Below are 57,671 nucleotides of genomic sequence, written 5' to 3'. Positions count from 1 at the left end.
AGGTGCGCAAGGTATCATAAGAAATGGTTCTATTTTGTTCTAAAACCGAAATTTGTTCTGCTACATTACGTAATTGACGTATATTACCGCCCCATCGATATTGTAATAATAATTGTACGGCATTTTCATCTAATCTGATGGTAGGCATCTTGTATTTTTGAGCAAAATCGGATGCGAATTTTCTAAACAATAAATGAATGTCTTCCTTTCGATCTCGAAGTGGGGGTAAGTGAATTTCAACGGTGCTTAATCGATAGTAAAGATCTTCTCTAAACTTTCCTTTTTGAATAGCTTCTACCATTTTAATATTGGTAGCTGCGACTATACGAACATCCGTTTTTTGCACTTTTGAGGACCCTACTTTCAGGAACTCACCATTTTCCAGTACCCTCAATAAGCGTACCTGCGTTGTTAAAGGCAATTCACCAACTTCATCTAAAAAAATAGTACCGCCATCGGCAACTTCAAAATACCCGCTACGGGTAGAAGTTGCACCAGTAAACGCTCCTTTTTCATGGCCGAAAAGCTCACTGTCAATAGTGCCTTCAGGTATTGCGCCACAATTTACCGCAATGTATTTGGCGTGTTTTCTATGTGAAAGTGAATGTATTATTTTGGGAATACTTTCTTTACCAACACCACTTTCTCCTGTTACCAATACCGATATGTCGGTGGGAGCAACCTGTATTGCTTTTTCAATGGTACGATTTAGTTTAGCGTCGTTACCAATGATTTCAAAGCGTTGTTTTATGGCTTGAATGTTCTCCATAAGGTTTAATTGTTATCAGAATAGCCTGTTGCTTTACCTAGTAAGGTTGCACTGGTACAATCGTTAATTTTTACCATTACAAAATCACCAACCTTATAGTCCTCTTTTGGGAACACAGTCATCGTATTTTGAGAGGTTCGTCCTGCCCAATGCTTATCGGATCTTTTAGACTCTTTTTCAATGAGCACCTCGACTGTTTTTCCCATAAATTGCCCGGTTCTGAACTTACTGTGTTTTTGCTGTAGACTTATAATCTCATTCAATCGACGTTTCTTGATATCATCTGGAATATCATCCTCCATTTTTCGAGCTGCCAATGTTCCTGGTCTTTCAGAATAGGCAAACATGAAACCAAAGTCATACTTCACATATTCCATTAAACTCAACGTGTCTTGGTGATCTTCTTCAGTTTCGGTAGGAAAGCCGGCTATCATATCCTGAGATATGGCACAGTCTGGTATAATCTCACGAATTTTATCGATAAGCTCAAAATACTCTTCTCGCGTATGTTGGCGATTCATTTCTTTTAAAATACGGGTACTACCACTTTGTACCGGTAAATGAATGTAATTACAAATATTACGATGCTTAGCAATAGCATGTAATACACTTTCATGCATATCTTGCGGATTTGAGGTTGAAAACCGAATACGCATTTTTGGGTTGGCTAACGCCACCATATCTAACAACTTTGCAAAGTCTACAGCTGTGGCTTTCTGCATTTCTGATGCGTTTTTGAAGTCTTTTTTCAATCCGCCACCGTACCACAAATAGCTATCGACATTTTGTCCAAGTAGTGTTACTTCTTTAAAACCTTTTTTCCAAAGTTCGCTTACTTCTTGTAAAATAGATTGTGGGTCGCGACTGCGTTCTCGACCTCTTGTAAACGGAACCACACAAAAAGTGCACATGTTGTCACAACCTCTGGTAATTGAAACAAATGCAGTTACCCCATTACTTTGTAATCTAACTGGAGAGATGTCACCATAAGTTTCTTCTTTGCTTAAAATAACATTTACCGCATTTCGTCCTTCATCAACTTCTGCAATCAAATTGGGTAAGTCCTTGTATGCATCTGGTCCCACCACGAGATCAACAATCTTTTCTTCTTCTAGAAATTTACTTTTGAGGCGTTCAGCCATACAGCCTAAAACACCTACCTTCATATTAGGGTTAATACGCTTTACGCTATTGTAGTGTTCTAATCGTTTTCTAACAGTTTGTTCAGCTTTGTCACGAATAGAGCAGGTGTTTACTAAAACCAGATCAGCCTCTTCAAGCTGTTGCGTGGTATTAAAACCTTCTTTCGCCAAAATAGATGCAACAATCTCACTATCGCTAAAGTTCATTTGGCAGCCATAGCTTTCTATAAAGAGCTTACGGTTGTTGTCATTTTGTTGTTGCGTTACAAGGGCTTCTCCCTGTTTTTGTTCATCAATAATCTTCTCCATACGTATAATACTACTTCAAATACTTTCAAATAGCATGCAAAGATACAACTCCATTTAAAAATATGACAAGTTGACATATATTAGTTTGAGTTGTTAAGCTCAAAGCTTTGTCTTTTGAGAATAAAAACAGGGAAAAGTTCGTGTAATTAATCCAATCTGATCAGTTAACCTAAAAACGTTAAACTTTCAACCTGAAACTCCTCCAACGCAACCCAATTTCTTTTTTTGTATCTAAGGTGTGCAACCCATAACGTAAACAATATGAAACCAGTAAATCTTCTTTTTTTGGTCATTACTGTGCTTTTTTTTAGTAGCTGTAATGATGACGATGATCGATATGCTGATTATGAAGTAGCAACAGCAATTACAATGACCCGGGCCGAGTTTCGGGAGAGTGTTGATGTCATACCGCCTAAGCCCATTGATGAATCTGGAAAAATCTACGCCTATAACAATCTTATCTTTGTTAATGATAAAAGCCAAGGTATACATGTTATAAATAATGCGAATCCAGCAGCACCACAAAAGATATCATTTTTAAAAATACCAGGCAATGTCGATATTTCTATTAAAGACGACGTTTTGTATGCTGATAGTGTAACGGATTTGGTGGTGTTTGATATCTCTAATATTACTGATATTAAACAAACTAACCGATTAGAGAATGTATTTCCGGGTCAAATCGTTTGGCCATTTAGCGCTGATATTGTAGAGGGTTATAACTATGGATCGGATGAAATAGTAATTGGTTGGGATATACGAACTGAGCGTCGATTGATAGAAGAAGTTCCTACTGACCAGTTTATTGATGTGGCTTTAGATAATTTTAATGCCGTTCCTGAAAGTGGGGGCACCGGTGATGGTGGGTCACTAGCTCGTTTTAAGATTGTAGGCGATTATTTATATGCAGTCGATAGCCATAATATTAATGTATTTGGAATTCAAGACCTAAATAATCCTACCGACCTTCCCGATGTATTTGCAGGTTTTGATATTGAAACCATCTTTAATCGTGGTGATCAGTTGTTTCTAGGAAGTATGCGCGGTATGTATATTTATGATATAAAAGATCCGGCGACACCTACATTAATTTCCGAGTTTCAGCATGGTACTGCCTGTGACCCAGTGGTAGTCGATGGAGATTATGCCTTTGTTACTTTAAGGGGTGGAAACATGTGTGGTGCGACAGAAAGTGGACTGTTTATCGTAGATATATCTAATATTGAGAATCCGGTTTTGCAAAAAGAATATCGAATGGATGAGCCTTATGGTTTGGGTATAAAAGATGAAAAACTTTTTATCTGTGATGGAAGCTCTGGCTTAAAAGTATATGACAAAACCAATGTTGATGATTTACAACAACTAAGTCATTTTAAAGATATCAATACATTTGATGTAGTGCCCTTACAAAATCATTTGTTAATGATCGGTGATGGAGTGTTGTATCAATATACCTATGAAGAAGCTGCTATTTCGTTAATAAGTGAGTTTCATTTAAATTAAAATCGCATATGAGATTTTTAGCTGTAGTATTTTTATTACTTGTTATTTCGAGTTGCAACGAAGATGAAGACCTAAATTCTTCCTCTTGTGATGAAGCTATTGTATGTACGCTGGATTTTAGAAGTATTGTTGTAAGCCTCAGAGATACCGATGCCAATCCTATTGCGCTAGATAGTTTTCAGGTATTCATAAAAAACTCGAATGAAGATATTACCATTGAAACCAGCGCTGATGAGATGAATGGGTTTAGAGAACAAGGTGTTTATCCCATTTTTAACGACAGTTTTCGCGCTAGGTATCAGAACAGGGAGGAAACAATTATTTTTAACGGTATGATTGATGGTCAGCAGGTTATAAGTCGAGAATTTATTGTTGGTGCAGACTGTTGCCATGTGGGTTTAATTGAAGGGGAACTTTCAATAATCCTTGATAATTAGATGTTTTTTTATTGATAATATTTAAGCTCTCTTTAACGAGGGCTTTTTCTTTTCATTGGCCGTAAACATATGTCAAATAAATTTTTTGATATACTTTTGCTGCGTCAAATACGTTAAAAAGAGGACTTTTTTAAACGATTCTGACCTATTTACTAAAAACTGCTATGCCAAAAAATCTTGTTATTGTTGAGTCACCTGCGAAGGCAAAAACCATTGAAAAATATCTTGGAAAAGACTATCAGGTCGAATCGAGTTTTGGGCATATTGCCGATCTTCCTTCTAAAGAATTAGGTGTAGATGTTGATGGAAGTTTTAAGCCAAAATATCAAGTGTCCCCCGACAAGAAAGCGGTGGTGAAAAAATTGAAGGATCTTGCTAAAAAAGCGGAAACGGTTTGGCTCGCAAGTGATGAAGATCGGGAAGGAGAAGCGATCGCATGGCACCTCGCGGAAACTTTAAAGTTAGACGATGAGAAAACCAAGCGTATTGTATTTCGTGAAATTACAAAAAGTGCTATACTCCGGGCAATAGAAAATCCTAGAAAAATTGACTATAATTTAGTGAATGCACAACAAGCCCGACGTGTACTTGATCGTTTGGTGGGTTATGAGTTATCTCCGGTGCTATGGCGAAAAGTAAAAGGTGGGCTTTCAGCAGGACGCGTACAATCAGTTTCCGTACGATTAATCGTCGAACGTGAACGAGAAATTCAAGATTTTAAACCAGTGGCATCGTATCGTATTGATGCAGAGTTTACGAATGATGAAGGTAAGCTCATAAAAGCAAAATTGCCAAAGAATTTCAATACAAAAGAAGAAGCACAGGCATTTCTTCAAAAAAATATAGGAGCTAATTTTAAAGTAGCTGATTTGGTTAAAAAACCAGCTAAGAAAACTCCAGCTCCACCGTTTACCACGTCGACATTACAACAAGAGGCATCTAGAAAGTTGTATTTTTCAGTAAGTCGCACTATGCAAAATGCGCAGCGCCTCTATGAAGCTGGTCTTATTACGTATATGAGAACAGATAGTACTAACCTTTCTAACGATGCCAAATCAGGTGCAGAAAAAGAAATTGTATCAGCATTTGGTGAATCATATAGTAAGCCTCGCGACTACAAAAGCAAGGCTAAAGGAAGTCAAGAGGCACACGAAGCGATTAGGCCGACCGATTTTACAAGACATACGGTGAATATGGAACGGGATCAAGCCAGATTATATGAATTGATCTGGAAACGTGCAATTGCTTCGCAAATGAGTGATGCACAGTTGGAAAGAACAAATGTTAAAATAGAAGCAAATTCACATAGTGAACAGTTTAGCGCAAACGGTGAAGTATTGACTTTTGATGGGTTCTTGAAGGTGTATCTTGAAGGTACAGATAATGAAGAAGAAGAGCAAGAAGGAATGCTTCCCCCGTTAAAAGTAAATGAAGCATTAGCCAATAATGTTATTACCGCTACTGAGCGATACAGCAGACCTCCGTATCGCTATACAGAGGCTTCTTTAGTCAAAAAATTGGAAGAGTTAGGTATTGGCCGACCTTCAACCTATGCACCGACAATTACTACTATTGTAAATCGCAATTATGTAGAAAAGGGAACGATTGATGGTAAAGAACGTGATTATGTACAGTTGGTATTAGAAGGCCAAGCTGTAAAGGAAAATAAATTAAAAGAAACCGTTGGTTCGGACAAGGGAAAACTGGTGCCTACCGATATCGGGATGATCGTAAATGATTTCTTGGTTAATAATTTTAAGAATATTCTTGATTACAATTTTACAGCCAAGGTTGAAGAAGATTTTGATAGCATTGCTGAGGGTGAAGAGGAGTGGACCAAAATGATGAAAGATTTTTACAAAGACTTTCATCCGCAGGTTAAAGATGTCCAGGAAAATGCTGAACGCGAATCTGGTGAACGTATTCTAGGAACTGATCCTAAAACGGGAAAAACCGTTTTGGTACGTTTAGGCAAGTTCGGTCCTATTGCACAAATTGGCGGGCCTGACGATGAAGAAAAGCAATTTGCGAGCTTGACCCCCGAGCAGCAACTAACCAATATTACCTTAGAGGAAGCATTAGATCTTTTTAAACTTCCTAGGAAATTAGGAGAATATGATGGTGAACAACTAGAGGTTGCTATTGGGCGATTTGGTCCTTACGTTAAGTTCGGTAAGCAATTTGTTTCGCTTGCTAAAGATGATGACCCGTTTGAAATTTCTCTGGATAGAGCGATCGAACTTGTGGAAGCTAAGAAAAAGGCAGATGCGCCTATTTATAATTATGAAGGACTTGATGTTCAAAAAGGAACAGGTCGTTTTGGTCCTTTTATAAAGTGGAACGGTATGTTCATTAATGTGAACAAAAAATACGATTTCGACAATCTTTCAAATGATGATATTGTTCAGCTAATTGAGGATAAGAAGCGCAAGGAGATTGAGAAGGTAATTCATAATTGGGAAGAAGAAGGTATTCGTGTAGAAAAGGCAAGATGGGGAAGAAGTAACATTATAAAAGGGAAAACCAAAATCGAGTTGCCAAAAACCGTGGATGCTGCTAAACTTTCCTTAGATGAAGTAAAAGATATCATCGAAAAGAATGCTCCGAAAAAGAAGCCGGCGAAAAAAGCAACTAAAAAGAAAACAGCGGCTAGTAAAAAATAGCAAGCTGCATTTCAATACATCCAACCAATCAATATGGACTTCGAGTTCTTACTACCTGTAGAAGATGCTATTTTGGCTCACAATCAATTGTTGCCAAAACAAGCTTTAGGGCATACGATCAAGATACATTCGCAACAGCATGGGCTGCCTGATCTCAAAGGTGCTAAGATTGCAATTGTCGGAATTAGCGAAACACGGAATGCCGTAATACAGCACATTAATCCGTTGCCAGTTTCTAAAGTAAGACAACAACTATACAAACTATTTCCTGGTAATTGGGGACACACAATTATCGATTTAGGTAACATTAATCAAGGTGCTACCGTACAAGACACCTATTTTGCAGTACAAAGTTTGTGTGAGTTTCTTATTCAAGAAAACATCATTCCCTTACTAATAGGAGGAAGTCAAGATGTTACCTATCCTGCCTATCGATCTTTCGATGAGGTAGGTTCTATGGTGAATTTGGTTTCAGTTGATAGTCGCTTCGATTTTGGGAATGCAGATGAGCTTATTTCTTCCCATTCATATATGAGTAAGATTATTGTTGAAAAGCCAAATAATCTTTTCAACTTTAGCAACCTTGGTTATCAAACTTATTACAATGCTCAAGAAGAAATAGATTTAATGGATAAACTCTTTTTTGATGCATTCCGCCTTGGCGAGGTAATTAAAGATATTACTGCAGTAGAACCTATTTTAAGAGACGCTAATATGGTGAGTATTGATATGGGGGCCGTACAAAGTCCTGGTCATGATTCCGGTGGAGATGTACCTAATGGTTTTGATAGTAGGGAGATTTGTGCCATTACAAGATATGCTGGTATCAGTGAAAAGGTTCAGTTATTTGGAATTTTCGAGTGTCATGGGAAAAACTATTCCGCAGCATTAATTGCTCAGATGGTCTGGTATTTTATTGAAGGAGTTAACTATCGTATTGATGAAGTAGCCATTGATGAAAAGGGGGCTTATCAAAAATATATTGTACCCGTTGATGATGAAGAACTTCATTTTTATAAAAGTAATAAGAGTGGTCGTTGGTGGATAGAAATTCCTTTTATGATCAATCTTAATAATAAATTAAAAAGACATACGTTATTACCATGCACCTACTCTGATTATTTAGATGCGTGCAACCAGAAACGCCCTGAACGTTGGTGGAAAGCTTTTAAAAAAAGCATTGCATAGTAGGGTTTTAGCAGAGATAGTAGTTTAACACTATGTGTAGCTTAAGCTAAAATTTGAGCAAGTCACCGATAATGGGTAATAAAAAAGTGAAATAATTGTTTTTTAATCAATAAATGGATAGGTTTACAGCCTCAATCTTATTAAAATTTAAACTTTAACCTATAGTTTCTATGAAGAAATTAACTGCGCTAATTGCCGTTTGTTCCCTAATCTTAGGTAGTTGTGGTTCAAAAAACCGCGGTGAACTCGTAGGAGTCACTGGTAAAAAATGGCATCCAGAAAAACCATACGGAATGGTCCTTGTCCCAGGTGGTTCTTATATCATGGGTAAGCAAGATGATGATCGGGCGAAAATGAATAATGCGCCAACTCGTACTGTTACTGTTCGAGCATTTTATATGGACGAGACCGAAATCACCAATAGTGAGTATCGTCAGTTCGTAAATTGGGTTAGAGATTCGATCGTTCGTACAAAGCTTGCTATCCTTGCTGACGAGCTTGGGGAAACACCTGAGAATGAAGGTATCGGAGAATTTGCATTTAAAAGTGCTGATACGACTGATATTTCTGTTTACGAAAAATATATGCTGGATAACTATGCTGGTTTAGGAGAAACCGGTTATGAAGGGTATCAGCTAAATAGAGATGTAGAACTTATTTGGGAGCCTCAAGAGTACCCTGACGAATATTATGCTGAGGTGATGGATACGATGTATCTATCTCCAGAAGAGACGTATAACGGACTTCGAACAATTGATGTAACCAAACTTAAATTTAAATACACTTGGATGGATATCGAAGCAGCAGCCCGTGATAAAAAGGGTAGTCGCAAAGATTTCTTGAAAAATGAGATTACAGAGATCTATCCTGACACGACTGTATGGATTAAAGATTTCGCATATTCTTATAATGAGCCAATGCACAATGATTATTTCTGGCATGACGCTTACAGTGAATACCCTGTGGTAGGTGTAAACTGGTATCAAGCCAAAGCCTTTTGCGCATGGAGACAAATGGAGAAAAACTCGTACCAAAAAGATAGACGCAAACAACAAGTTGGTGTTTGGCGCTTACCTAGTGAGGCAGAGTGGGAATATGCAGCTCGTGGTGGTATTGAAGGAGCAACCTATCCTTGGGGCGGTCCTTATATATTAAATGATAGAGGTTGCTTTATGGCAAACTTTAAACCAATGCGTGGTGATTATGCGGCAGATCAGGCTCTTTACACGGTAGAGGCTAAGTCTTATGATCCTAATGATTACGGATTGTATAATATGGCTGGTAATGTGTCTGAATGGACAGATACTGCATACAGCCTAGGTTCTTACGAGTTCGGTTCTACAATGAATCCAAATGTTGTGGACAATAGCAACCAACGTAAAACTGTACGTGGCGGTTCTTGGAAAGATGTGGCTTACTTCCTACAAGTAAGTACGCGCGACTATGAATATGCTGACTCTGCGAGAAGTTATATCGGCTTCCGTACGGTTCAGGATTATATGGGAACCAACATTACTCAAAACTAAAACAAACCCTAAATATTTAACTTAAACTTAAACTAAAACTTTTAATTATGGCACAATCTAAAGCAACCAAAAAAGTGTTTAACATGGCTTATGGCCTGGGAGCATCAATTGTAATCCTTGGAGCACTTTTCAAAATCCTTCACTGGGAAATAGATCTTGGTTTTATTAAATTAAGCGGTGGATTCCTTCTAGCACTTGGTCTTATTACCGAGGCACTTATTTTTGCTATCTCGGCATTTGAACCTGTTGAAGACGATCTTGACTGGTCATTAGTATATCCTGAATTAGCTGGTGGTCAAGCAACCGGTAAAAAGAAATCGCAAGCTGCTGAGGCTGCTGAAGCCGAAGGCATGCTATCTAAAAAATTAGACGACATGCTTAAAGAAGCCAAGGTTGATGCTAACTTAATGAGCAGCCTTGGAGAGAGTATTAAAAACTTCGAAGGTGCGGCTAAAGGTATTTCACCTACTGTGGACGCAATTCAATCTACTAAAAAGTATGGCGAAGAACTTTCATTAGCCGCAGCACAAATGGAATCTTTAAACAGTTTGTATAAAGTACAGTTAGAAAGCGCTGAAAAGCAAGCTAGTGTGAACGAAGAAGTAGCTGCAAATGCTGGTAAGTTGAAAGATCAGATGGAGTCGCTAGCATCTAACCTATCATCATTAAATGGTGTGTACGGAGGAATGCTTTCTGCAATGAACAAAAACTAATTTATTTTTTAACCAACTTAAATTAGTAAAACATGGCAGGAGGAAAGCAAACCCCTAGACAGAAAATGATCAACCTGATGTATTTGGTGTTCATCGCGATGTTGGCACTGAATATGTCTAAAGAAGTACTGTCGGCTTTTGGTCGTATGAATACTTCTATGGAAGAGAACAATGCAGCCACTGCAGCACGCAGCCAGGCATTATTGGCAGATTTAACTACAAAAGCAGGAGAGGCCCCTGAAAAATTTAAAGAGCCAAAAGAAAAAGCTGAAACAGTAAGCAACGCTACAAAAAAGTTTAGCGATTTCATGACCAAGTTCAGGTCAGATATGCAAGGTAGTGTGGTAGATGCTACAGATTACCAAACAATGGATAATGCTGATTATGTAGATAATCAATTATTTGCAGGTGAAGGTCTTGCCGATCGTGGTAAGGAATTTGTAAAGCAGATGGATGACTACAGAAACAGCGTATTGTCAGTTTTAGGTGATTCTGAAAGCATGAAAAAAATTGCTGATGATGTTAAAAAACGTTTTAGCACTGCTGACGTAAAGAATCGTGATGGTAAAACTGTGAGTTATATGGATTATAACTTTAAAGGTTTCCCATTAGTTGCTTCTATTACTAATGTTACCAAACTAGATTCTGACGCTAAAAATACGGAAGCTGAAATTATTTCTGCTTTATTATCTGGTGAATTGAACGAGCAGGTAAGTATGAAAAACTACAGCACCTTACTTCAAACTCCAAAATCAGCATATTATCAAGGAGAAACTTTTAATGGTGAGATTGTATTGGGTCGTACTGATGCTTCAACAAAACCTAGTAAGGTTGAATTAACCTTAGACGGTCGTAAGCTTACAGAAAACGATTATGAACTAGATGGTGGTAAGGTAAAATTAAAAGTAGGTGCAGGACGCCCTGGTGATCATAAGATCGAAGGTAAACTAATCTTTACTCAGGATGGTGAAGATCTAGAAGTTCCTGTTAGTAACACATTTGCTACTATCTCTAAGCCAAATGCGGCTGTAATCTCAGCTGATAAAATGAATGTAGTATATCGTGGGGTAACAAACCCGATGACAATCTCTATTCCTGGGATTCCTAACAATCGTGTTCGAGCTACAGCACCTGGTTTAAAACCTGTTAGCGGTAGCAAGTATGCAATGAATCCAGGTAAAGGTCGTGAAGTAACAATTACAGCACGTGGGACTTTACCTGATGGTGCGCCTATTAGTACATCATCTAAGTTTAGAATTAAAGATATTCCAAGACCAACAGGTACACTTCGTGGCGAAGATGGTTCTATTAAAATGTCTAGAAAAAATTTAGAGATTTCTACTGTTGGAGCAAAGTTATTTGATTTTGACTTTGATTTGAACTTACGAGTTTCTCAATTTGACTTTAAAGTATCAGGACAACCTACAGTAACTGTAAGAGGTTCTAGATTAAATGCAAAAGCAAAAAATGCGCTGAAAAGAGCGAAAAGAGGTTCTGCTGTGCAAATAATGAACATTAAGGCTAGTATTGCTGGAAACAGCACCTACCGTCTTAAGAAAATTAGCCCTGTAGTAGTAGAGCTTACTAATTAAAAATTAAACGAAAGAACTTAATCATGAAAAGGATATTTGTAGCGATAATGGTCACTGCCGGATTTAGTTATACTGCAGTAGCACAATCTAATTTGCTCAATGCTAAGACTCCAGAAATGGTAGGAGTGAAGACAGAGCAGCAAATAGAGGCCGATAATGACCAGCCATTAGAGTATGGTTATGTCGATGATCGTGATATTTTGTGGTCAAAAACAGTTTGGGAAGTAATCGATCTCGATGAACGAATCAATTTTCCACTCTATTATCCTATCGATACTGTTAATATTGGATCAGATCGTAGATCATTGTACCAAATTTTCATGAGAGAGCTCAATTCAGGTCGCCTAGAGGTATATGCAGATTCATATTTTACCGAAAAGCGTACAACTGCTGATATTGAAAGCGCATTGGTAAAGAAGGATACGCTAGATGCTGGTTTTGACCAGTTGAACGCAGGTGAAACACTTTCTGCGGAGTATGTAGACATTCGTGAATTAAGTGGTGCTGATATTGAAGCATTTCATGTAAAAGGTGTTTGGTATTTTGACAAGCGCCAAGGTGAAATGAAATACCGTTTATTGGGTATTGCACCAGTAGCTCCAGATGTACAAACTATCGACGATGATGAGCCGGATATGATCGAATTATTCTGGGTATGGTTCCCAAGTATTCGCCCTGCCCTTCACGAGGCCAAAGTGTTTAATAAAAACAACACAGCGATGCCACTTTCATATGACCACTTATTAAATTCTCGCCGTTTTAATGCAACTATTTATAAGGAAGATAATGAGTATGGTGACCGCCGTGTTAATGAATATGTTAGAGAGAACGCTCTCATGCAATTGTTAGAATCTGAACGTATTAAAGAACGCATTCGTGATTTTGAACAAGATATGTGGAGTTATTAAGACCATAATAGAAAGTAAAAAGCCCTGACTGAACAAGTCAGGGCTTTTTTTATTGAAACAATGTCATTTGGCACTTAGTTATTTCAAATAGCCATGTTCTTTTAGTAAATCGAATCCGGTTTTCATAAGGGGTCTAAACGATTGTACAGGTCGATTAAATAAACCAATAAAAACAATATCCTGATCGGGAATACTAATGTGAAATGCCCTAAAACCTCCCTGGGACCCCGTATGATGTACTATATAGACATTAGGGTAATCTTCACTTCTAAGTAGCATACGTTCACCCATCATCCATCCGTAACCCACAAAAGGAAGGATGTCACTTTTCCAATTAGATGGTCGATATGCCGTTCTTGAGTTTTTAATGCTCTTTTTATTCAAGAAAATCTCATTTTTGTGCGCTTTTTCGTATTTGGCAAGATCGTTTACCGTGCTCCAGACACCCCCATTTCCGGCAGCTGCGAAAGTAGGTACTTCTCCGTAGTCAGATTCTTCATACACATTCCTATTTTTTACATATGCATGTGCAACGCCGTTAGCAGGATGTGGTCCGTTGGTTATTGTACTGTGCTCCATACCCGATGGCGCAAAAATGTTTTTAATAATGAATTCCTGCCAAGGTTGACCTGATACTTTTTCAATAATTAATGCGAGACCGTTGTAACAAGGGTTTGAATATTGAAATTTTTCTCCTGGTTCAAAATTTAAGGTTTGTACGGCCTTTATCGGCTCGAAGTTGGCAGTATCTTTTGCAGTAAGATAAAAATCAGGTTGCGCTCTTACGGGTCTTAAGTCGGGGATCCCTGATGTGTGAGACAACAGATTTTTTATGGTTACTTGCTGTGCAATTTCTTGGTTTTTAAAATCAGGGAAATGATCAAATAGGGTATCATCAAGCGATAGAAGATTTCGTTCAGATAAAATTAATATGCCATTGGCAACAAAAGTTTTCGAAATGGATCCTGTATTATATATAGTGTTTTCAGTATTTTTTTCTCGAGTTTTCATATTTGCTAAACCATAGCTTTTCAAAAATATGGTATCATCGCCCTTTTTTATCAGGACGGTCCCTCCCGGTTCATTACTACTGAATTCCTTTTGTAAAAAAGCATCAAATTCGTTTGATAATTTGTTGTGAGATTGTGCATTGGTGGTTAATGTACCAATAATGAATAGCAGTATAAAAAATCTTTTCATTGTTTACTGAAATAGTTTCAACCTAAAGATACCATTTTGAGCAAGCTAACTTCTCGTTTTAACCTATTTTAGCATCTATGAAAGTAGACTACCTTGTTGTTGGTTTCGGACTTGCGGGATTATCCTTTGTTGAGCAATTAGAGCAAAATAATAAGAGTTATCTCGTATTCAATGATCATTCACAAGCAGCGACTAAAACAGCTGCAGGTGTCTACAATCCTACGAATTTAAAACGGTATACTGCCGTTTGGAATGCTGTTGAACATTTAAAAGTGCTTCCTCACTTCTTTGATAAAATCGAAAATCGATTAGGTATATCAATTCGATCGGAGATTCCTATTTATCGGCGTTTTTCATCGATTGAAGAACAAAATAATTGGGTGGTCGCTAGCGATAAACCGAAACTAGCTCCTTTTTTAAGTACTGACTTTATAAGCAATCCATTTCAATATCTTACTACCAATCAAGATCTTGGCAAGGTATTACAGACGGGCAGAATTGATACGCAGCTTTTAGTTAGTGAGTATATCTCATTTTTGATGAGAAAGCATTTGGTAATATCTGAGCCATTTGTGCATAAAAAAATTGTTTTCGATTCCGATGATGCTATTTCTTATGAGAGTATTTCGGCAAAAACAATTGTATTCTGTGAGGGCTATGGACTAAAAAAGAATCCGTTTTTTAATTATTTGCCATTGCAAGGCAATAAAGGAGAATATTTAATTATAGAATCGGTTGATTTGAAAGTAGACGTAATACTTAAAGCTGGATTATTTATTGTTCCGTTGGGTAATGATCGGTATAAAGTTGGAGCTACTTTTGACCGAGAGGATAAAACAAATGCAATAACCGATAGGTCGAAAAATAAAATCGTAGAAAAACTAAGCAAAGCAATTGCATGTCCTTTCAAAATTGTAAACCATGTAGCAGGGATACGACCGACTACAAAAGACAGAAAACCATTTTTAGGCAGGCATCCACAATACAAGCAATTGGCTGTTTTTAATGGTTTTGGTAGTCGTGGCATTTTAATGGCGCCAGCATTATCCGCTCAGCTGTATAATTACCTAGAAAAAGGTCATTCTTTGGGTAGTGAAGTAGATATCGCCAGATACTCTATTGACTAAGATTTAACGAGATTCTTATCGTAACTCATAAACATATTAATCCAAATATTTCTGGATAGTCGCATAATAACCGGCATAAAAACCACCATGGTGCCCACTATTGAAATAAAGGCAACTTTTAAATTTGTTCCTAAAATCAAATAACTAATCACAAATGCTGCCACTGCAAATACAATTCCTACGGCATAACTAACGTACATGGCACCGTAGAAAAATGAAGGTTCAATTTTATATTTAGTATTGCAATGACCACAACGTTCATGCATCTTTAAGGTTTCAGAAAGCGCGTACGGATTTTTATTGACGTACATACTTTCCTGCTGGCACTTAGGGCAACTACCCTTTAAAATACTCGAAATTTTACTCCCTTTACCAATCATTTTTTTATCCTTTTATCTAAATATAAATTTAATCATCTTTGCAGAATTATAAATGAGAAGTGAATAGGATATTCTTATATCACAATAGCATAAAATTACTTTTTTTCGACGATGCTTAACATTCATAATTTATCGGTTTCTTTTGGTGGAGAATACCTGTTTGAAGAAATTACATTTCGGTTAGGAGCAGGAGATCGTGTTGGTTTAGTCGGTAAAAATGGTGCCGGTAAATCGACCTTGTTACGTATTATTTCAGGAGAACAAGAGTATGATACCGGGCAAATTGCAACGGATAAAGAAGTTACGACAGGTTTTTTAAAACAAGATATTGATTTTGTAAAGGGACGAACAGTTCTTGAAGAATCGTATGAAGCATTTTCTGAGATTAAGAAACTGGAACGTCAGCTTGAAGAGATTAATCAGCAACTAGCGGAACGCACCGACTATGAAAGCGCTAGTTATTCGCAGTTAATGATCGATCTGAACGAAGTACAACACCAGTATGAAATTCATGGCGGATATGATTATCAAGGACAGACAGAACGAATTTTACAAGGCTTAGGGTTTAAACGATCTGATTTTGAAAAACTAACTGATACCTTTTCTGGTGGGTGGCGAATGCGTATTGAACTTGCCAAACTACTACTTCAGGATAATGACATTTTGTTGCTGGATGAGCCTACAAACCACTTAGACATTGAATCAATTATCTGGCTGGAAGATTTTTTAAAATCATACGCGGGTGCGGTGGTAATAGTTTCGCATGACCGTATGTTTTTAGATAACGTGACTAATCGAACCATTGAGATATCATTAGGACGTATTTATGATTATCCCAAACCATATTCTAAGTTTTTGATTTTACGCAAAGAACTGCGCGAGCAGCAACTGGCCACTCAAAAGAATCAACAAAAACAGATTGAGCAGACCGAGAAATTAATTGAAAAATTTCGTGCCAAAGCCAGTAAAGCAAGTATGGCGCAATCACTTATAAAAAAGCTTGATCGTATTGAGCGCGTTGAAGTAGATGAAGAAGATAATGCAGTAATGACATTACAGTTTCCGGTTTCTGTAAATCCGGGTAAGGTAGTACTAGAGGCCTCGAACATTAGTAAAAACTATGATAATAACCACGTACTATCTAATATAGATTTAATGATAGAGCGGGGCACAAAAACCGCGTTTGTCGGGCAAAATGGTCAAGGCAAGTCTACATTAGCAAAGATTGTTGTTCAAGATATTGATCACGAAGGAGATCTAAATCTTGGGCACAATGTTCAAATAGGATATTTTGCTCAGAATCAAGCCGATCATCTTGATGGGAATTTAACAGTGGAAGATACGATGATTCATGCTGCGAACGAGAAAAACAGAAGTAAAGTACGTGATATACTGGGGTCGTTTTTATTTCGTGGTGATGACGTAGATAAATATGTTAGGGTATTGTCTGGCGGAGAGCGAAATAGATTAGCGTTGGCAAAACTATTGTTGCAACCCTTTAATGTCTTGGTAATGGACGAGCCGACGAATCATCTTGATATTAAATCAAAAAATGTACTCAAAGAGGCGCTTTTAAAGTTTGAAGGCACACTTATTTTGGTTTCTCACGATCGAGATTTCTTACAGGGACTTACTAACCGTGTTTACGAGTTTAAGGATAAAAAGATAAAAGAATATTTAGGTGATATTGATTTTTACCTAGATCAACGAAATATTGCTAATCTACGGGAAGCAGAAAAACGAACTATTCAGTTTACTAAGGAAGTAGAAAAACCGAAAGAAGGAAAACGATCGTATGAAGATCAAAAGAAGCTCAAGTCACTTAATAATCGTCTAAGTAAGGTCGAATCACAAATCAACCAGCTTGAAAAAGAAATCAAAAGGATTGATGTTGAATTAGAAATCAATTATGATGCTACCGTTGCTAACCCTGATTTCTTCGATTCTTATCAAAAAAAGAAAGATACCCTTGAAAAATTAATGGAGGACTGGGAAGAAATCACAGAAAATCTAGAACAGTTTTAAATCCTTTTTCTAGCTATTTATTTAAGACTTATTTAACTACGGGCTGTTTTCTAGATATCTACTTTTGTTTAACAATTAAAATATATTGTTAGTCAATTAAAGTCTGGTTCGTTGAGCTAACTTTCAAATTAAATAACCAAAATGATTGCACGTCGCATTTTACTTTCTTTATTGGGAGTGCTACTAATTGCGCTTGCTGTGGGAGCTGCGTATCTTTTAATATCTGGGAATAAACGGAAGCGACCAGAGCCAAAGAAAATTGTAAAAATGGTAAATGTGGATACCGTGCAAAATGGTACCATACCTATTACTATTGATGCCAAGGGTAACTTAGTTGCTAAGAGAAGAGTAGAGTTATTTTCTGAAGTTCAGGGTGTTTTTAAATCAGGGACGAAATTATTTAAGCCAGGACAGCCGTATAATTTTGGCGAAACCTTGTTGCGTATTGATGCAGATGAATACTATGCAAGTGTAAAATCGCAAAAAAGTGCACTTTATAATCAAATAACAAGTATAATGCCTGACCTTCGGTTAGATTATCCCGACGAGTATTCAAAATGGCAACAATACCTAAATACCTTTGATGTCGATAAAGTGACACCAAAACTACCCAAAGTTACTTCAGAAAAGGAGCGGTATTTTCTATCGGGTAGAAACATTTTCACCTCGTATTATAATGTTAAAAATCTCGAACAACGATTAGTTAAATATACAATTAAAGCACCCTTTAAAGGCATCTTAACACAAGCTTTGGTAACTGAGGGGACACTAATACGTCCCGGGCAAAAATTGGGCGAATATATCGACACAGGAGCATATGAACTTGAGGTTGCTATTAATAAATCATATGCTGATTTGTTAGAGGTAGGTAAAAAGGTGCAGCTTACTAATCTTGACAAGACGAGGCGTTATGAAGGTATTGTGTCTCGAGTAAATGGTAACGTTGATGTCGCTTCACAAACAATAAACGCCTATGTAACAGTTAAGGACGGTGCTCTTCGAGAAGGAGTGTATTTAGAAGCTACGCTTGATGCTAGGGAAGAAAATAATGCGATTATGGTAAGCCGTAATTTGTTGCAACCAAATGATCAAGTGTTTGCAGTAAAAGACTCTGCCTTAACCTTAGTGCCTGTTACACCAGTTTATTATACTGAAAAATCGGTGGTTTTAAAAGATGTTCCTGATGGTACGGTCTTAATCAAAAGTCCAGTCCCCGGTGCATATACGGGAATGTTGGTTAAAGTATTCAAAGGTAAAAAGCACAAAGAATCTAGCCAGAAAAAAGTATCAGCCAACAACAATTCTTAAGCAACATGCGAAAGCTCATATCTTATTTTATTAAGTATCACGTTGCAGTTAATGTAATTGTTATTGCTTTTGCGGTTTTTGGAATTTTTGGCGCACTCTCCTTAAACTCATCATTTTTTCCTTTAACTGACTCTAAAAATATTTCGATTAATATTACCTATCCCGGTGCTTCACCTCAGGAAGTTGAGGAAGGTATTGTCCTTAAAATAGAAGACAATTTAAAGGGGCTTGAAGGTGTAGATCGCGTAACGTCCGTATCTCGGGAAAATAGCGGAAATATCAATGTAGAAATTGAGAAAGGCGAGGATATTGATTTTATGCTGCTGGAGGTAAAAAATGCAGTAGATCGCGTGCCTACATTTCCAACGGGTATGGAACCTCTGGTCGTCTCAAAATTAGAAGCAGTAAGACCTACTATTACCTTTGCTATAAGCGGGGAGAATATACCACTGACAACCTTAAAGCAAATTGGCCGCCAGGTTGAAAATGATCTTCGTGCTATCGATGGTATTTCTCAAATTAATATTACGGGTTATCCTGATGAGGAAATTGAGATTGCTGTTAATGAAGGCAGCTTATTAGCCTACAATATTTCATTTAACGAGGTGTCACAAGCGGTAAGTAGATCTAATATTCTTACTACTGGCGGTACTATCAAAACCAATGACGAAGAGTATTTGATACGGGCAAACAATCGCGCCTATTATGGTGATGAACTTTCTAATATTATTGTACGAGCAGATGCTTCAGGTACTACCGTCAGATTAAAAGATGTTGCTAGTATTCGCGATCGTTTTTCGGAGACAGCCAATGCCTCCTTTTATGATGGCAATCCCTCTGTAAGTGTCACCATAACTAGTACAAATACTGAAGATTTAATTGGAGCAGCTGATAAGGTAAAAGAATACATAGAAGATTTCAATATAAAATACAACAATGTTCAGCTAAACGTAGTTAGTGATGCTTCTACCACACTTGTTCAGCGAACAGAATTACTTACTGAAAATGCTATAATAGGGATGATCTTAGTACTCATCTTTCTAAGCTTATTCTTAAATACTAGATTAGCTTTTTGGGTTGCCTTTGGTTTGCCAGTTGCATTTCTTGGAATGTTCATGTTAGCACCTTTTTTTAATGTCACTATTAATGTGCTATCGCTATTTGGGATGATTATTGTGATCGGTATTTTGGTAGATGATGGTATTGTCATTGCAGAAAATATTTATCAGCATTACGAAAAAGGAAAAAAACCAATTCAAGCTGCCATTGATGGAACGATGGAAGTAATTCCACCAATTGTGTCAGCCATCATTACTACAATACTTGCTTTTGGTATCTTTTTGTTTTTAGATGGACGCATTGGTGACTTTTTTGGTGAAGTCTCCGTGATAGTAATTTTGACTTTAGGCGTTTCACTAATTGAAGCACTTATTATTTTACCTGCGCATTTGGCACATTCAAAAGCGTTACGGCAAGACGGTAAAAAGCCAACCACCACTATCGGTAAAATTTTTGGTAAGCTAAGGTATATCAACACCTTTGGCGATAAAATAATGCGGTGGTTGCGCGATAAAATGTATAGCCCTGTGCTTCGCTTTTCGCTTGAAAACAAGTTTTTTACCTTTTCCTTATTTATTGTTTTTGTTGTTTTAACGGTGGGAAGCTTTGGTGGTGGCATAATTCGGGGAGCTTTTTTTCCGCAAATTGCGAGTGATCGTGTGGCTGTAACCCTAAACATGCCAAACGGAACCAATGAAAAAGTAACAGAAAGTATTATTTCTTTTATTGAAGAAAAAGCAATCGAGGTAAATAAAGAACTTACAGATGAGTATTTAGCAGGGACCGGCAATGTTCTTTATCAAAACATAGTGAAAAATATTGGTCCTGGGTCAGCAACAGCTTCTTTAAGTATTAATTTGCTTCCTGGTGAAGACCGCCCTGATAATTTACCTTCTTCATTAGTAACCAATCGACTACGAGAAAAAGTGGGTCCTATAATAGGTGTTGAAAGTTTGGTTTTTGGCAGCGGAGGAAACTTTGGAGGTAGTCCTGTTTCGGTTTCGTTATTAGGAAATAACATTAATGAATTGAAAGCTGCGAAAAAGGAACTCAAAGCACTTTTTGAAAGTAATTCCCAGCTTAAAGATATTGTTGACAATGACCCTGCAGGAATCAAAGAAATTAGTATTGAACTAAAGGAGAATGCCTACTTGTTAGGGTTGAGTTTACGTGATGTTATGGCTCAGGTACGAGCTGGTTTTTTTGGCGCCCAAGCCCAACGTTTTCAACGTGGTCAAGATGAAATTCGTGTTTGGGTGCGTTACGATAGGTCGAATAGATCATCTATTACTGACTTAGATGACATGAGAATTGTAACGCCCGCCGGTCAACGTATTCCTCTAGCTGAAATTGCGAATTACACTATCGAACGAGGTAATGTTGCCATTAATCATTTAAATAGTCAGCAGGAAATTCAGGTTTCGGCGGATTTAAAAGACCCTAAAAACAGTAATCTTACTGAAATTTTAGCGGAGATAAAGCAGGTTGTTGAAGAAGATATTTTGGTAAAATACCCAACAATTACACCATCATTTGAAGGTCAAAATAGAGAGCGTAATAAATTAATGGATTCCTTAGGGCCGGTTGGTTTAATTGTTCTTCTGTTAATCTATATCACTATTGCTTTTACATTTAGAAGTTATAGTCAACCATTTTTGTTATTGTTGTTAGTGCCTTTTAGTCTTCCGGCGGTAGCCTGGGGTCATTGGATTCATGGTTTCCCTGTAAACATTTTGTCAATGTTAGGAATCATCGCCCTTATTGGTATTATGGTTAATGATGGGTTGGTGTTAATAGGAAAATTCAATAGTAATTTACGCAGTGGGATGACATTTGATACGGCTATTTATGAAGCGGGAAGATCGCGCTTCAGAGCAATTTTCTTAACATCAATTACAACCATCGCTGGTCTGGCTCCTTTAATTTTTGAAACAAGTAGGCAGGCTCAATTCCTTATTCCTATGGCTATATCAATAGCTTATGGTATAGGCTTCGCAACGGTTTTAACGCTAATTTTAATGCCAATTTTCTTGTCGTTTAGCAATTTCTGGAAACGAGAATATACTTGGTTATTTGCTAATAGACCTATAAGTAAAGAAGAGGTTGAGCGAGCGATCAAAGAACAAAAGGAAGAGCAGGAAATTGAAAAAACTCCGCTGAATGGGAAGCATACTGTTCCTACAACTACTGATAAAGGACTAAGTACCGACAAAATCGAAGAATTTTATGAAGCTTAAATACAAGTCACTGCTAGTAATTTTATTATGCAGTGTGATAGCTAAACTATATTCTCAAGAGATTAAGGAAGAAACCTTAACTAAAAAGGAAGCCATTAGCCAAATGCTCGAAAACAACTTCGGGATTTTGTTAGCGAATAATCAAGTGGCGGTGGCTAAGAATAATAAGAGTATTTTAAATGCTGATTATTTACCGAGTATTACAGGAAATGCCGGTGGTAGTTTTGACCAAAATTCATCGACTACTGATTTTAATGGTGCTCTTGATAACCAGGGTAATCCGCGTCCAGATATTGAGATTAATGATGCGGAAACTAGACGATACAATGCTTCAATCAATCTAGATTATACGCTGTTTGATGGATTAGGTCGGTACTACAATTATAAACAATTAAAAGAGGAATACAATTTATCACAATTACAAGCTCGCGAAACAATAGAAAATACGATGTTGCAACTGTTTAGCGTGTATTACGAAGTTGCAAGACTAACAGAAAATGAAACTGTTTTGCAAGAAGCGCTTGCTATTACAAAACAACGAGAAAAAAGAGCTGAATATCAATTTGAATATGGTCAGGCCAATAAGTTAGCGGTATTAAACGCCCAAGTTGATGTCACAACCGATAGTATTAACATATTAAATGTGCAGCAACAATTGCGAAACGCGAAACGAGATTTAAATGTGGTTCTAAACAGAGAATTAGCGAAGCAAGCAAATGTTGATACTACCGTTGTATTTGTTAATGAATTGGTGGTTGACAGCTATTTGGAAACGGCGGCAACAAACAATGTACGTTTGCAGCAGGTTGATCAAGATATAAAGATTAGTGAGTACCAAATTAAAGGTGCTAAATCATTTATCCTTCCTACTATTGGTTTAACGGGGAGTTACGGTTGGAATACATCTGATAACCCGGCTTCTGCATTCTTTCCTGGAACTACTCAAAACTCGAACAACCTAAACGTAGGGCTTAATTTACGGTGGAACTTGTTCGATGGAGGGAGGTCTATTGTGGCACTTAAAAATGTGAAGATTGCCAATGAAAGTCAGCAACTAATAAAGAAACAATTACAGCAGCAAGTTCTAAGAGATATTGAAAATGCAAAGGACAGCTATAAAAATGCATTGACTATTTACAGGTTGCAAGAACAAAATGTATTGACTAGTAAGGACAATTTCAATCGATCAGAAGAACGGTTTAAACTGGGGCAAATCACCAGTGTGGAGTATAGACAGGCTCAACTAAATTATCTGAATGCGCAAACGACCAAAAATGCAGCGAAATACACTGCTAAATTGGCTGAACTGGCCGTATTACAATTAAGTGGTCAATTATTAAATGTGGAATTCTAACTACTCAACGCTAACTACTAAGGAATGAACGAACACTTTTTTCAGTGCCCTTATTGTTGGGAGGAAATATCGATGTTGCTTGATCCTTCCGCATCACAAACCTATATTGAGGACTGTGAAGTATGTTGCAATCCTATTGAAATTGACGTCGTTTTTGAGAATAGCGAATTAATAAGCTTAGCAGTTAGAGATATTGAGCAATAAACATTAGTTTTTCAATTCATTAATATCCTTTTTTAGCATTTCAATTGAGTTTTGTAGTTGTAATAAAGTGCTGTTGCTATTAGGATTAGTGTCTATATCAAAACTCAATGTACTAGTCACTTGCCATAATTCCTGTATCTCTTTTTGATCTATCTGAATCGGAGGGTACTCGGCATTAATCGATATTAGCATTAGCTTTGATGGGTCTTGCGGTAACTGTATCTTTTTTACCAGAACACTATCCTTTAAAACGACCACGCAAATTGCATTTTTGTCAATATCTTGAATTCTTTCGATCGCTTTTCCTATCACCCATTCATTAGGTTTTAAACTAGGTAACATACTATCGCCTTCTACTTGAAAACCTCTAAAGGTAGCATTTCTAAATTCGGGTAATGGTAAGTCAAAAGCGGGTAATTGCTCAAACCAATCTACATCTTGCAAGTTATGTGGATAGCCAGCGGCTGCTTTTACATTAACCATTACCATATTATCATTATCGTTACTATCGACAGTAACTACTTTTGGCATGACATTCTGAGTGGTTTCTAAATACTGTTCAAAACTTTTACCGTACAACCAAAGCGGGTTGATTTTAAACTGTCTCAATAATTCCATGACAATACTGCCGGTAATCTTTGTTTTACCGCGCTCAATATCAGCAGTGCTATTTTTCGTGCCAAGCTTTTCGGCGAATTGTTGCTGGGTGAAACCTAGTATTTCTCTAACCTTTTTAAAGCGTTGTGCTTCAGTAGATAACTGTTTTTCCATATCTCAAAGTTATGAATTTTTGGAATAATTCCAATTTTTTATTGGATTATTTCCATTTATTAGGAAAAATTCCATATATTTGGAAAAAATCCAAGAAGCGAATGTCTTTTGATCGCATTAATGAGAAATTAAATATTCTGGCAGATGCTGCTAAGTATGATGTGTCATGTGCATCGAGTGGTAGTGATCGTAAGAATAAGAATAAGGGTCTTGGTAATGCATCTAAAATGGGTATTTGTCATTCATATACACAAGATGGACGTTGTGTTTCGCTATTAAAAATATTGCTTACAAATCACTGCATTTTTGATTGCGCGTATTGTGTGACTAGAAAAAGTAATGATGTAAAACGAGCGGCATTTAAGGTACAAGAGGTGGTCGATTTAACGATCAATTTTTATCGCCGCAATTATATAGAGGGGTTGTTTTTAAGTTCAGGCATTTTTAAGAATGCTGATTTCACAATGGAACGGTTGGTTGCGGTGGCTAAAAAGCTTAGAAAAGAAGAGAATTTTAACGGGTATATACATTTAAAGTCTATTCCAGGCGCCTCAGATGAATTAATGTATGAGGCCGGATTGTATGCTGATAGGTTGAGTGTGAATATCGAAATACCTACTAAAAAAGGATTAAAGTTACTCGCGCCAGATAAAAGACGAGAAGACTTTTTAAAGCCGATGAATACGGTAAAAAATGAGATTGTAAAGTATAAAAACGAAAAGAAAATAATAAAGAGTACACCGGTTTATGCACCCGCAGGGCAAAGTACACAGATGATCGTTGGCGCTAGTGGGGAAAGCGATAAAGATATCATGTACGCATCTAGCTTCTTTTATAAGAATTTTAAGCTTAAGCGGGTGTATTATTCTGGTTATGTGCCAATAAGTAACGATAGCAGGTTGCCATCTTTGGGGTCTCCGGTACCCATGCTACGTGAAAACAGATTGTATCAAACTGATTGGTTACTTCGGTTTTACGGATTTGAAGTACAAGAGTTATTAAATGAACCGCATCCTAATCTTGATGTGGAAGTCGATCCGAAGTTGAGTTGGGCACTTCGTAATCTGGATTATTTTCCTGTAAACGTGAATACTGCAAATAGGCAAATGCTAGCACGTGTACCAGGGTTAGGAATGCAATCTGTTTATAAAATTATACAAGCAAGAAAGTTTAGGGGTTTGAATTGGGATCATCTCAAGAAAATAGGCGTGGCTCTTAACAGAGCCCGCTATTTTCTTATTTGCAACTCGGTAGACTTCGAAAAAAGAGATCTTACATCGGCACAAATACGAAGTCTTATTATACAGAAAACGAATAGCAAATATCAAGGTTTTTACAATAATCAACTAAGTCTGTTTAATTAACGATACATTATGGAAGCAATTTATTTATACGACGGTACATTCGAAGGTTTTTTAACTACAGTATATCAGGTTTTTGAAGAAAAGCAGTACAAAGCAAAGATTGTAAAACCTAAACATTATCAACCGGATATGTTTGTCAATACAACAGATATTGTAACCGATCTTCTTAAAGCAAAAAGAGTTTGGCGTTCATTAAATCTAAAGGCGACAAAAATGGGGGCAAATCAATTACGTAAAGCTTTTTTAAGTGAGATAAAAGGTATTGAAAACGTATTACTTAGGTACATTATTTATGCGTACTCCACAGAGTCTTTTGTAAATATTGATTATTCTAATAAAGATGTGTTAAGAGTGTCGCAAATTGCACAAATGGTAGGAAGGGAAAAACACCGTATGGAAGCTTTTGTGAGGTTTAAATTGACTAAAGACGGTTACTATTTCGCAGAGATAGCACCAGATTTTAACGTTATTCCGTTAATAGAAAAGCACTTTAAAGATCGATATGCAGATCAGCAATGGGTTATTTATGATAAAAAACGTAAATATGGAATTCACTATGATTTACAGAAGGTGCATACCATCGTTTTTGAGGATACTAATTATCAAAGCACTGATGATATTAGTTTGTTAGATGAATCAGAGACGGAATATCAAAAGCTATGGAAAGATTATTTTGACTCGACGAATATCGAGAGTCGAAAGAATATGAAGTTGCATAAACGTCATGTTCCTAAGCGGTACTGGAGATATTTAAGTGAAAAACAGCCTGGCTAAAATGGGGGTTATTTAGGTTTGTTTTTAGGGAAAAGCCCTGATGGCTAAATCGCGGCTAGGTTGTATCTTCATCATCAATAAATTTTTAAGCTATGCCCGATCAACCTAAATTTAGATTATGTATTACCATGGCAGGAGCCGTTTCTGCCGGTTCCTACACTGGCGGTGTTGTTGACTATTTGTTAGAAACCCTTGAACTTTGGGAAAAAGCCAAGGAAAAGAATCGAAGTTTGGGAGAAGGGCATCCTGATTATGACAAGAGCATTCCTATGCATGATGTTGAAATCGATGTTATTAGTGGTGCATCAGCCGGAGGGATTACAGGGACTCTTACAATGTTGTCGTTGCTTGACAAAAACCACAGGCCATATAACGAGAATAACCCAAATGGGGTTAATAATAAGTTTTATGAAAGTTGGGTAACCATGGCTGACAATGGTAGAGGCGATACACTTGAAAAAATGTTACGAAATGATGATTTGAAAGATAAAGTTCCTTCGCTACTTAATACAGATGCTATTGAAGAAATTGCGGATAAGGCGTTGAAGGTCGTGAGTAGTCAGGATTCAATTACTTTCCCCTCTTATGTTTCTCAGGAATTGGATTTGGTGTTAACCACAACTAATTTAAGAGGAGTTAATTTCAAGGTGGATTTTAGTGGCGCTAACAAGAATGATGATAACGGAACGGTCATAACTACACATGGAGGTTTTTTTAGATATAAAATCGCTAATGGCGATTTGAAAAGTGGTATCCCTGATGGTGGAGATGAGTTGTTTTATGTGATAGATCCTAAAGATGAAAAAGATATTGGTGCTTTGCGAGACGCCACATTAAGTACTGCTGCTTTTCCGATTGGGTTGAAGTCAAGGGAGATTACGATATCAAATGAGTACATTAAACGTTTTCCTAGATATTTATTTGGAGATAGAGAAGGAATAACTGCACAAGAAATAGAAGGTGATACATATACTTTTAATAGTATCGATGGGGGTCTCATAAACAATGAGCCATATGGAATTGGTTTAAAAATCCTTAGAGAGCGCATGGATAAACAAGATTTTGATAATGGCAAATATGCCGTTATCATGGTTGATCCTTTTCCTAATAAAGATACTGATACCAGTAAAAGTGAAAGCAATGGCATATTGGATATTGCTGCTGGAATGTTTAAATCACTTAGAAATCAGGTAATGTTTAATCAGGACGGGATTCTTGATGCGCTGGACTTGAAAAATAGAACTAAGTTTTTGATAGAACCTGTAAGAAAAGTAGAACGCAACGGAAGTTTTAAACTTGCCAAAAATGTGCTTGCTTCTGCTCCTATTAGTGGTTTCGCAGGTTTTTTAAGTGCAGATTTACGAAAACACGACTACCAATTGGGACGGTACAACTGTCAGGCTTTCCTTAGATATCATTTTTCGGTAGCACTTGGTGCTGTAAAAGATCGATTGGGAGTAGGTATAACTGATGAAGCATCTTCAAGATTCCGTTTTTCTGATAAACCCAAAGACGAAACGGGAAATATGCATTTTCCTATCATTCCTGATATGCGTGTGTTAAAAAATTTTGATGAGCAACTCGATACAGATACTTATGGTGCCGATGCTAAGATCAGTTTACTCCCATTTCCTTCAGTAAATTTTGAGCACTTTGAAAAAAAGTATAAGAAATCAATTAAAAAAAGACTTCAAAAGGTCAGTAATGGTTTAATTGATAATACTTTTTTTAAAATTGCTAATTGGCTTTTTTTAAGAGGTAAAATGTATAAAGCTGTTATTGGTATGATTAAAAAAGAACTTAAAGAAGGCGAGTTATTGAAATAGTTACTGTTTTAGTAACAGGATCAATGCTCCTAAGGCGGTAAGAATAAGGATCATTTTCCGGTAAAAATGATCTTTGATTTTTTTAACAAGACGTACTCCTAAAACTAATCCAATTACAACAGGAACAATTAATTTCATGTTTACAATCATCGATTCGATCGTAATCGTTTTCCAAACGAAAATGTGAAAAGGCAACTTAAATAAGTTGATGAAAAAGAAAAGCCACGCAGCAGTACCAATAAACTCATTTTTTGGTAATCGCATAGCTAGAAAAAAAATGTTTGAAAATGCCCCTGCTAAATTACCAATCATGGTGGTAACACCGGCCATGGTACCCATAAAAGCGGCGAAAGTAGGATGTGTGGGAACTTTTTTTGATTTTCTTTGGTCCCACCAGTACATCATGATAACGCTCAGTAAGATAACGATAGCCATTAATTTTTTGAAAAGCGCTTCAGGAATGTCTTTGCCAACTAATACACCTACAATGACACCAAACATCATCCAGGGTAGAAAGCGTTTTAAAATGGACCATTGGGTATGACGGTTATAATAAACGACAGCAAATATGTCTCCAACGATTAGTAAGGGTACAATAAGCCCGGTCGATCTTTTTGCTCCAAATGAAATCGCCATTAATGTAACGATGATAACGGCAATACCTTTAATTCCTGATTTGGAAATCCCTAGTATAATTGAAGCAATAACAGCTGCTGCCCATGCAGTATCTGAAATGTCATTTTGGTAAAACAGCGCGTACTGCAATTTCGTTCAATGAGTTATTTAAGTCAAAGATATCTCAAATCTCACTAAAAGTAAACCTAAAATTTAACAGAACCGCTAGGTAATAGTATTTGAAACTGTAGCTGTAGAATGAAGATTAGTTTGTTCTTGAGCGATGTCTTTTTGCTCAACAACATATGCCAGAATTAACAAAGCACAAGCCAAAATGGCGATTACATATTTTTTCATTGGTCGGATAATTTGGGGTTATCTTGAATACAAGATTACTAAATTTTATTAGAATCCCAAATTTTTGTATAAAATTTTAGGTTATAGTCGTCCAAATGGTTTAAAAATTACAAACTATTTAGTGGCTGTCTTTTTTTTCTATTGATGCCTATTCGATATTGTGATTAATTTATTAATGCCTGGTCTTGTGTAAATATAAAATGGTTGTATATTTGCAGTCGATATCGCGGGATAGAGCAGTAGGTAGCTCGTCGGGCTCATAACCCGAAGGTCACAGGTTCGAGTCCTGTTCCCGCTACAATAAGCCAAATATGAAAGTATTTGGCTTTTTTTGTGCCCATTTTTGAACATACCAAGAGAAGGAATTACTTTTTATCAATTAAGGACCTTTGAATAACAAATTAATTCTTGAATTGGCTGGTATTCTGTATTTAAATGCTTAAATTTCATAAAATCTTGTTAACGTAAATGATCAAAAGTTTTATTAACCAGATAGGTGTTGCCAATTTTGTTTTATTATTAGTGGTGTTATCTATCATTGTTGTCTCAGAGTACGTTTATATATCTGGCAATAAACTTGATGCAATTTTTATAGGATTATGGGCGCCGACCATTTTAGGCTTCATGATCTATCTTAAAAGAGCTAAATAATGGATATAGTAATTATATATGCTGTAATCGTTTCCATCTTCTTCGTTGGGTGGCTTGTTACCGTTATAAAGGCATATAACGATACCTATCGAAACAACTAGTTTTTGCAATTGTAATGACTATTTAATTTTATCATATTCTAGCCGTGTATCAATATCCCTAATTACACTATCATTTTCCATCTCGAGCCTTACTAAAGAACCTTTAAACTTTTTCAATAAGGGTTTGGCTCCGTCCATATGGTCTAAATTTAGAATCTCATCTTTGAAATGATGACTGAAAATAGTCGGGTTTCCAGGTTTATTCTGATAAAAAGGACGCACTATAGTTTGTTGGTTACTGTGCTTAAGAAATTGCTTTAAGATACTATTGTAATCTTCAGTTTGAATAAACGGCATATCACCCAAACAAATCATGTATCCTTCTGTCGTGTGCTTTGCTGCTTGTATTCCATATTGAATGGAGGTCGTCATGCCTTTTTCATAGTTGGAGTTGTGAACCAATTGTATAGGCTTGTCTGTTGGAATAAGAGTCTCAATTTCTTCTCTATAATGCCCCGTAACGATAATAATTTCACTAACAGATGTTCCTAAAAGCTGCATGATCACTTCTTGAATGATGGTATGATCTTTAAACGGTAAACTTAATTTACAGCGGTTCATTCGTGAAGAAAGTCCAGCTGTAAGTACTATAGCTGTGATATGACTATCAACCTGCATTAAGAGGTTCCGTTTGAAAGTAAGTTGGTCACAAAATCCCGATCTTCAATAGTATTTGCGTTAAGAAGTACTTTTTCATCTGTTAATTTGATAACTGCAACATCAGTGTTAATTAACACTTTCCTGGGACAAGAATATCCTTGAGAAAGATAATGTAATAGAACGGGATAGGCACGGGGTTCCCAGATGGTAATCAGTGGTTCAGGAAATTGTGTGTCTGAATTAAAAAAGCAGGTGGCCAATTTGCTGGTATCCCTTTGTGAAACCAGTTGGTCAATTGTCTTTTTGTCCAATAAGGGCACATCACAAGGAACACTAAACCAAGCGGTATTAGGATTTTTCTGAAAAGCTGATAAGATTCCACCATAAGGGCCAAGTCCGACAAAAGTATCGAGGATGGTATTCTTAATTTCTTGATCAGTTGCTAGAGAAACAAATACATCATCACAGACTGTTTTTAACAAATCGTTCAAATAGTCTAATTGCGAGGTCCCATGATAATTCAGGGTAAGCTTATCAATTCCCATTCTTGTGCTCTTACCTCCACCTAGAATAAGTCCGTTTAATCTGGGTTTCTTCTTAATTATAAATTCTTGAATAAATCTAGCAATATCATCCTCATCCTTTTCAATAAAAATGGGTAGTTCACTATAATTAGGAATAAGTTTTTTGATGTAATCCGGAATGTCTTTATCGTCAATTCCAATAAATGCGATGACGTTGGTAAGCGCCGCACTGCGTTTGTCTAATGAAGATTCTTTCTTAGCATCTATAATAACAATCTGATTATTGGCGCGTTCGTGATTTCCATTTACAAGGGTAAGATCACATGCATCAAAAACACTTTGCTGTTGAATAAAATTAGATTTTGGGTGTATGTCAAATTGATGATGTGAAATCTTGTCAGTTAGCATACTTGCAAACGGCTCTCTATGCTCAACAGTTTCTTCATCATGTGAAGCGTGGTCCGCATCTACATAGGCTACGGTGAAATCACCTTTTAAATGTTTGGCGGCCGATTTTGCTATTCTTTGAATTCTACCACAATTACTTCCCAAAAGGCTTATCTCATTACTAGCGAAAAACCCACTATCGGGCTTTGTTAATTTTGCATGTTTCTGATGCTTCATATTTGGGCAATTATGTTTGTTAATCTCTCTTTTTTATTCAAAACTGAGGTTAGTCTAACTAAATTACCGTTTTTTTCAGTAATTTTCTCATATGGGTTCATCCTATTCTCAAATATATGCAGACTACAATGCGACTACGCCATGCGATGAGGAGGTGATAACAGCAATGTTGCCTTTTTTTGTCAATGAATTTGGAAATGCTTCTAGTGCGCATCATGCCTTCGGTTGGCTTGCAAAAGATGCGATAGATGAGGCTACGTCTAACATCGTAAAATGTCTAGGAATTGATGTGCGGGAGTTAGTATATACCTCTGGTTCTACTGAGGGTATAAACGCCGTTTTAAAGGGACTTTTTTTTAAAGATGGGAACAAGAAAAAACATATAATAACAGTTAAAACAGCCCATAAGGCTATGATCGATGTTTGTAGTTATCTCGAACAAAAAGGAGCATCGATAACTTATCTTTCAGTTAATTCAGATGGGCTTATCGATTTACAAGAGCTTGAAAAGACTGTTACTGACCAAACTTTAGTAGTTGCTATACTTTACGGAAATAATGAAACCGGAGTAATACAACCTCTTGACGATATATCAGAAATTTGTAAAGCGAACGAATGTTTGCTTTTTGCTGATGCCACACAAGCGCTAGGTAAGCTGGCATTGGATAACTTCTTTACTAAGATAGATTTTGCATGTTTTTCAGCGCATAAAATATATGGGCCTAAAGGTGTTGGATTTAATTATGTGAATCAGAATAAAGCTCAAATGTTAATGCCTTTTATTCACGGAGGGGGACAACAACGATCGATGCGAGGAGGAACCTACAATAACCCCGGTATTGTGGGTTTGTCAAAAGCGGTTACTTTGGCTTTTAACAATCTAAATGAAGAAAAAGAGCGACTAAGGCGGTTGCGAAATCTCTTAGCAGCAGGAATTACTGAAATAGAATCTGTTATTGTTAATGGTGGCAATACTGATCAATTGCCAAATACTCTAAACTGTTCATTTGAGTATGTAGATGGTGAACAACTACTTCGGTCATTGAGTAAAGAAATTGCCGTTTCTAATGGGTCTGCTTGTAATTCAGCAGCAGTGAATCCTTCTCATGTACTTACAGCAATGGGTATTTCGAATTCATTGGCCATGGCGAGTGTCCGATTTAGCCTCGGTCGTTATACCACTGAAAATGATGTTGAAAGTATCATCAATTCGGTAAAAAAGACTGTAGTATCCTTACGGGCCGAGAATATTATGTGGGAACGGAGAGGAGTTTGAGAGTTAAGAGTTGTAAGTTCAGAGTAGAGAGTTCGAGAACTATTTTTTACCTATTAACATTGTATTTCTTCATACAATTTTCTATCGAAAATCACTCGAAATGACAATTTTGATTCAATATAATTTTAAATAATAGAAAGTAAAACCAAAATGCTGAAGTTGTTTAAATCTTAGTTCCGCTCATGTATAGGACCTTTCTTTTCACGCAGCAAGCCACCTTTTTTGCCTGAAAAAACAGTAAGTACTTCTGCAAAAATACTGGTTGCAATTTCTTCCGGAGTATTTGCGCCAATTTCTAATCCGCAAGGGGCATAAATTCTAGAAAAATCTGATGCATTCAAATCTTCACCAGTCTCTAAAAGCTCTTTTCTCATTTTGTCAAATCTTTTTTTAGGTCCTAAACAAGCAATATATGGTGCACTAGTTTTTACCGCTTTTTTAAGATTATTTAGATCAGTCTTATAATCATGGGCCATTAAAATGATTGCAGTACGATTATCAATATTTGTCCATGGGTTATCCTCTTTTGTGAATAACCTAGCTACAGTATGTAATCGATCTTTTTTAAGTTTTTGAAGATTTCCTGTTAGGCTAATTTCCCAATCTAAAACCGAGGCCAGGTCAATCATAGGGTATACATCATAATTATCCCCGAAAATGGCAAGATGAAAAGGCGCAGGGACATATTCAATAAATACACTTACTTGCTGCTCATCATAATCGTAGTGGTAAATTCGTGATTTTTTAGTGCTAAGCACTGTTTCAACATCCGCTACAACTTTTTTTTCTAGCTCAGGATCATCACAATTTTCTAGAAGCTTAGTATCTGTATTATAGTAAAAAGTTCCTCCTAATATAACATTAGAACGCTGATGATTATGGGCAGTAATTGTTACGATAATATGTGTTCTTCTCGCGGAAATACACTTTTCAAGTGCATACAATGCGCTATTTTTCTGATTAATAGGAGATATTAAAACATCGATTACACCATTGCACCCCAGTCCTACGCCGATTTCATTTTCGTCATCTTTAGAAGTGTCATAGGTGACAATAGACGGCTTGTCTTTTAAAATCGCTATTTGTGATCTCTTAAGTGCATCACCCTCCAAACAACCGCCGCTTATCCCACCTTCAAAAACCCCTGACTCATAAACAAGCATTCGTGCACCTTCTCTTCGATATGAAGATTCTTCTACCCGAACAACTTGTGCTATTGCGCATTTTTCATCTTGTTCTTTATGGGATTTATATAATGATAAAATGGATTTTATTTCTTTCATTGATTGATGACTCTAAAGCTTTTTTATGAAAAATTTATTCGATTATGATCCTAGTTTAACCTAATAAATATCGTAAATTCATTCTTTCGATAAAAGGTACATAAAAGTAGGCTTTTAAATAGAAAAAGATTTTCTCAATCTAAATGAAAGATAGTTTTAACAGGTCGATTAACTATGTAAGAATCGGAGTTACCGATAGATGTAACTTACGTTGTTTTTATTGTATGCCCAAAGAAGGTGTTCCGTATGAACCAAGTGCACATTTGTTAAGCTATGAAGAAATCACGCGCCTTTTAAACGTTTTAGGGAATCTTGGTTTTAATAAAGTACGATTTACTGGAGGCGAGCCCTTTTTAAGAAAGGATTTCATGACCCTACTCGAAAAAACATATACCCTTGATCAATATCCTGATATCAGAATCACTACAAATGGGACCTTAATGACAAAGCAAATTCCCAAGCTAAAAGAAATGGGAATTACCAAGCTAAATCTAAGTTTAGATTCCTTAGATGCTAAGCGATTTAAGAAGATTACCCGACGGGATGATTTTGATAAAGTAATGTCCACTTTTTATACCCTTTTGAAAGAAGGTTTTAAGCTTAAAATTAATGCGGTGGTGATGAATGATATAAATACAGAAGATATTATTCCATTAGTCGGTCTGGCAAAGCAATATCCTGTTTCTGTTCGTTTTATTGAGGAAATGCCTTTTAATGGAGGGTACAAAAAGAATAAAACGGTCTTTAAAGCCACTGACATCTATAATACCATTATAAAAAAGTATCCTGATTTTCATAAAAAAGAAGGTAAACACGGAGATACAGCCACTAGCTATCGAATCGATGGTTTTCTAGGGGATGTTGGTATTATTCCTGCCTTTTCAAGAACCTTCTGTAATACCTGTAACCGATTGCGAATAACTGCAAAAGGAGATATCAAAAGCTGTCTGTATGATAGCGGAGTATTTAATATTCGGGATTTTATGCGTTCAGGGGTTACCGATAAAGAACTAACTGAAAAATTTGTGGAACTAGTAAAGCTGAAACCTGAAAACGGTTTTGTTGCCGAAAAAATGAAGAACACAAAGCACGATCATCTTGAAAGTATGAGCGTAATAGGAGGGTAGCTATGGAGCGTACGTTTATCACATTTACCGAAGCGCTAGAGACTATTGCCAATCAAGTCCGAAAGTTTCCAATAGTTAGTGTCCCAATTACCGAAGCGGGTGACTGCTTTCTTGCTGAAGATTTGATTGCGGACCGTGATTTTCCTCCTTATGATCGAGTTGCTATGGATGGTATAGCAATAAATTACAGTTCTTTTGAAAGTGGGATTCTACAATTACCTATTCAAGAAACCGCGGCCGCGGGATCACCACAAAAAACATTAATTAATCGGGATGATTGTATAGAGATCATGACAGGAGGTATCTTACCTAATAATGCCGATACCGTAATTCGCTATGAAGACCTAGCCATTGAAAATGGCGTCGCTAACATCATGATAGACACCGTAAAACAAAAGCAGAATATTCATTTTAAGGGTGTTGATATCAAACAAGGAACAGTTGTTAAGAGTAAAGGAGAACGGTTGTCAAGTGCTGAGATCAATGTGGCTGCCGCAATCGGGAAAGATTATTTGAAAGTAATAGAAATGCCCAAGGCTGCTATTATTTCTACTGGTGATGAATTGGTTGATGTACACGAGAAACCTTTAGCCCATCAAATACGAAGATCGAATGTTTATGGTATCAAGAATACTTTAAACGAATGGGGAGTGCCATGCGATTTAAAGCACTTGCCTGATAATAAAATTGAAATGGAACAAATTATCAAAGTCTTACTAGAGACTTATGATTTTTTGGTAATTACTGGTGGAGTTTCTAAGGGGAAATACGATTTTTTACCGGATGTACTTACCGCATTAGGAGTACAAAAGCACTTTCATAAAATACAACAAAAGCCTGGAAAACCATTTTGGTTCGGAACTTCAGATGATGGCAAACCTGTATTTGCCTTACCTGGAAATCCAGTTTCATCGTTTGTGTGTTTGTATATATATATTCGTCATTGGATTCGAGCTTCTTTAGGGACTAAGGCGTCTGAAACCTATGTGGCTTTATCCGAGGATATTCAATTCAAACCTGATCTAACGTTCTTTACAGAAGCGAAAGTGCATAGCGGAGAAGATGGGGTTTTACATGCAACGCCCATTTTTGGAAATGGATCTGGCGATTTTGTGAACCTGGTTCATACAGACGGTTTTCTGATACTGCCCCAAGGGAAAACAGTATTTAAAAAAGGAGAAACGTATCCGTTTGTTTATTATAGAAATGAGTTATAAAAATGAATATACTTTTATTTGGTATAGCGAAAGACATTGTCGGACAATCAGTCCTAGAAGTGGAAGATGGAGCTAATTCGCCTAGAACTGTAGGTGAACTAAAAAATTATATTGTTCAACAGTACCCAAAATTTCAGGAGTTATCATCGCTTGCTATTGCTGTAAACAGTAATTATGCTAGCGATATGATGAAAGTAAATGATGGTGATGAGGTGGCGATTATTCCACCAGTAAGCGGCGGTTAATGATGAGTATAGAAATAAAAATAGTTGATAATATAGATACAGCAATTGCCTATAAACAGCTATCACATCCCAAAAGTGGTGGTGTTTGTGTGTTTATTGGAAGTGTACGTAATGTGACACAAAATGAAACTGTTGAGGCGCTAGACTTTGAAGCCTACGAGAAAATGGCACTTAAAGAAATGCAATCAATAGCAAAAGAAGCAACCGAAAAATGGGAATTGAATAAAGTCTTGATGCATCATGTAGTAGGTAAAAAGCTAATTGAAGAGCCTGTTGTAATGGTTGGCGCTTCATCGGCTCATCGTAACCCTTGTTTTGAAGCGTGTCGCTATTTAATTGATACCTTAAAAGAGCGAGTTCCTATATGGAAGAAGGAGTTTTTTGAAAATAAAACGGTTTGGGTATCTTCAACTCCCTAGGGCATTACAGATTTTACATGAACATGAATAAAAAACTCTCACATATCGATAACTCCGGTAATGCTTCAATGGTTGACGTTTCAAATAAGGTTGTTTCTACTAGAGTTGCCATCGCTTCAGGAAAAGTGACTTTTCCTGAAAAAGTTTTTGCAGCATTAAAAAGTCAAGACTTTTTAAGTAAAAAGGGCAGTATCACCCAAACAGCAATAATTGCCGGGATTCAGGCTGTAAAGAGAACAGCTGATTTAATTCCTTTATGTCATCAACTACCGTTATCAAAAATAAACATTGAAATTGATCCTATTCCTGAAGGCTTAGCCATTAAATGCGAGGTAAAATGCAATGAACGCACTGGTGTTGAAATGGAGGCATTGACTGGTGTATCGGTAGCAGCACTTACCATTTATGATATGTGCAAAGCACTCTCTCATGATATTCATATAACAGATATTCATTTAGACAAAAAGACTGGTGGAAAATCAGATTTTGCTCGGTAAAACAAAATGAACGAAGATCGTTACATACGGCAGACCACTTTATCAAGTTTTGGGCAACGTGCTCAGGATAAATTACATAACGCAAAAGTACTGATTGTTGGTGCTGGCGGGTTAGGCGTTCCCGTTTTACAATATTTAAATGCGATGGGTGTTGGTACCATTGGTTTAATTGATAATGATGTAGTGAGTTTAAGTAACCTTCATAGACAAGTGTTATATACAGAAGAAGATGTAAATAGGTCGAAAGTTCTGGTTGCCATTGAAAAGCTTAAAGCTCAAAATAGTGATACTGTATTTGAGGGGTATAATGCCTTACTAAATACTTCAAACGCCATTGAGATCATTAAAAAATTCGATTTGGTGGTTGATGCTTCGGATAACTTTCCAACACGTTATTTAGTAAATGATGCTTGTGTTCTTCTTAAAAAACCATTCATATACGGCGCATTGCATAGTTTTGAAGGTCATGTAAGTGTATTTAACCATAAAGAAGGACCAACGTATCGTTGCCTTTTTCCCACTATGCCAAAGGCTGAAGAAATTCCTAATTGTAATGAACAAGGTGTTCTTGGAATCTTACCGGGTATTGTAGGGAATTTGCAAGCTTTAGAGGTGGTAAAGGTACTAACTGAAATTGGTAATCCGCTCTCTGGAAAATTGCTCATAGTCAATACTCTTGATCAGCAATATCACAAGTTCAGTATAAAAAGGGTTGACGAGAACTTGAGAATTGACAAGCTTCAAGATTCGTATGATCTTAGCTGTGAAGTGCCCTTTTCAACAATTGATACTTTTGCATTTAAGCATCTTATCATGGATAGTAGCATACAATGTATAGATGTTCGTACTAAACAGGAGTATGATACCTACCATTTACAAGATGTCATCCATATTCCTTTAAATGAAATCAACGAATATGCAAATCTTATTGATTTTAAAAAGCCAGTTTATTGCATATGTCAGTCCGGAGTTCGGAGCCTTAAAGCGATTAATCAACTTCAAAAGGAATATCCGGAATCAACGTTTATCAATGTAGAAGGCGGTTATAACGCACTTCAGAGGGTAACTAGTAACTGAGTAGGCTCTTCCCATAATTACCATTAATTATCCTATAAATTCAATCCACTATAAATGAAAGCAAATACCTTAGCATTTTGCTTACAGTTTATAAGCTATGAAGGAATGCAAAACTGATTTTTTGATTATAGGTGCTGGGTTGTCAGGACTTACCTCTGCCTATTATCTTAAGAAAAATGGGATAGACAACTTTATGATTGTCGAGTCAAGAAATCGGATAGGAGGACGGATATTAACGAGAAATGCGGTGGATTTCGGAGCTGCCTGGTTTCAAAATCACCATACCAATGTTGTCAAATTATTAGATGACCTCAGTATTCAAAAATTTCATCAATATGTAAAAGGTACTAGTGTTTTGGTTTATAATTCAATGGCGCCGTCACATTTGTTTGAAAGTGATACTTCTGTTCCATCAGCATACCGTATTGGCGGAGGATCTATACGGATGATCAATACATTGGCACAACCTTTTTTAGATAAAATTCAGTTAAGTCAAAACGTACTCAATATTCTTGAGGTAGAAAATGGTTTGGTTGTTACCACACCGGAGATGGAGATTTTAACTCAAAAAGTAATTTGCACCATTCCGCCCAGGATTGCAGCCAGAATTAAATATGAACCTGAGTTACCCGAATTTGTCGAAGCGGCAATGCAACGAACTCATACATGGATGAGCAATGCGATGAAGGTAGGCTTAACATTTGAATGCCCATTTTGGCGAGACAAAGGATTTTCCGGTACAATCATTGGGCAGGTTGGAGCGGTTACTGAACTATATGATCATACAAATGAAAGTGAAAATAAGTTTAGCCTGATGGGGTTTATTAATGAAGGATTGAGAGATCTCGAATCAGATAAAAGAAAGGAGCGAATTCTAAGTTATTTGAACAAGCATTTAGGCGAAGAGGTGTTGAATTATGTAACTTACGATGAAAAAGATTGGTCTTCAGATAGACATACATCTTGCGAGACCATAAAATCGGTGTATTTAAGCCCTGAATATGGGAATCCGGTATTTCAAAAAAGGTACATGAATGATCGTTTGGTTTTTTCAGGTTCCGAAACTGCTACCGAATTTGGTGGTTACATGGATGGTGCTATAATGCGAGGACAACAAGTAGTTGAACAATTTTTAAAATAGAAATTAAAGAATGAAAAACTTTCTCATTTACATTTTTGTCTTACTTCCTTTAATAGGCTGTTCGCAGGAAGGTAAGGTCGTAGTTATCGATAATATTGCAACTTTTGAAAAAGAAATAAAACAAGAAAATGTCCAGTTGGTGGATGTTAGAAGAACTGCTGAATATGAAAAAGGTTTTATAAGGAACGCCTTACATATTGATGTGTTGCAGGAAGATACCTTTAAAGAAAAAGTTGGTAAACTTGATCCTCAAAAACCAATCTATGTCTATTGCCATGCCGGTGGCAGAAGTAAAAAGGCGAGTACTATCTTACTTGAGCTGGGGTTTAAAGAGATCTATGATTTTTCGCCGGGTTACAAGGGCTGGACTAAAAAGTCAACAAATTAGTTAGGAAGGTCTTGTCAAATTCAGATCAAATAGCAAAATATCATTTACACAAACAGCATCCTGAAAAATTGCAGTTTGAGTTGTATGATTTAAATCAGTATCGAAAGAAGAGCTTAAATGAAGCAGCACGACCCCATTCACATAGTTATTATCAAATAATTTGGTTTACGAAAGGAAGAGGTAAGCACTTTGTTGATTTTAAAGAGTACAATCTACAACCCAATACCATTTTGTTTATTTCTAAAGATCAAGTTCATGCTTTTGATCAAGATTTAGAGATAGAAGGAGCTTTGATTCATTTTAACGAGAGTTTTTTCATGCATTCTGATGTTGATATTTTTCTAAAGTATAAACTTTTTAAATCTGAAGAAAAACCGTTTTATTCAATAGGACAAGAAGTTGCAAAAAAGGCAGAAACCTATCTTGATCTTATTAAATTGGAATTAAAGAGACGAGATCAATTTGGATATGAAGAGATTATCCGGTTTCTATTGAAGTCATTTCTGATCATTTTAGAGCGAATTTACCAAAACGATACCCGACAATCTTTTGCATTTAATAGCCAATATGAAGTGGTCTATTTTCAGTTTAAAGAATTATTAGAAGCCCATTTTAACGAAGGACTTTCGGTTAAGGATTACGCTTTATTACTTAATATATCCTCTAAAACATTAACCACAATTACAAAGCAAGTAGTCGGCAAGCCACCTTCTGTTATTATCTCTGAGCGTCTTGTCTTAGAGGCAAAACGATTACTACAATTTACCAGCCTGCAAATTTCAGAAATTGCTTATAAGCTAGGGTTTGATGACGCTTCTTATTTCGTAAAATACATAAAACGTCATTTAAAAATGTCCCCAGGTCAATATCGTTTATCTAGCATGAAACAAGTTTCCTAAATGCTGCCATACCAGTTAAGTAAAAGCCAATACCTACTTCTAGTATTGTTACTAACAAAGTTGTCTATACGGTAATCAAGACCGAGCTCAAAACGATTGTTTTTAGAGAGTCTATATCCCAAGCTTGATACTAATCTAACTTCTAGGTCCTCTTGACGATTTTGAAAGCTTAGTACATATTCATTATTCATTTTTAAGTAGAATTCGTTTTCGTCAACAGCAAGTCCGGATAACGGTATTTCTGGTGCAATACGGTATCGAAATCTTGTCTCAGGCTTTTCATTATTATTAAGGGTAAGATCCGCTCTAAAGCGATGAGATAAACGAAAACCATTATATCTTCTTACTATGGTAAATTGCTCAATGAATCGATGTGACGTACTACTATCTTCCAGTCTTGTTAGATAACCTGATGCCAGTGAATTATTAAGACCTATTTTTTTAGCCACGATTACTGATAAGTCTGTTAGCAGATACTCATAGTTTTGGTTAATCCCGTTATTTTTTTTTGAAAATTGTTGACGTGACTCGACCTTGAAATTTAGCTTCCAATTATTGTGAAGCGATTTTCTTAAGTTCAGGGCGGGTAACATTCCAAATTGACGGTTTTCCTGAGCACCTATATTTGCGCTAATCAGCAAACAGAAACTAATAAAGAGAAATTTAAAAGCTCTTAATTCCATTAGTATTCTAAATTATCTGAGTTTCTGAAAATTATTTTTGACCGTTGTTCTAATTTTCCTTTATCATTAAATAATAACTCATATAAATAAACACCTGAGGAATCTTTTCCCTTTACAATTAACTCATATTTTATCGTAACAGGATTAATGGTCTTATTTTTAATTAGATCACGAATATCTTTCGGGTTTCCGGAAAATTGTTGTTGTATTTTTCTAATACGATATCGTCTAAAATTTTCATCGAGGTACTGATTGATATTCTTGTTTGCATCGCCTACTATTACGGCTTTATTAATTGTGATCTCTACATCTTCCAGAATTCCATTTTTATCGAACTCGATGCTGAAGTACTTTTTATTTGTTCGTGCTTTTGCTTCAATAGAAATACCTTTCAAGCTTTCTTCGGCATACCATTTTACTTTTTGAAAGTTATATGTAGAGACATAATCTAACGCTGGCTGGGGGACTTGGTTTAGGCGAATTCGGTATTCTTTTTCAAGTTTTTCCTGGGCCACAATCGAGCTGCTGCAACCGATTAGAAGAATGACTAATATGAAACGGCACGTGATTATATTCAAGTTTACAAGCGATTAAATTGTTTTTATAAATATACTGCCTACGCGTTTAAATTTCTTTGAAATACCTATCTTAACCAGATAATTTTATGAAGACAGTTTCAGATTTTATTTCAAGCCTTATCCCATTTGCAGAATGGATTATGCTCATTTTTGTAGTCGGAGGTGGTCTTTACCTCGCTATTCATTCCCGCTTATTACCGTATCGATATTTTAGACACGCTGTTAACATTACAAGAGGTAAATACGATAATCAAGATGACCCTGGGGAAGTTAGTCATATTCAAGCGTTGTCGGCTGCTGTTGCAGCTACAGTGGGTCTTGGTAATATTTCTGGCGTGGCGATAGCAATCTATAAAGGAGGGCCAGGTGTCGTTTTCTGGATCTGGATTACTGCCATTATTGGTATGTGTGTTAAGTTTTATTCCTGTAGTCTTGCAGTTATGTATAGGGATAATGATGATGAAAATGGGATACTGTCTGGACCTATGTATTATATTACTCAAGGTATAGGTAAAAAGGCAAAACCACTTGCCATTTTTTTCTGTTTAGCCGGTTTGATTGGTTTTTTAGCAGTTTTTACGGTAAATCAGTTTACGCAGACCTTCATGAATGTGGTTCAGCCTAATATTTCAATTGTAGATGTTGGGGTGGCTAATTGGAAATGGATTGTTGGTATGGTATGTGCCATCATTACATCGTTTGTAGTATTCGGGGGACTAAAAAAAATTACCAAAGTAACTACTGCAATTGTTCCGTTTATGGTGTTATTATATTTAATCGCAGTTGTGTTTATTATGATAATGAATGCTAATCAGATATTACCATCTTTAGGGATCATTTTTTCGGAGGCTTTTAATCTTAATACCATGGTGCAAGGAGGGTTTTGGGGTATGGTGATTCTGGGTGTTAGACGAGCGGTATTCAGTAATGAATCAGGATTGGGTAGTGCACCCATGTATCACGGTCAATCTAAAACAGACGTACCGGTAAAAGAAGGTTTGGTAGCTATGCTTGGACCTTTTATTGATACTATTGTGGTTTGTACATTAACCGCAGTAGTCATTATTATTAGTGGAGCGCACTTGGAAGCCGAAAGTAACGGTATATTAATGACCTTAATTGCCTTTAAGAAAACGTTGTTTGGCTACGGAGATGTGTTGCTCATGATTATTGTTAGTTCGTTTGCGCTTTCAACAATGTTTACCTATTCATATTACGGTACCAAGTGTTTGTCGTTTTTGTTTAAATCAAATATGTCTATTGGATATAATATTTTTTATGTGGTTACCATTATCTGGGCTGCAGTGGCGTCTGTAGATTTTGTACTGAATTTAATCGATCTCGCTTACGCGTTAATGTGTATTCCTAATATGATTGCCGTTATCTACCTGGCACCTAGAATCACGAAGCAAATGAAATTATATACCAATACTTTAAGACAAAAAGAAATTTAGGCTACCTTTTTCTAGGCGCCCTATTGATAGAAAAAGAAGTAACGATTAACCATGCAAATTTTCAATATCGTCTAAAATTCGATACGCATTTTGCGATTTTTGAGCGCTCATTTCACGATTGATTCTAGAAAAGGCAATTGCCTCCTTCATCAACGCTTTATAACGCTTTAGTAATCGTTCTTTTCGGCGTGCTTTGTTTTTATCCAAAGTCATCGTTAGTAGTTTTGATATAGTGAATTTACAAAATTATCCGTCACATTTACAAGTGGTTAAGGATGATAAATGCTAAAATATTTATAAAATGTATTTTTGCCGTATGGTGCATAAAGCAGGTTTCGTAAATATTATTGGCAATCCAAACGTTGGAAAATCAACCTTGATGAATGCCTTGATGGGTGAAAAATTATCCATTATTACATCGAAAGCACAGACTACCCGACATCGCATATTGGGTATTTTGAACGGAGATAATTTTCAAGTGGTTTTATCTGATACTCCAGGTATCATCAAGCCGGCTTATGAGTTACAAGAATCGATGATGCAGTTTGTAAAGTCGGCTTTTGATGATGCGGATGTGCTGGTTTATATGGTTGAGGTAGGTGAAAAAGATCTTAAAGATGAAGCCTTTTTCAAAAAAATCACTACTACCAAAATTCCCGTGCTACTATTGCTCAACAAAATTGACAATACCGACCAAGAATTCCTTGATACACAAATTGATCTTTGGCAAGAAAAAGTGCCAAATGCTCAGATTTATGCGATCTCAGCACTTGAAAATTTTGGAGTTGAAGAGGTGCTCCAAAAATTAATAAGTCTATTGCCAGTGTCGCCGCCATTCTATCCAAAGGATCAATTAACAGACAAACCAGAACGGTTTTTTGTAAATGAAGCAATCCGTGAAAAGATATTGTTGAACTATAAAAAAGAAATTCCCTATGCCGTTGAGGTTGATACGGAAGAGTTTGTTGAAGACGATAAAATAATCAAGATTAGGTCGGTGATCATGGTTGAACGCGAAACACAAAAGGGTATTATCATAGGGCATAAAGGTAGCATGCTTAAAAAAGTAGGTTCGCAGGCTCGTAAAGATTTGGAACAATTTTTCGGGAAACAAATTCACCTAGAATTGTATGTAAAGGTGAACAAAAATTGGCGCAGTAATCAAAAGCAGTTAAAGCGTTTTGGTTATAACCAATCATGATTTGTTCAAAGTAACAATTTCTTCACGGTGTGTAATGGTTTGGGGCAGATATGTTTCACTTAAACTAACATATTGTTTACATAAGGTTTTCATCTTTGAGGGTGTTAACTAACTCCAACCATTAATGAAAATTTTATACAGATTATTTGCGTTTGCCCTTTTGTTTGCTGTTTTTGCTTGTAACCGTTTGGACGATTTTGGTGGCGGTGGTCCGAAAGGTAACGATCCTCTTGCGATAGATTTTGAAGTACGAACTACAATTCAAGTAGGGGGTGAAGGTGCTGCGGAGATTACAGCCTATGACGTTATCAATCAAAAATTGTTTACCGTTAATGTCGAGTCTAATGAACTATCGGTATTTAGTATTGCAGATATTGACAACCCAATACAGTTACCATCAATAGACTTGTCAAGTTATGGAGCACCAAACAGCGTTGCAATTGCCAAAAGTATTATGGCAGTGGCAGTTGAAGCTCCTATTAAACAAGATCCCGGATTTGTGTTATTATTCAGTACAAAAACGCAAACTTTATTGAACACATTTAATGTAGGGGCTTTACCCGACATGGTTACGTTTTCACCAAACGGACGCTACATTGTTGTTGCAAATGAAGGTGAACCAAATGATGAATATACCATAGATCCTAAAGGTTCTATTAGCATTATTAATGTATACTCAGGTCAGGTGACTGATCTTACTTTTGATGCATTTAATAGTCAGGAAGCTATTTTAGAAAGTAACGGATTTAGAGTATTTGGACCTGGTGCTGATCTTGCTACTGATGTTGAGCCCGAGTACATTACAATATCAAAAGATTCGAAAACAGCATGGGTTAGTTTACAAGAAAATAACGGTCTTGCAAGGGTTAATTTACAAGCCAAACAAATAGAAGCTATTTATCCCCTAGGATATAAGGATTACTCAATCATTGGAAATGAGATCGATGCTAGTGATAAAGATGACAAGAAGGAACTTTTAAATTGGCCTCTCTACGGTATGTATCAGCCAGATGCAATTGAATATGTAAATATTAATGGTGCCGAATATATAATTACTGCAAATGAAGGCGACGCCAGAGATTATGATGGTTTCTCAGAAGAAGAACGTGCTGATGATCTTATCCTTGATGCTACGGTTTTCCCTGATGCTGCTGTTTTACTAATGGAGGAAAACCTTGGAAGAATAAAAGTAACCACTACATTAGGCGATACAGATGATGATGGGGATTATGATGAAATTTATAATTATGGTGCTCGTTCATTCTCCATATGGTCACCTGATGGGAGTCTTTTATATGATAGCGGAAATGACATTGCTCTCAGAACCTTAGACCTTACTCCTGATCGCTTCAATGATAATGACAAGCGAAGTGATGATAAAGGAGCAGAACCCGAAAGTGTTGAAGTTTTGAACATCAAAAACAAAAAATGGATTCTATTTGTAGGGCTTGAACGAACTGATCAAACTTTGGTCTATGATATTACAGATCCTTTAGCACCTTCATTTATTGAAATTTTATCAAGTCCTGGAGATGAAGCACCTGAAGGCTTACTAGCAATTTCTGCAAACCAGAGTCCTACCGGAAAAGCATTGTTGGTGGTTAGTAATGAAGATAGCGGTACAGTTACTATTTACGAAAACCAATAATATATTATTCTTCTCATTTAAGCCCAAGGCACATGTTGTTAAAAATATGTGCCTTTACTTTTACTACTTAATATGTTCATTACGAAGTTTTTGCATCATAAAATCATAAAGTAATTGCATTTGTTCTTTTCCTTTTGATTTTCCTATTCTACCAAAAACATACAATATAATCCATAGAAGTACCATCAACATGCACAAAGTTATTTGTGGTATATATGAAATGTTTAAACTCCAATTACTATATGCCCAAATACCAAAAATGATGAATATGGTACCTATGCCAAAGTGAAGAAAAATAAAAAATGTCCATAGGGTAGGGTTCGGCCCAAAAAGACCATACAATTTAGAAGAACCTTCATCGGTAGCATTGATCTCTAGGTGAAGTTGTGGCGACCAAAAATGAGCCTCATTTTCATTCATTTTAATAAATACATGGTCATCAACGCGCTTTACCAAAAAGCGATTATCTGAATCATAATTACTTTCGAAAATCTGAAGCAGCTTTTCATTAGACTCTTCAAAATCCAGCTGGAATCTAGGCCTAAGTACAATTTCGTTATTTAGCATTTGTATATGCAATTGATAAAGCAGTTCTGAAAATAAGGACAATTTTTAAAACCAATGTTGACTTTTATCATATTCTAATACTGACAAATTCCTGTTTACTTCTTCTATCTTCCTTCAATTGTTTCAACTATCTTTGCGGCTAAATTCACGATAAATGAGTATTGTAGCAATCGTAGGAAGACCTAATGTAGGAAAGTCGACACTTTTCAATCGGTTGATTCAACGTCGCGAAGCGATTGTTGATTCAGTTAGTGGTGTTACGAGAGACAGACATTATGGTAAATCTGATTGGAATGGGAAGGAATTTACACTGATTGATACCGGCGGCTATGTGGTGGGGTCTGATGATGAATTTGAAGAAGAAATTGACAAACAGGTAGAGTTAGCTATCGACGAAGCGGATGTAATCATTTTCATGGTCGATGTTGAAACGGGTATTACTGGAATGGATGAAGATGTTGCCAACTTATTGCGTAAGGCTAAAAAGCCTGTTTTTTTAGCAGTAAACAAGGTTGACAATAGTAAGAGAGCTTCGGATGCAGTTGAGTTTTACAACTTGGGACTTGGAGACTATTATACCATTGCCAGCACCAACGGTAGTGGTACAGGTGATTTGCTTGATGCGCTTGTGGAAAAACTGCCTGAGACACAGGAAGAAGATGATGAAGAATTACCACGTTTTGCGGTGGTGGGTAGACCCAATGCGGGAAAATCATCTTTCATTAATGCACTAATTGGTCAAGATCGTTTTGTGGTTACTAATATTGCTGGCACTACTAGAGATAGCATTGACACCAAATATAATCGTTTTGGATTCGATTTTAAGCTCGTAGACACCGCAGGAATTCGACGTAAGAGTAAAGTAAAAGAGGATCTTGAATTTTATTCGGTAATGCGAAGCATTAGGGCTATAGAGTATGCTGATGTATGCCTATTGGTGCTTGACGCTACAAGAGGTTTTGACGGTCAGGTTCAAAATATATTTTGGCTGGCTCAACGAAACCGCAAGGGTATTGTGATCTTGGTGAATAAATGGGATTTGGTAGAAAAAGATAATCATACCACAAAAGACTTTGAAAAAACAATCAGAAAGCAGTGCGAGCCATTTACTGATATTCCTATCGTGTTTATTTCAGCTTTGACCAAACAGCGAATTTTTAAAGCGATAGAAACCGCGGTTGAAGTTTATAAGAACCGGTCAAAAAGAATTGCCACCAGTAAATTAAATGATACGCTACTTCCTATAATAGAAAACAGACCACCGCCGGCGTACAAGGGTAAGTATGTAAAAATTAAGTTCATTACACAGCTTCCAACAAAACAGCCACAATTTGCTTTTTTCTGTAATCTACCTCAATATGTGAAAGATCCCTATAAACGATTTCTTGAAAATCAACTTCGCGAACATTTTGATTTCCATGGGGTGCCAATAGATGTTTATATGCGCAAGAAATAGGTTACTGCAATTTTGTAAATAGATGTGAGTTTATCGATTGGTATGTTTTTTGCGTAATTTTAGTTATGAAATATATATTAATCTTTTGTTTTTGTTTGAGCCTGCAAGCTCAAGACATGAATCCTTTACTGCAATACCAAAAAGGAAAACGCTTAATCGTGCTGATTACTAAAAGCGTTAAAGCATCAGACTACAACGGGCAACTGAATTCTTTTAATGATTACAAAAAGGAAATGAGAGAACGAGATATTGTTCTTTTTACCTTAGAAGAAGGTCGTCTTGTTAATCATAAACGAGGAAAAGAGTATCAAGTTGATGAAGCGTCAGTTAGAAAAGCTTATAACTTATCAAAAACCTTTAATGGGATTATCTTAATAGGAAAAGATACACGTATAAAAATGTCTGAACCTTTTGGTGTTCTGCCAGCGCGTATTTTTGCAAGTATAGATAAAATGCCGATGAGGATTCGCGAAATGAGAAAAGGAAAATAAAAGTTTCCAGTAGTGTTTAACTCTTAAGATTACTGCCTTTTTCACTTTTGTTTTCATCATGCAACCTAAACATAACGATGACATGAGGAAAGGTAATTGCTGCCAAAAATGCAAAGAACACAGACAGAAATAGGAGCTGTGAATCTTTTAAAAAATAATAAATCAATAGTAGCCCTATAATTGAGACCAACCAATAAGCGAAAGACGACTTTAAATATTGCAGTACAGTTTTATGATTGAAATCACCATATAGATATTTAACTTGCTCAAATAATGATGGTATACTGTGCCATAAAACAAAGTAAATACAAAACGCCCATATTAAGGATGCCAGTTTGAAAACGATAAAAAAGACGAACAGATAAAATAACTCCTTAATAATAATAGTATTTGTACTGTCTGTATAAATTGCATATCCCACGCTGATTACAAATAGAATAGCGCTCATAGTAAAAAGAAGTCCTATATATAATGCAGGTATGTTATGGGTAGTAAGATTGGCTACTATGATCAGTACTTCGTCCTGATTGGTTATAAATAACATTCCTAAAACTACCAGGCCGTGAAAGCCATATACAAGGTGTCTTATAGCTTTTTTTCCTTTAAATTGATGTTCCCAATGTTGTTCTCCAAAGTGATAGGCACTAAACAATATGAAAGTTATAAGCGCGATCGCGGGTAGATAATAGAACAATATTGCACCCAGTAGTACGATGGTGATATATATAAAAAGAATCGATCCGGGTTTTTTTGATGATGATTTACTGAAACTTTTTCTAAGTAGTTTAAAGTCATTTGCTCCATGTAAGATTCCAAATGATAGTATTAAAGCAAAAGCAACAGTTTGCTCGATTTGTTCCTCAAAGTTAACAGTAAACCACAAACAGAAGAAGGTAGAAACCAAGGTTAAATTCATCATTTTCTCAAAATTGCTCCTCATAAATTCAATTTTGTTTAAAAAAATATGCATAAAGTTAAACATATTTGTTTAATCTTTTGTAATTTTAGCTGAACAAAATTCTTAAAACACAAATTTATTATGGAAATGTTTAGTAGTACAATGGGACTTGTTAGCAAAATGGCTAGCAATGACTATGTAGGTTTCACATTCTTCGTAGGATGTATGGCTATGATGGCCGCTTCGGTATTTTTCTTCTTTTCAATGAACTCATACGATAGGAAATGGAGAACTTCGATCTTAGTATCGGGGCTTATCACATTTATTGCGGCTGTACATTACTGGTACATGCGCGACTACTGGGCTGTAAATGCTGAGTCACCTACCTTTTTCAGGTATGTAGACTGGATATTAACAGTACCGTTAATGTGCGTTGAGTTTTACTTAATTCTTAAAGTTGCTGGGGCAAAAAAGACTCTCATGTGGCGATTGATTTTCTTATCAGTAATTATGTTGGTTACTGGTTATATAGGAGAAGCTGTAGATCGTGACAACGCATGGCTTTGGGGTCTAGTATCTGGTATCGCTTACTTCGTTATTGTTTATGACATTTGGTTAGGTAAAGCAAAAAAATTGGCTCAAGAGGCTGGTGGTGCTGTACTTTCAGCTCATAAAACCTTGTGCTGGTTTGTTTTAGTTGGCTGGGCAATCTATCCGTTGGGCTATATGGCGGGTACACCTGGTTGGTACGAAGGTATTTTTGGAGGCTTATCGCTTGATGTTGTTTATAATATTGGTGATGCTATCAATAAAATTGGATTTGGTTTGGTTGTTTACAACCTAGCTGTTTCTGCTTCTTCACATAATTCGCAAGCGGCGTAATCCAATATCCTGTTTAGTTAGTTGGTTAGAAAGGAATTGTCTTCTCAAGACAATTCCTTTTTTAGTTACGAGGCTCCTAATTAAAGTAATTGACTCTATTGATATTAGGGTTGGTAGCGCGATATTATACTAATATGAAGTATATGTTAATAGGACTTTTCCAGCCGATTTAAAATGTAATGGTTCCTTCGTCTAACCATTCGATAATTGGTCTTGTTACTCCGTAATGATCAGTATCGATTGCAATAATTTTTACTTTTTTCGATTTTAGAAAAGAGATTTCCTCTTCGTTTAACGCCCCCACATTCTGGTCCCTTTTACCATAACAGACTACGAGGTTAGAAATATTTTTATCAGCAAGTTCTTCAGTAAACTTTCTAATTCCTAAACCAGCCTTTAACATTTCACTTGCACGTCTTATTTTAAAATACCGTTCGGTTCTAAAGGGGTTTTTACCACGGGTAGTGTCCGGTTCTTGTAATGTTATACCATCTGATTTAAATTTTGAATTAAATCCCTTTAACTGATAGTACGTTTGAAGCGAGTCGGCATTTAATCGTCCATTTAGCATAAAATATTTATCTGCGAGAGATGGCTTGGTAGCCAAATAATGAGGAATTAAAAATGCACTGTAAGAATGACCAACTACTACAACATATTTATCTCGATCTTTGAAATATTTAATGGCCCGATACATCATTTCAGTAGAGTTGTTAATTTCTTTTATCCCATCTTCAAGATCAAAAGATTTTTTCCAATTAAATATCTCCAGGTTATATGTAGTCGATTGATGAAGGCTAACAAAGTAATAGTTTTTAAAATTATTAAGATAACTCCAGGCTATTTTACCGTTGTATGCATAGTCTAATTGATTTTTGGGGCCGCCATCTCCCATAATTAAAACCGTATCATTTTCAATATTTCCTTCAGCCATCCAGAGTTTAGTAGTGTCTTTAGTGAAAGTAGTAGGGGCATAGTTACTAGGCTCCTGAGTATCTATTTTTTCTTTTGACTTTGGCTTACTAATGTTTTGATCACAAGATAAGACGCTCAATAGTATAAGCGCTAATACTATCAAAGACTGCAAGGTTATATTTTTCATAATTAGCGTGTTATTTAAAATTATCTTTATATCAAGATATATTGCTAATATATACAATTTATCTTTACATAAAGATAAATTAAGAATATTTTTGTGAAATAATATATAGTTAAGGAAAGAGGAGGGTAATACGAATAATTTGGTTTCAGCTTATAATAAAGAGCAATCTGAATTAAATGTCTCTGATACGAGAATTGTCAATCGGATGTTAAAACATGGAAAATATTTGCGGAAATAGCAGCGGGATACACTCTTTTGATTTAGTTACATTGGAAAATTTTTGAAGTTCAAGGAATCTATATCGACTTAGCTTACCAACTTCCGCTAGCTCCACCACCACCGAAGCCTCCTCCACCAAATCCACCGCCAAATCCACCGCCACTAGATCCCCCACCAAAGATTCCGCCACCTGAAGAACTTCTACCGTAACCACCACGTCCCATATTGCTTAGTATAATAATATCCCATAAATCATAGCTAGTAGAACTGGTGCCACCTTTTCCACCCCTATTGCTATTTATTCTTGAAAGTATCACCAATATCACAAAGAAAACAAAGATCAAAAATGGACCAATTGGTATATTATTTTTGCTTCTTCTTTGAGGTGTTCCTTTAAAAGTTCCGGTAAGGACTTCAAAAATCGCATCCGTTCCTCTATTTAGACCTTGATAGTAATTACCCTGTTTAAATTGAGGGATAATTATACGGTCAATAATTCTTTTTGATAGTGCATCAGTAAGAACAGGTTCAATGCCATATCCGGTGCTAATCGCTATACGACGGTCCTCTCTAGCCAGCAACATGAGAATTCCATTATCTTCTTTTTCGCGTCCAATTCCCCATTTTTGTCCCCATTGTGCACCTAGATAATTAATGTTTTCACCTTTGGTAGATGGAATGACAACAACTACAATTTGAGTTGAGGTACTATCAGAATATCGTATTAGTTTGGACTCAAGCGAGGATTTTTGAGAATTACTTAGCACTCCAACTTGATCATAAACACTGGTTTGAAAAGCTGGTTTTTCAGGAATGTTATATTGTGCATTTAGCCTAGTAGCGTAACAGACGACAACTAATAAAAAAATAGTTTTTAGTTGCTGCATTACCCTTTAGAAATTTCATCAGTTAACTCATTAGTGTCATAGTCATCCCATGGAAAATGCGCTTGTAGTTCTTTGCCAGCCAATAAAATTCCTTCTACAAGCCCTTGTTTAAATGATCCCTTTCTAAAATGAGATTCAATAAGACTTTTAGTTTTTTTCCAAAAATTTTCTGGTACCACTTTATTGATTCCGGCATCACCGCAGATTGAAAATGTATGATCTTCTACAGCCACATAAATGAGTACTCCATTTGCATCTTTAGTATTATCCATTTTGAGTTGGTGGAATAGGTAAGTTGCACGTTCATAGGGTTCTAATTTTCCAGAGGTTTTTTCCCGATGTACGCGAATTTCTCCCGAGGTGTATTGTTCAGCTTGTCGAATAGCAGCAATAACCTCTTGCTCCTCGCCAGTGGTTAAAAATGATTCGACCTGTGACATGATTAGTTAAAATCGAATTCTACATCAGGCGCTTTTTCGCTACCGGGATCTGATTTGTAGCGCTCCATAGGTTCAAAGCCTACCCAACCAGCAAAAATATTATTTGGAAAACGATTGATGTGTTTTTCATATTCGCCAACCATTTCGTTAAAGCGATCGCGGGCAACGTTAATACGGTTTTCAGTACCTTCTAACTGTGTTTGAAGTTCTCTAAAGTTTTGATTTGCCTTCAATTCTGGATATCGTTCAACTGTTACCAATAGCCTTGATAGTGCTGAGGTAAGTCCTGATTGTGCTTGTTGAAATTGCGCCATATTTTCAGCAGTTAAATTTGAAGCATCAATATTAACTGAAGTCGCTTTTGCCCTTGCACTAATTACAGATTCCAAAGTACTCTTCTCAAAATCTGCAGCTCCTTGTACTGTTTTTACCAAATTACCAATAAGGTCATTTCTACGTTGATAAGCGCTTTCAACATTACTCCATTTAGTTTTAGCATCTTCTTGATACTCTATTCCAGTATTGTAAAAACCTTTATAGGCATTATAACCCCATATTGCTACAATTAATACAATTGCTACGGGGATTATCCATTTTTTCATGGTATTCTTTATTTAGTTAGAGTTGGCTTTTAATCTTGACGAGCTCTGCCTTTATGCTTTCGAGCTTCCTAATAATTTCAAAATTATTAAGTGTTTTTTTCTTTCCTTCTTTTAAATGAATCTTCGCACCTTCGAGGGTAAAACCACGTTCTTTTACTAAATGAAATATGAGCTGAAGATTCTTAATGTCATCAGGGGTGAACTTGCGGTTACCCTTAGCATTTTTCTTAGGTTTTAAGGCATCGAATTCCTTTTCCCAAAATCTAATCAAAGAAGTGTTTACATTAAAAGCATCGGCTACTTCACCTATGCTATAGTATCGTTTTTCTGGAAGTTCAACGTGCATTAATCTAATGAGATATTTTCTATCACAGACTTGCCTAGCATGATTTCATACTCTTCCGGAGTAAGATCTGCATGATAAAAGTTAATAGGGTTTATTGCTTTCCCGTTTTTATGTACTTCATAATGTAGATGAGGTCCGGCTGATAATCCTGTATTTCCTACATACCCAATGATATCACCCCGGGTTACTTTTTGCCCTTTTTTTACCTCGTACTTACTTAAATGAGCATAATAGGTTTCATAACCAAAACCGTGGTCAATAATAATTAAATTACCAAAGGTACTACTACGAACAGCTCTTTTTACTACACCATCCCCAGTTGCATAAATTGCGGCTCCTCTGGGTGCGGTAAAGTCCATTCCCTTGTGCATTTTGCGGTATTTTAAAATAGGGTGCATACGCATACCATAACCAGAAGCCATACGTTTAAGATCTCTGTTTTGAACAGGCTGAATAGCAGGGATTGCCAACAACAGCTTTTCTTTGTCTTCAGCAAGCAGTTTTATTTCATCTAAACTCTTAGATTGAACTACCAGTTGTTTTGAGAGTACGTCAATCCGTTTACTCGTATTAATAATCATACCCGAGTTGTCGAAACCTTCAAGGGATTTATAGCGGTTGATACCACCGAAACCTGCTTTTCGTTGTTCTTCCGGAATCGGATTGGCTTCAAAATAAACGCGGTATAAAGTATTATCTCTTTCAGCAATATTCTCTAGAACCTTTTCCATTTGATCCATCTTTCGATTCATCAATTGGTATTGTAGCTCGAAGTTTTTAAGCTCTCTTGCCTGTGAAAGTTCTTTTGGCGTTCTAAATAAATTGGTGTTTAACAAAAGTGTTAATCCTATAAATGCAAAAAGCCCCGCTGAAAGTAAAAACAACAAAATATTCCTTGCTTTTTTTCCTTTGGTGGGTTCAATTTTTCTATAAGATAAAGTGTCTTGGTCGTAATAATATTTTACCTGAGACATAAGTCAAAAAATTCTATTTTTGCACAATTCTTAGTGGGGGAAAGACTGGTGAAGCCCTTGCCAATCCTCACAAAGATAAAAAAATGTTTGAGTTTTCAAGAAAACGTTATAAAACCTAGAAAATTGCCCATGAAGTCGCAAGCGGTACGAGATCAATTCTTAAATTTTTTTAAAGACAAACAGCATGCTATTGTGGCATCAGCCCCTATGGTAATGAAAAACGACCCTACGTTGATGTTTACTAATGCTGGGATGAATCAGTTTAAAGAATTTTTCCTTGGGAATTCCAAGCCTAAAAAAAATCGCATCGCCGACACGCAAAAATGCTTGCGCGTAAGTGGTAAACATAACGACCTTGAGGAAGTTGGTATGGATACCTATCATCACACCATGTTTGAAATGTTGGGTAACTGGAGTTTTGGTGATTACTTTAAAAAAGAGGCTATCAGTTGGGCATGGGAGCTGTTGACCGAAGTGTATAAAATTGATAAAAGCAACTTATACGTAACAGTTTTTGAAGGAAGTGATGATGCTGATAACTTAAAAATGGACCATGAAGCATTCGACTTTTGGAAAGCCATTATTGCAGAAGATCGAATTTTGATGGGCAATAAAAAGGATAATTTTTGGGAGATGGGAGATCAAGGGCCATGTGGACCATGTTCTGAAATTCATGTCGATATAAGAAGCGAAGCTGAAAAGGCAAAAGTTCCAGGAAAAAGCCTCGTAAATGAGGATCATCCTCAGGTGGTCGAGATATGGAATTTGGTTTTCATGCAATACAACAGAAAAGCAAACGGTCAACTCGAAGATTTACCAGCTAAGCATATTGATACCGGAATGGGTTTTGAACGCCTATGTATGGTTTTGCAAGGAGTTCAATCAAACTATGATACGGACGTCTTTACTCCATTAATTCGGGAGATTGAAACGATTACTGAGTCAAATTATGGTACAGACGAAAAAGTAGATATCGCAATTCGTGTCATCGCCGATCATGTTCGGGCCGTAGCTTTTTCGATTGCTGATGGTCAGCTACCAAGTAATACGGGTGCCGGATATGTTATAAGAAGAATTCTTAGACGTGCTATCCGATATGGTTTTACTTTTCTTAATACAAAAGAAGCATTTATTCATAAGTTGGTTGATACACTAAGCAAACAAATGGGAAGTGCTTTCCCTGAGTTAAAATCTCAAAAAAATCTTATCGAAAATGTAATACGAGAAGAAGAGCAATCTTTTTTAAGAACGTTGGATCAAGGTTTGGGATTGCTTGATACCGTGATGAAAGTAAATCAAGGAAAAGAGATCGATGGTGATAAGGCATTCGAATTATATGATACTTATGGATTCCCAATAGATCTTACCGAGTTGATAGCTCGTGAAAATGGAATGACCATTGATATGCCTGGATTCAAGTCAGCTCTTGAGAAACAGCGTGAACGTAGCCGCAGTGCCAGCGAGATACAAACCGATGATTGGCAAATTCTTTTCGAGGATACTAATCAGGAGTTTATTGGGTATGATCATCTAACTGCGGATGTACGTATTGCACGATATAGAAAAATTGAAAGTAAAAAAGCGGGGACTCAATATCAATTAGTATTTAATTTAACTCCATTTTATCCCGAAGGCGGGGGGCAGGTAGGGGATAAAGGTTATCTAAAATCCTCTAACGGCGATGTTACTTATATTATAGACACCAAGAAAGAAAACAATCTGGTTATTCATATTACCGAGAGTCTCCCGACTAATATAACCGATAGTTTTAAAGCGGTTGTCGATGCCAAACAAAGAGATCGAACAGCTAGTAATCATACAGC

The 57,671-nt window shown here is 36.4% G+C and carries 56 protein-coding genes and 1 tRNA gene (2 of these 57 cut by a window edge); 36 read left to right on the top strand and 21 right to left on the bottom strand.

Annotated features, from left to right (window positions below; translation table 11 throughout):
• A protein-coding gene (locus tag ABN763_RS14740) for a sigma-54 interaction domain-containing protein (protein WP_410486256.1) crosses the window boundary here: on the bottom strand, window positions 1-769 show its 5' portion. It extends 509 nt beyond the left edge of the window; the window shows 769 of its 1,278 coding nt (coding positions 1-769); the start codon lies at window positions 767-769; its stop codon lies beyond the left edge, outside the window.
• 5 nt (window positions 770-774) lie between these two features.
• The gene (gene miaB, locus ABN763_RS14735) at window positions 775-2,220 is read right to left on the bottom strand and encodes a tRNA (N6-isopentenyl adenosine(37)-C2)-methylthiotransferase MiaB (RefSeq protein ID WP_410486255.1); all 1,446 of its coding nucleotides are present in this window, start codon (window positions 2,218-2,220) and stop codon (window positions 775-777) included.
• Window positions 2,221-2,481: 261 nt separating this feature from the next.
• Here miaB and ABN763_RS14730 point away from each other — a divergent pair, with 261 nt between their 5' ends.
• The 8 genes from ABN763_RS14730 (at window position 2,482) to gldN (ending at window position 12,750) form a co-directional block, all read left to right on the top strand.
• Window positions 2,482-3,723: an LVIVD repeat-containing protein gene (locus ABN763_RS14730; RefSeq protein ID WP_410486254.1), complete on the top strand. Its 1,242-nt coding sequence runs from the start codon at window positions 2,482-2,484 to the stop codon at window positions 3,721-3,723.
• A gap of 8 nt (window positions 3,724-3,731) precedes the next feature.
• The gene (locus ABN763_RS14725) at window positions 3,732-4,160 is read left to right on the top strand and encodes a hypothetical protein (RefSeq protein WP_410486253.1); all 429 of its coding nucleotides are present in this window, start codon (window positions 3,732-3,734) and stop codon (window positions 4,158-4,160) included.
• Window positions 4,161-4,324: 164 nt separating this feature from the next.
• Window positions 4,325-6,823, top strand: coding sequence for a type I DNA topoisomerase (gene topA, locus ABN763_RS14720; RefSeq protein ID WP_410486252.1), 2,499 nt, complete (start codon window positions 4,325-4,327; stop codon window positions 6,821-6,823).
• A 33-nt stretch (window positions 6,824-6,856) separates the two neighbouring features.
• A complete protein-coding gene (locus ABN763_RS14715; protein WP_410486251.1) occupies window positions 6,857-8,011 on the top strand; it encodes a formimidoylglutamase in 1,155 nt (384 codons plus the stop codon).
• Window positions 8,012-8,181: 170 nt separating this feature from the next.
• The gene (gldK, locus tag ABN763_RS14710) at window positions 8,182-9,537 is read left to right on the top strand and encodes a gliding motility lipoprotein GldK (protein WP_410486250.1); all 1,356 of its coding nucleotides are present in this window, start codon (window positions 8,182-8,184) and stop codon (window positions 9,535-9,537) included.
• 47 nt (window positions 9,538-9,584) lie between these two features.
• Entirely contained in the window at window positions 9,585-10,250 is a 666-nt protein-coding gene (gldL, locus tag ABN763_RS14705) for a gliding motility protein GldL (RefSeq protein ID WP_410486249.1), read from the top strand.
• Between the two features lie 32 nt (window positions 10,251-10,282).
• A complete protein-coding gene (gldM, locus tag ABN763_RS14700; protein WP_410486248.1) occupies window positions 10,283-11,842 on the top strand; it encodes a gliding motility protein GldM in 1,560 nt (519 codons plus the stop codon).
• A gap of 23 nt (window positions 11,843-11,865) precedes the next feature.
• Complete coding sequence (gene gldN / locus ABN763_RS14695; RefSeq protein ID WP_410486247.1) at window positions 11,866-12,750, top strand: gliding motility protein GldN; 885 nt, start codon at window positions 11,866-11,868, stop codon at window positions 12,748-12,750.
• Window positions 12,751-12,828: 78 nt separating this feature from the next.
• Here gldN and ABN763_RS14690 read toward each other — a convergent pair whose 3' ends face one another.
• Window positions 12,829-13,950 carry a serine hydrolase domain-containing protein gene (locus tag ABN763_RS14690; RefSeq protein WP_410486246.1) on the bottom strand — a complete coding sequence of 374 codons (1,122 nt, stop codon included), beginning with the start codon at window positions 13,948-13,950 and terminating at the stop codon, window positions 12,829-12,831.
• 77 nt (window positions 13,951-14,027) lie between these two features.
• On the opposite strand from ABN763_RS14690, the gene ABN763_RS14685 reads away from it, so the two are divergent.
• A complete protein-coding gene (locus ABN763_RS14685; RefSeq protein WP_410486245.1) occupies window positions 14,028-15,077 on the top strand; it encodes an NAD(P)/FAD-dependent oxidoreductase in 1,050 nt (349 codons plus the stop codon).
• On the opposite strand, the gene ABN763_RS14680 is transcribed toward ABN763_RS14685, so the two are convergent.
• Entirely contained in the window at window positions 15,074-15,457 is a 384-nt protein-coding gene (locus ABN763_RS14680; protein ID WP_410486244.1) for a DUF983 domain-containing protein, read from the bottom strand. The two genes, ABN763_RS14685 and ABN763_RS14680, sit on opposite strands and share 4 nt — an antisense overlap.
• 111 nt (window positions 15,458-15,568) lie before the next feature.
• Here ABN763_RS14680 and abc-f point away from each other — a divergent pair, with 111 nt between their 5' ends.
• The 5 genes from abc-f (at window position 15,569) to ABN763_RS14655 (ending at window position 23,644) form a co-directional block, all read left to right on the top strand.
• Window positions 15,569-17,482, top strand: a complete 1,914-nt coding sequence (gene abc-f / locus ABN763_RS14675; RefSeq protein ID WP_410486243.1) for a ribosomal protection-like ABC-F family protein — start codon at window positions 15,569-15,571, stop codon at window positions 17,480-17,482.
• Between the two features lie 141 nt (window positions 17,483-17,623).
• Window positions 17,624-18,790, top strand: a complete 1,167-nt coding sequence (locus ABN763_RS14670) for an efflux RND transporter periplasmic adaptor subunit (RefSeq protein ID WP_410486242.1) — start codon at window positions 17,624-17,626, stop codon at window positions 18,788-18,790.
• A gap of 5 nt (window positions 18,791-18,795) precedes the next feature.
• Window positions 18,796-22,086, top strand: coding sequence for an efflux RND transporter permease subunit (locus ABN763_RS14665; protein WP_410486241.1), 3,291 nt, complete (start codon window positions 18,796-18,798; stop codon window positions 22,084-22,086).
• A complete protein-coding gene (locus tag ABN763_RS14660) occupies window positions 22,076-23,440 on the top strand; it encodes a TolC family protein (protein ID WP_410486240.1) in 1,365 nt (454 codons plus the stop codon). The genes ABN763_RS14665 and ABN763_RS14660 overlap by 11 nt, the downstream gene beginning before the upstream one ends.
• Window positions 23,441-23,464: 24 nt before the next feature.
• On the top strand, window positions 23,465-23,644 hold the full coding sequence (locus ABN763_RS14655) for a CPXCG motif-containing cysteine-rich protein (RefSeq protein ID WP_410486239.1): 180 nt from the start codon (window positions 23,465-23,467) through the stop codon (window positions 23,642-23,644).
• Between the two features lie 3 nt (window positions 23,645-23,647).
• Here ABN763_RS14655 and ABN763_RS14650 read toward each other — a convergent pair whose 3' ends face one another.
• Complete coding sequence (locus ABN763_RS14650; protein ID WP_410486238.1) at window positions 23,648-24,415, bottom strand: helix-turn-helix transcriptional regulator; 768 nt, start codon at window positions 24,413-24,415, stop codon at window positions 23,648-23,650.
• Between the two features lie 101 nt (window positions 24,416-24,516).
• On the opposite strand from ABN763_RS14650, the gene ABN763_RS14645 reads away from it, so the two are divergent.
• The 3 genes from ABN763_RS14645 (at window position 24,517) to ABN763_RS14635 (ending at window position 28,379) form a co-directional block, all read left to right on the top strand.
• Window positions 24,517-25,779, top strand: a complete 1,263-nt coding sequence (locus ABN763_RS14645; protein ID WP_410486433.1) for a putative DNA modification/repair radical SAM protein — start codon at window positions 24,517-24,519, stop codon at window positions 25,777-25,779.
• Between the two features lie 9 nt (window positions 25,780-25,788).
• Entirely contained in the window at window positions 25,789-26,553 is a 765-nt protein-coding gene (locus ABN763_RS14640) for a TIGR03915 family putative DNA repair protein (protein WP_410486237.1), read from the top strand.
• A gap of 92 nt (window positions 26,554-26,645) precedes the next feature.
• Entirely contained in the window at window positions 26,646-28,379 is a 1,734-nt protein-coding gene (locus ABN763_RS14635; RefSeq protein WP_410486236.1) for a patatin-like phospholipase family protein, read from the top strand.
• Here ABN763_RS14635 and ABN763_RS14630 read toward each other — a convergent pair whose 3' ends face one another.
• Complete coding sequence (locus ABN763_RS14630; RefSeq protein WP_410486235.1) at window positions 28,380-29,144, bottom strand: sulfite exporter TauE/SafE family protein; 765 nt, start codon at window positions 29,142-29,144, stop codon at window positions 28,380-28,382.
• A 75-nt stretch (window positions 29,145-29,219) separates the two neighbouring features.
• Window positions 29,220-29,351, bottom strand: a complete 132-nt coding sequence (locus ABN763_RS14625; RefSeq protein WP_410486234.1) for a hypothetical protein — start codon at window positions 29,349-29,351, stop codon at window positions 29,220-29,222.
• A 225-nt stretch (window positions 29,352-29,576) separates the two neighbouring features.
• On the opposite strand from ABN763_RS14625, the gene ABN763_RS14620 reads away from it, so the two are divergent.
• Window positions 29,577-29,649: transfer RNA gene (locus tag ABN763_RS14620), tRNA-Met, on the top strand.
• 170 nt (window positions 29,650-29,819) lie between these two features.
• Window positions 29,820-30,002 (top strand): hypothetical protein, encoded by a 183-nt coding sequence (locus ABN763_RS14615; RefSeq protein ID WP_410486233.1) that lies wholly within the window; start codon window positions 29,820-29,822, stop codon window positions 30,000-30,002.
• 119 nt (window positions 30,003-30,121) lie between these two features.
• Here the strand turns inward: ABN763_RS14615 and ABN763_RS14610 are convergent, their stop codons facing one another.
• Together ABN763_RS14610 and ABN763_RS14605 are read right to left on the bottom strand one after the other, a co-directional pair.
• Entirely contained in the window at window positions 30,122-30,721 is a 600-nt protein-coding gene (locus ABN763_RS14610) for an NTP transferase domain-containing protein (RefSeq protein ID WP_410486232.1), read from the bottom strand.
• Complete coding sequence (locus ABN763_RS14605) at window positions 30,721-31,851, bottom strand: NTP transferase domain-containing protein (protein ID WP_410486231.1); 1,131 nt, start codon at window positions 31,849-31,851, stop codon at window positions 30,721-30,723. Before ABN763_RS14605 ends, ABN763_RS14610 begins: the two co-directional genes overlap by 1 nt.
• Before the next feature lie 91 nt (window positions 31,852-31,942).
• Between ABN763_RS14605 and ABN763_RS14600 the strand changes: the two genes are divergently transcribed.
• The gene (locus ABN763_RS14600; RefSeq protein ID WP_410486230.1) at window positions 31,943-33,127 is read left to right on the top strand and encodes a cysteine desulfurase family protein; all 1,185 of its coding nucleotides are present in this window, start codon (window positions 31,943-31,945) and stop codon (window positions 33,125-33,127) included.
• 170 nt (window positions 33,128-33,297) lie between these two features.
• Here ABN763_RS14600 and ABN763_RS14595 read toward each other — a convergent pair whose 3' ends face one another.
• A complete protein-coding gene (locus ABN763_RS14595) occupies window positions 33,298-34,410 on the bottom strand; it encodes an XdhC family protein (protein ID WP_410486229.1) in 1,113 nt (370 codons plus the stop codon).
• A gap of 143 nt (window positions 34,411-34,553) precedes the next feature.
• Here ABN763_RS14595 and moaA point away from each other — a divergent pair, with 143 nt between their 5' ends.
• From moaA to ABN763_RS14550, 9 genes are all read left to right on the top strand, one after another.
• A complete protein-coding gene (gene moaA, locus ABN763_RS14590; RefSeq protein ID WP_410486228.1) occupies window positions 34,554-35,537 on the top strand; it encodes a GTP 3',8-cyclase MoaA in 984 nt (327 codons plus the stop codon).
• 2 nt (window positions 35,538-35,539) lie between these two features.
• Window positions 35,540-36,754 carry a molybdopterin molybdotransferase MoeA gene (locus ABN763_RS14585; protein ID WP_410486227.1) on the top strand — a complete coding sequence of 405 codons (1,215 nt, stop codon included), beginning with the start codon at window positions 35,540-35,542 and terminating at the stop codon, window positions 36,752-36,754.
• Window positions 36,755-36,756: 2 nt separating this feature from the next.
• Window positions 36,757-36,999, top strand: a complete 243-nt coding sequence (locus ABN763_RS14580; protein ID WP_410486226.1) for a MoaD/ThiS family protein — start codon at window positions 36,757-36,759, stop codon at window positions 36,997-36,999.
• Window positions 36,999-37,418, top strand: coding sequence for a molybdenum cofactor biosynthesis protein MoaE (locus tag ABN763_RS14575; RefSeq protein ID WP_410486225.1), 420 nt, complete (start codon window positions 36,999-37,001; stop codon window positions 37,416-37,418). Before ABN763_RS14580 ends, ABN763_RS14575 begins: the two co-directional genes overlap by 1 nt.
• Window positions 37,419-37,441: 23 nt before the next feature.
• Entirely contained in the window at window positions 37,442-37,915 is a 474-nt protein-coding gene (gene moaC / locus ABN763_RS14570) for a cyclic pyranopterin monophosphate synthase MoaC (RefSeq protein WP_410486224.1), read from the top strand.
• A gap of 6 nt (window positions 37,916-37,921) precedes the next feature.
• Window positions 37,922-38,992, top strand: coding sequence for a ThiF family adenylyltransferase (locus ABN763_RS14565; RefSeq protein WP_410486223.1), 1,071 nt, complete (start codon window positions 37,922-37,924; stop codon window positions 38,990-38,992).
• Window positions 38,993-39,089: 97 nt separating this feature from the next.
• Complete coding sequence (locus ABN763_RS14560) at window positions 39,090-40,133, top strand: flavin monoamine oxidase family protein (protein ID WP_410486222.1); 1,044 nt, start codon at window positions 39,090-39,092, stop codon at window positions 40,131-40,133.
• Window positions 40,134-40,143: 10 nt separating this feature from the next.
• Window positions 40,144-40,521 (top strand): rhodanese-like domain-containing protein, encoded by a 378-nt coding sequence (locus ABN763_RS14555; protein WP_410486221.1) that lies wholly within the window; start codon window positions 40,144-40,146, stop codon window positions 40,519-40,521.
• A gap of 11 nt (window positions 40,522-40,532) precedes the next feature.
• Window positions 40,533-41,420, top strand: a complete 888-nt coding sequence (locus tag ABN763_RS14550) for an AraC family transcriptional regulator (protein ID WP_410486220.1) — start codon at window positions 40,533-40,535, stop codon at window positions 41,418-41,420.
• On the opposite strand, the gene ABN763_RS14545 is transcribed toward ABN763_RS14550, so the two are convergent.
• Both ABN763_RS14545 and ABN763_RS14540 read right to left on the bottom strand, forming a co-directional pair.
• Entirely contained in the window at window positions 41,417-42,103 is a 687-nt protein-coding gene (locus ABN763_RS14545) for a DUF2490 domain-containing protein (protein WP_410486219.1), read from the bottom strand. The genes ABN763_RS14550 and ABN763_RS14545 overlap by 4 nt on opposite strands.
• Window positions 42,103-42,681: a hypothetical protein gene (locus tag ABN763_RS14540; protein ID WP_410486218.1), complete on the bottom strand. Its 579-nt coding sequence runs from the start codon at window positions 42,679-42,681 to the stop codon at window positions 42,103-42,105. The genes ABN763_RS14545 and ABN763_RS14540 overlap by 1 nt, the downstream gene beginning before the upstream one ends.
• Window positions 42,682-42,767: 86 nt before the next feature.
• Between ABN763_RS14540 and ABN763_RS14535 the strand changes: the two genes are divergently transcribed.
• The gene (locus ABN763_RS14535) at window positions 42,768-44,135 is read left to right on the top strand and encodes an alanine/glycine:cation symporter family protein (RefSeq protein WP_410486217.1); all 1,368 of its coding nucleotides are present in this window, start codon (window positions 42,768-42,770) and stop codon (window positions 44,133-44,135) included.
• A 45-nt stretch (window positions 44,136-44,180) separates the two neighbouring features.
• Here the strand turns inward: ABN763_RS14535 and ABN763_RS14530 are convergent, their stop codons facing one another.
• Window positions 44,181-44,348 carry a Lacal_2735 family protein gene (locus tag ABN763_RS14530; protein WP_410486216.1) on the bottom strand — a complete coding sequence of 56 codons (168 nt, stop codon included), beginning with the start codon at window positions 44,346-44,348 and terminating at the stop codon, window positions 44,181-44,183.
• A gap of 103 nt (window positions 44,349-44,451) precedes the next feature.
• Here ABN763_RS14530 and era point away from each other — a divergent pair, with 103 nt between their 5' ends.
• On the top strand, window positions 44,452-45,336 hold the full coding sequence (gene era, locus ABN763_RS14525; RefSeq protein WP_410486215.1) for a GTPase Era: 885 nt from the start codon (window positions 44,452-44,454) through the stop codon (window positions 45,334-45,336).
• A gap of 124 nt (window positions 45,337-45,460) precedes the next feature.
• Complete coding sequence (locus ABN763_RS14520) at window positions 45,461-46,984, top strand: choice-of-anchor I family protein (RefSeq protein ID WP_410486214.1); 1,524 nt, start codon at window positions 45,461-45,463, stop codon at window positions 46,982-46,984.
• Window positions 46,985-47,047: 63 nt separating this feature from the next.
• Here the strand turns inward: ABN763_RS14520 and ABN763_RS14515 are convergent, their stop codons facing one another.
• Window positions 47,048-47,551: a GTP-binding protein gene (locus ABN763_RS14515; RefSeq protein WP_410486213.1), complete on the bottom strand. Its 504-nt coding sequence runs from the start codon at window positions 47,549-47,551 to the stop codon at window positions 47,048-47,050.
• 154 nt (window positions 47,552-47,705) lie between these two features.
• On the opposite strand from ABN763_RS14515, the gene der reads away from it, so the two are divergent.
• Window positions 47,706-49,007 carry a ribosome biogenesis GTPase Der gene (gene der / locus ABN763_RS14510; protein WP_410486212.1) on the top strand — a complete coding sequence of 434 codons (1,302 nt, stop codon included), beginning with the start codon at window positions 47,706-47,708 and terminating at the stop codon, window positions 49,005-49,007.
• A gap of 65 nt (window positions 49,008-49,072) precedes the next feature.
• A complete protein-coding gene (locus tag ABN763_RS14505; RefSeq protein WP_410486211.1) occupies window positions 49,073-49,498 on the top strand; it encodes a DUF4174 domain-containing protein in 426 nt (141 codons plus the stop codon).
• A gap of 16 nt (window positions 49,499-49,514) precedes the next feature.
• Here the strand turns inward: ABN763_RS14505 and ABN763_RS14500 are convergent, their stop codons facing one another.
• Window positions 49,515-50,438, bottom strand: coding sequence for a Brp/Blh family beta-carotene 15,15'-dioxygenase (locus tag ABN763_RS14500; RefSeq protein WP_410486210.1), 924 nt, complete (start codon window positions 50,436-50,438; stop codon window positions 49,515-49,517).
• A 99-nt stretch (window positions 50,439-50,537) separates the two neighbouring features.
• On the opposite strand from ABN763_RS14500, the gene ABN763_RS14495 reads away from it, so the two are divergent.
• The gene (locus ABN763_RS14495) at window positions 50,538-51,278 is read left to right on the top strand and encodes a bacteriorhodopsin-like (protein ID WP_410486209.1); all 741 of its coding nucleotides are present in this window, start codon (window positions 50,538-50,540) and stop codon (window positions 51,276-51,278) included.
• A gap of 169 nt (window positions 51,279-51,447) precedes the next feature.
• Here the strand turns inward: ABN763_RS14495 and ABN763_RS14490 are convergent, their stop codons facing one another.
• From ABN763_RS14490 to ABN763_RS14465, 6 genes are all read right to left on the bottom strand, one after another.
• Entirely contained in the window at window positions 51,448-52,380 is a 933-nt protein-coding gene (locus ABN763_RS14490; protein WP_410486208.1) for a hypothetical protein, read from the bottom strand.
• A gap of 311 nt (window positions 52,381-52,691) precedes the next feature.
• Window positions 52,692-53,486 carry a TPM domain-containing protein gene (locus ABN763_RS14485; protein ID WP_410486207.1) on the bottom strand — a complete coding sequence of 265 codons (795 nt, stop codon included), beginning with the start codon at window positions 53,484-53,486 and terminating at the stop codon, window positions 52,692-52,694.
• Window positions 53,486-53,926 (bottom strand): TPM domain-containing protein, encoded by a 441-nt coding sequence (locus ABN763_RS14480; RefSeq protein WP_410486206.1) that lies wholly within the window; start codon window positions 53,924-53,926, stop codon window positions 53,486-53,488. Before ABN763_RS14480 ends, ABN763_RS14485 begins: the two co-directional genes overlap by 1 nt.
• Window positions 53,927-53,928: 2 nt before the next feature.
• The gene (locus ABN763_RS14475) at window positions 53,929-54,528 is read right to left on the bottom strand and encodes a LemA family protein (RefSeq protein WP_410486205.1); all 600 of its coding nucleotides are present in this window, start codon (window positions 54,526-54,528) and stop codon (window positions 53,929-53,931) included.
• A gap of 16 nt (window positions 54,529-54,544) precedes the next feature.
• Window positions 54,545-54,874, bottom strand: coding sequence for a MerR family transcriptional regulator (locus ABN763_RS14470; protein ID WP_410486204.1), 330 nt, complete (start codon window positions 54,872-54,874; stop codon window positions 54,545-54,547).
• Window positions 54,874-55,848: a M23 family metallopeptidase gene (locus ABN763_RS14465; protein WP_410486203.1), complete on the bottom strand. Its 975-nt coding sequence runs from the start codon at window positions 55,846-55,848 to the stop codon at window positions 54,874-54,876. The genes ABN763_RS14470 and ABN763_RS14465 overlap by 1 nt, the downstream gene beginning before the upstream one ends.
• A 129-nt stretch (window positions 55,849-55,977) precedes the next feature.
• Here ABN763_RS14465 and alaS point away from each other — a divergent pair, with 129 nt between their 5' ends.
• On the top strand, window positions 55,978-57,671 hold the 5' portion of the coding sequence (gene alaS / locus ABN763_RS14460) for an alanine--tRNA ligase (protein WP_410486202.1). It continues 922 nt past the right edge of the window; only the first 1,694 of its 2,616 coding nucleotides appear in the window; the start codon lies at window positions 55,978-55,980; its stop codon lies off the right edge, out of view.

Origin of the sequence: Spongiivirga sp. MCCC 1A20706 (genome assembly GCF_046524175.1) — a bacterium.
In the GTDB taxonomy this organism is placed as follows: domain Bacteria; phylum Bacteroidota; class Bacteroidia; order Flavobacteriales; family Flavobacteriaceae; genus Spongiivirga.
The sequence above is the reverse complement of the archived record's forward strand: the minus strand, read 5'-3'. Positions and strand labels throughout refer to the sequence as shown.

What these genes read in the sequence shown, in the direction of transcription:
- miaB (WP_410486255.1), bottom strand. Translation starts at nt 2,220, where the DNA reads ATGGAGAAGATTATTGATGAACAAAAACAGGGAGAAGCCCTTGTAACG.
- ABN763_RS14730 (WP_410486254.1), top strand. Translation starts at nt 2,482, where the DNA reads ATGAAACCAGTAAATCTTCTTTTTTTGGTCATTACTGTGCTTTTTTTT.
- ABN763_RS14725 (WP_410486253.1), top strand. Translation starts at nt 3,732, where the DNA reads ATGAGATTTTTAGCTGTAGTATTTTTATTACTTGTTATTTCGAGTTGC.
- topA (WP_410486252.1), top strand. Translation starts at nt 4,325, where the DNA reads ATGCCAAAAAATCTTGTTATTGTTGAGTCACCTGCGAAGGCAAAAACC.
- ABN763_RS14715 (WP_410486251.1), top strand. Translation starts at nt 6,857, where the DNA reads ATGGACTTCGAGTTCTTACTACCTGTAGAAGATGCTATTTTGGCTCAC.
- gldK (WP_410486250.1), top strand. Translation starts at nt 8,182, where the DNA reads ATGAAGAAATTAACTGCGCTAATTGCCGTTTGTTCCCTAATCTTAGGT.
- gldL (WP_410486249.1), top strand. Translation starts at nt 9,585, where the DNA reads ATGGCACAATCTAAAGCAACCAAAAAAGTGTTTAACATGGCTTATGGC.
- gldM (WP_410486248.1), top strand. Translation starts at nt 10,283, where the DNA reads ATGGCAGGAGGAAAGCAAACCCCTAGACAGAAAATGATCAACCTGATG.
- gldN (WP_410486247.1), top strand. Translation starts at nt 11,866, where the DNA reads ATGAAAAGGATATTTGTAGCGATAATGGTCACTGCCGGATTTAGTTAT.
- ABN763_RS14690 (WP_410486246.1), bottom strand. Translation starts at nt 13,950, where the DNA reads ATGAAAAGATTTTTTATACTGCTATTCATTATTGGTACATTAACCACC.
- ABN763_RS14685 (WP_410486245.1), top strand. Translation starts at nt 14,028, where the DNA reads ATGAAAGTAGACTACCTTGTTGTTGGTTTCGGACTTGCGGGATTATCC.
- ABN763_RS14680 (WP_410486244.1), bottom strand. Translation starts at nt 15,457, where the DNA reads ATGATTGGTAAAGGGAGTAAAATTTCGAGTATTTTAAAGGGTAGTTGC.
- abc-f (WP_410486243.1), top strand. Translation starts at nt 15,569, where the DNA reads ATGCTTAACATTCATAATTTATCGGTTTCTTTTGGTGGAGAATACCTG.
- ABN763_RS14670 (WP_410486242.1), top strand. Translation starts at nt 17,624, where the DNA reads ATGATTGCACGTCGCATTTTACTTTCTTTATTGGGAGTGCTACTAATT.
- ABN763_RS14665 (WP_410486241.1), top strand. Translation starts at nt 18,796, where the DNA reads ATGCGAAAGCTCATATCTTATTTTATTAAGTATCACGTTGCAGTTAAT.
- ABN763_RS14660 (WP_410486240.1), top strand. Translation starts at nt 22,076, where the DNA reads ATGAAGCTTAAATACAAGTCACTGCTAGTAATTTTATTATGCAGTGTG.
- ABN763_RS14655 (WP_410486239.1), top strand. Translation starts at nt 23,465, where the DNA reads ATGAACGAACACTTTTTTCAGTGCCCTTATTGTTGGGAGGAAATATCG.
- ABN763_RS14650 (WP_410486238.1), bottom strand. Translation starts at nt 24,415, where the DNA reads ATGGAAAAACAGTTATCTACTGAAGCACAACGCTTTAAAAAGGTTAGA.
- ABN763_RS14645 (WP_410486433.1), top strand. Translation starts at nt 24,517, where the DNA reads ATGTCTTTTGATCGCATTAATGAGAAATTAAATATTCTGGCAGATGCT.
- ABN763_RS14640 (WP_410486237.1), top strand. Translation starts at nt 25,789, where the DNA reads ATGGAAGCAATTTATTTATACGACGGTACATTCGAAGGTTTTTTAACT.
- ABN763_RS14635 (WP_410486236.1), top strand. Translation starts at nt 26,646, where the DNA reads ATGCCCGATCAACCTAAATTTAGATTATGTATTACCATGGCAGGAGCC.
- ABN763_RS14625 (WP_410486234.1), bottom strand. Translation starts at nt 29,351, where the DNA reads ATGAAAAAATATGTAATCGCCATTTTGGCTTGTGCTTTGTTAATTCTG.
- ABN763_RS14615 (WP_410486233.1), top strand. Translation starts at nt 29,820, where the DNA reads ATGATCAAAAGTTTTATTAACCAGATAGGTGTTGCCAATTTTGTTTTA.
- ABN763_RS14610 (WP_410486232.1), bottom strand. Translation starts at nt 30,721, where the DNA reads ATGCAGGTTGATAGTCATATCACAGCTATAGTACTTACAGCTGGACTT.
- ABN763_RS14605 (WP_410486231.1), bottom strand. Translation starts at nt 31,851, where the DNA reads ATGAAGCATCAGAAACATGCAAAATTAACAAAGCCCGATAGTGGGTTT.
- ABN763_RS14600 (WP_410486230.1), top strand. Translation starts at nt 31,943, where the DNA reads ATGGGTTCATCCTATTCTCAAATATATGCAGACTACAATGCGACTACG.
- ABN763_RS14595 (WP_410486229.1), bottom strand. Translation starts at nt 34,410, where the DNA reads ATGAAAGAAATAAAATCCATTTTATCATTATATAAATCCCATAAAGAA.
- moaA (WP_410486228.1), top strand. Translation starts at nt 34,554, where the DNA reads ATGAAAGATAGTTTTAACAGGTCGATTAACTATGTAAGAATCGGAGTT.
- ABN763_RS14585 (WP_410486227.1), top strand. Translation starts at nt 35,540, where the DNA reads ATGGAGCGTACGTTTATCACATTTACCGAAGCGCTAGAGACTATTGCC.
- ABN763_RS14580 (WP_410486226.1), top strand. Translation starts at nt 36,757, where the DNA reads ATGAATATACTTTTATTTGGTATAGCGAAAGACATTGTCGGACAATCA.
- ABN763_RS14575 (WP_410486225.1), top strand. Translation starts at nt 36,999, where the DNA reads ATGATGAGTATAGAAATAAAAATAGTTGATAATATAGATACAGCAATT.
- moaC (WP_410486224.1), top strand. Translation starts at nt 37,442, where the DNA reads ATGAATAAAAAACTCTCACATATCGATAACTCCGGTAATGCTTCAATG.
- ABN763_RS14565 (WP_410486223.1), top strand. Translation starts at nt 37,922, where the DNA reads ATGAACGAAGATCGTTACATACGGCAGACCACTTTATCAAGTTTTGGG.
- ABN763_RS14560 (WP_410486222.1), top strand. Translation starts at nt 39,090, where the DNA reads ATGAAGGAATGCAAAACTGATTTTTTGATTATAGGTGCTGGGTTGTCA.
- ABN763_RS14555 (WP_410486221.1), top strand. Translation starts at nt 40,144, where the DNA reads ATGAAAAACTTTCTCATTTACATTTTTGTCTTACTTCCTTTAATAGGC.
- ABN763_RS14545 (WP_410486219.1), bottom strand. Translation starts at nt 42,103, where the DNA reads ATGGAATTAAGAGCTTTTAAATTTCTCTTTATTAGTTTCTGTTTGCTG.
- ABN763_RS14535 (WP_410486217.1), top strand. Translation starts at nt 42,768, where the DNA reads ATGAAGACAGTTTCAGATTTTATTTCAAGCCTTATCCCATTTGCAGAA.
- ABN763_RS14530 (WP_410486216.1), bottom strand. Translation starts at nt 44,348, where the DNA reads ATGACTTTGGATAAAAACAAAGCACGCCGAAAAGAACGATTACTAAAG.
- era (WP_410486215.1), top strand. Translation starts at nt 44,452, where the DNA reads ATGGTGCATAAAGCAGGTTTCGTAAATATTATTGGCAATCCAAACGTT.
- ABN763_RS14520 (WP_410486214.1), top strand. Translation starts at nt 45,461, where the DNA reads ATGAAAATTTTATACAGATTATTTGCGTTTGCCCTTTTGTTTGCTGTT.
- ABN763_RS14515 (WP_410486213.1), bottom strand. Translation starts at nt 47,551, where the DNA reads ATGCTAAATAACGAAATTGTACTTAGGCCTAGATTCCAGCTGGATTTT.
- der (WP_410486212.1), top strand. Translation starts at nt 47,706, where the DNA reads ATGAGTATTGTAGCAATCGTAGGAAGACCTAATGTAGGAAAGTCGACA.
- ABN763_RS14505 (WP_410486211.1), top strand. Translation starts at nt 49,073, where the DNA reads ATGAAATATATATTAATCTTTTGTTTTTGTTTGAGCCTGCAAGCTCAA.
- ABN763_RS14500 (WP_410486210.1), bottom strand. Translation starts at nt 50,438, where the DNA reads ATGAGGAGCAATTTTGAGAAAATGATGAATTTAACCTTGGTTTCTACC.
- ABN763_RS14495 (WP_410486209.1), top strand. Translation starts at nt 50,538, where the DNA reads ATGGAAATGTTTAGTAGTACAATGGGACTTGTTAGCAAAATGGCTAGC.
- ABN763_RS14490 (WP_410486208.1), bottom strand. Translation starts at nt 52,380, where the DNA reads ATGAAAAATATAACCTTGCAGTCTTTGATAGTATTAGCGCTTATACTA.
- ABN763_RS14485 (WP_410486207.1), bottom strand. Translation starts at nt 53,486, where the DNA reads ATGCAGCAACTAAAAACTATTTTTTTATTAGTTGTCGTCTGTTACGCT.
- ABN763_RS14480 (WP_410486206.1), bottom strand. Translation starts at nt 53,926, where the DNA reads ATGTCACAGGTCGAATCATTTTTAACCACTGGCGAGGAGCAAGAGGTT.
- ABN763_RS14475 (WP_410486205.1), bottom strand. Translation starts at nt 54,528, where the DNA reads ATGAAAAAATGGATAATCCCCGTAGCAATTGTATTAATTGTAGCAATA.
- ABN763_RS14470 (WP_410486204.1), bottom strand. Translation starts at nt 54,874, where the DNA reads ATGCACGTTGAACTTCCAGAAAAACGATACTATAGCATAGGTGAAGTA.
- ABN763_RS14465 (WP_410486203.1), bottom strand. Translation starts at nt 55,848, where the DNA reads ATGTCTCAGGTAAAATATTATTACGACCAAGACACTTTATCTTATAGA.